General features: G+C 62.7%; 36 protein-coding genes, 2 tRNA genes, 1 pseudogene and 1 riboswitch. Of the genes and pseudogenes, 21 read left to right on the forward strand and 18 right to left on the reverse strand.

All coding sequences use genetic code 11. The features are described from left to right. The first annotated feature begins 42 nt into the window (after positions 1-42). The gene (locus RA26_RS20050) at positions 43-1,164 is read left to right on the forward strand and encodes a TFIIB-type zinc finger domain-containing protein (RefSeq protein WP_052272507.1); all 1,122 of its coding nucleotides are present in this window, start codon (positions 43-45) and stop codon (positions 1,162-1,164) included. Positions 1,165-1,262: 98 nt separating this feature from the next. Here RA26_RS20050 and RA26_RS20055 read toward each other — a convergent pair whose 3' ends face one another. Further along, positions 1,263-1,682 (reverse strand): Hsp20/alpha crystallin family protein, encoded by a 420-nt coding sequence (locus tag RA26_RS20055; RefSeq protein ID WP_039186955.1) that lies wholly within the window; start codon positions 1,680-1,682, stop codon positions 1,263-1,265. A gap of 195 nt (positions 1,683-1,877) precedes the next feature. Here RA26_RS20055 and dtd point away from each other — a divergent pair, with 195 nt between their 5' ends. The 9 genes from dtd to RA26_RS20100 all read left to right on the forward strand — a co-directional run bounded on the left by dtd (position 1,878) and on the right by RA26_RS20100 (position 11,029). Further along, a complete protein-coding gene (dtd, locus tag RA26_RS20060) occupies positions 1,878-2,324 on the forward strand; it encodes a D-aminoacyl-tRNA deacylase (RefSeq protein ID WP_039186901.1) in 447 nt (148 codons plus the stop codon). A gap of 427 nt (positions 2,325-2,751) precedes the next feature. Further along, the gene (locus RA26_RS20065) at positions 2,752-4,335 is read left to right on the forward strand and encodes an ABC transporter substrate-binding protein (protein WP_039186903.1); all 1,584 of its coding nucleotides are present in this window, start codon (positions 2,752-2,754) and stop codon (positions 4,333-4,335) included. Position 4,336: 1 nt separating this feature from the next. Next, entirely contained in the window at positions 4,337-5,293 is a 957-nt protein-coding gene (locus RA26_RS20070) for an ABC transporter permease (protein WP_039186904.1), read from the forward strand. Continuing rightward, positions 5,290-6,105, forward strand: a complete 816-nt coding sequence (locus RA26_RS20075) for an ABC transporter permease (RefSeq protein ID WP_019295750.1) — start codon at positions 5,290-5,292, stop codon at positions 6,103-6,105. Before RA26_RS20070 ends, RA26_RS20075 begins: the two co-directional genes overlap by 4 nt. Further along, positions 6,102-7,739, forward strand: coding sequence for an ABC transporter ATP-binding protein (locus RA26_RS20080; protein WP_039186906.1), 1,638 nt, complete (start codon positions 6,102-6,104; stop codon positions 7,737-7,739). The genes RA26_RS20075 and RA26_RS20080 overlap by 4 nt, the downstream gene beginning before the upstream one ends. 213 nt (positions 7,740-7,952) lie before the next feature. Then, a complete protein-coding gene (locus RA26_RS20085) occupies positions 7,953-8,594 on the forward strand; it encodes a DUF1326 domain-containing protein (RefSeq protein WP_039186909.1) in 642 nt (213 codons plus the stop codon). Between the two features lie 6 nt (positions 8,595-8,600). Beyond that, entirely contained in the window at positions 8,601-9,425 is an 825-nt protein-coding gene (locus RA26_RS20090; RefSeq protein WP_039186911.1) for a DUF2182 domain-containing protein, read from the forward strand. A gap of 144 nt (positions 9,426-9,569) precedes the next feature. Beyond that, positions 9,570-10,406, forward strand: coding sequence for an alkaline phosphatase family protein (locus RA26_RS20095; RefSeq protein ID WP_039186913.1), 837 nt, complete (start codon positions 9,570-9,572; stop codon positions 10,404-10,406). 65 nt (positions 10,407-10,471) lie between these two features. After that, positions 10,472-11,029 (forward strand): DUF4453 domain-containing protein, encoded by a 558-nt coding sequence (locus RA26_RS20100; RefSeq protein WP_039186915.1) that lies wholly within the window; start codon positions 10,472-10,474, stop codon positions 11,027-11,029. 6 nt (positions 11,030-11,035) lie between these two features. Here the strand turns inward: RA26_RS20100 and RA26_RS20105 are convergent, their stop codons facing one another. The 4 genes from RA26_RS20105 to RA26_RS20120 all read right to left on the reverse strand — a co-directional run bounded on the left by RA26_RS20105 (position 11,036) and on the right by RA26_RS20120 (position 16,254). Next, on the reverse strand, positions 11,036-11,962 hold the full coding sequence (locus RA26_RS20105; RefSeq protein WP_039186917.1) for an alpha/beta hydrolase: 927 nt from the start codon (positions 11,960-11,962) through the stop codon (positions 11,036-11,038). A 119-nt stretch (positions 11,963-12,081) separates the two neighbouring features. Next, positions 12,082-13,971 carry an acyl-CoA synthetase gene (locus RA26_RS20110; protein ID WP_039186919.1) on the reverse strand — a complete coding sequence of 630 codons (1,890 nt, stop codon included), beginning with the start codon at positions 13,969-13,971 and terminating at the stop codon, positions 12,082-12,084. A 242-nt stretch (positions 13,972-14,213) separates the two neighbouring features. After that, complete coding sequence (locus RA26_RS20115) at positions 14,214-16,013, reverse strand: ABC transporter transmembrane domain-containing protein (protein WP_039186920.1); 1,800 nt, start codon at positions 16,011-16,013, stop codon at positions 14,214-14,216. A gap of 167 nt (positions 16,014-16,180) precedes the next feature. Then, a tRNA-Gly gene (locus RA26_RS20120) sits at positions 16,181-16,254 on the reverse strand. Between the two features lie 174 nt (positions 16,255-16,428). Between RA26_RS20120 and RA26_RS20125 the strand changes: the two genes are divergently transcribed. From RA26_RS20125 to RA26_RS20160, 8 genes are all read left to right on the forward strand, one after another. After that, a complete protein-coding gene (locus RA26_RS20125) occupies positions 16,429-17,142 on the forward strand; it encodes a CbiX/SirB N-terminal domain-containing protein (RefSeq protein ID WP_039186922.1) in 714 nt (237 codons plus the stop codon). 105 nt (positions 17,143-17,247) lie between these two features. After that, positions 17,248-17,321: transfer RNA gene (locus tag RA26_RS20130), tRNA-Cys, on the forward strand. Positions 17,322-17,523: 202 nt separating this feature from the next. Beyond that, the gene (locus RA26_RS20135; RefSeq protein WP_039186923.1) at positions 17,524-18,456 is read left to right on the forward strand and encodes a hypothetical protein; all 933 of its coding nucleotides are present in this window, start codon (positions 17,524-17,526) and stop codon (positions 18,454-18,456) included. A gap of 2 nt (positions 18,457-18,458) precedes the next feature. Beyond that, on the forward strand, positions 18,459-19,256 hold the full coding sequence (locus RA26_RS20140; RefSeq protein WP_039186925.1) for an NAD-dependent epimerase/dehydratase family protein: 798 nt from the start codon (positions 18,459-18,461) through the stop codon (positions 19,254-19,256). Continuing rightward, positions 19,249-20,025: a glycosyltransferase family 2 protein gene (locus RA26_RS20145; RefSeq protein ID WP_039186927.1), complete on the forward strand. Its 777-nt coding sequence runs from the start codon at positions 19,249-19,251 to the stop codon at positions 20,023-20,025. The genes RA26_RS20140 and RA26_RS20145 overlap by 8 nt, the downstream gene beginning before the upstream one ends. After that, on the forward strand, positions 20,022-21,215 hold the full coding sequence (locus RA26_RS20150; RefSeq protein ID WP_039186929.1) for a DegT/DnrJ/EryC1/StrS family aminotransferase: 1,194 nt from the start codon (positions 20,022-20,024) through the stop codon (positions 21,213-21,215). The genes RA26_RS20145 and RA26_RS20150 overlap by 4 nt, the downstream gene beginning before the upstream one ends. Before the next feature lie 52 nt (positions 21,216-21,267). Further along, positions 21,268-22,386, forward strand: coding sequence for a GDP-mannose 4,6-dehydratase (gmd, locus tag RA26_RS20155; RefSeq protein WP_039186931.1), 1,119 nt, complete (start codon positions 21,268-21,270; stop codon positions 22,384-22,386). A gap of 4 nt (positions 22,387-22,390) precedes the next feature. Further along, on the forward strand, positions 22,391-23,365 hold the full coding sequence (locus tag RA26_RS20160) for a GDP-L-fucose synthase family protein (protein WP_039186934.1): 975 nt from the start codon (positions 22,391-22,393) through the stop codon (positions 23,363-23,365). Between the two features lie 44 nt (positions 23,366-23,409). Here RA26_RS20160 and RA26_RS20165 read toward each other — a convergent pair whose 3' ends face one another. The 12 genes from RA26_RS20165 to RA26_RS20220 form a co-directional block, all read right to left on the reverse strand. After that, positions 23,410-25,023: an AMP-binding protein gene (locus RA26_RS20165; protein ID WP_039186936.1), complete on the reverse strand. Its 1,614-nt coding sequence runs from the start codon at positions 25,021-25,023 to the stop codon at positions 23,410-23,412. 1 nt (position 25,024) lies between these two features. Then, entirely contained in the window at positions 25,025-26,185 is a 1,161-nt protein-coding gene (locus RA26_RS20170) for an acyl-CoA dehydrogenase family protein (RefSeq protein ID WP_039186938.1), read from the reverse strand. A gap of 123 nt (positions 26,186-26,308) precedes the next feature. Then, complete coding sequence (locus RA26_RS20175; protein WP_039186940.1) at positions 26,309-27,115, reverse strand: enoyl-CoA hydratase family protein; 807 nt, start codon at positions 27,113-27,115, stop codon at positions 26,309-26,311. Further along, the gene (locus RA26_RS20180) at positions 27,112-27,564 is read right to left on the reverse strand and encodes a MarR family winged helix-turn-helix transcriptional regulator (RefSeq protein ID WP_039186942.1); all 453 of its coding nucleotides are present in this window, start codon (positions 27,562-27,564) and stop codon (positions 27,112-27,114) included. The genes RA26_RS20175 and RA26_RS20180 overlap by 4 nt, the downstream gene beginning before the upstream one ends. Continuing rightward, complete coding sequence (locus RA26_RS20185; RefSeq protein ID WP_039186943.1) at positions 27,561-28,286, reverse strand: SDR family NAD(P)-dependent oxidoreductase; 726 nt, start codon at positions 28,284-28,286, stop codon at positions 27,561-27,563. The genes RA26_RS20180 and RA26_RS20185 overlap by 4 nt, the downstream gene beginning before the upstream one ends. Continuing rightward, positions 28,283-30,577, reverse strand: coding sequence for a bifunctional salicylyl-CoA 5-hydroxylase/oxidoreductase (locus RA26_RS20190; RefSeq protein ID WP_039186956.1), 2,295 nt, complete (start codon positions 30,575-30,577; stop codon positions 28,283-28,285). The genes RA26_RS20185 and RA26_RS20190 overlap by 4 nt, the downstream gene beginning before the upstream one ends. Before the next feature lie 195 nt (positions 30,578-30,772). Beyond that, the gene (ptsP, locus tag RA26_RS20195) at positions 30,773-33,013 is read right to left on the reverse strand and encodes a phosphoenolpyruvate--protein phosphotransferase (protein WP_039186945.1); all 2,241 of its coding nucleotides are present in this window, start codon (positions 33,011-33,013) and stop codon (positions 30,773-30,775) included. A 272-nt stretch (positions 33,014-33,285) separates the two neighbouring features. Beyond that, a complete protein-coding gene (locus RA26_RS20200; RefSeq protein ID WP_039186947.1) occupies positions 33,286-34,524 on the reverse strand; it encodes an aspartate kinase in 1,239 nt (412 codons plus the stop codon). Positions 34,525-34,731: 207 nt separating this feature from the next. Next, positions 34,732-36,180, reverse strand: a complete 1,449-nt coding sequence (locus RA26_RS20205; RefSeq protein ID WP_039186949.1) for a TrkH family potassium uptake protein — start codon at positions 36,178-36,180, stop codon at positions 34,732-34,734. A 47-nt stretch (positions 36,181-36,227) separates the two neighbouring features. Further along, positions 36,228-37,109 carry a hypothetical protein gene (locus tag RA26_RS22220; RefSeq protein WP_052272506.1) on the reverse strand — a complete coding sequence of 294 codons (882 nt, stop codon included), beginning with the start codon at positions 37,107-37,109 and terminating at the stop codon, positions 36,228-36,230. A gap of 304 nt (positions 37,110-37,413) precedes the next feature. Continuing rightward, positions 37,414-38,517, reverse strand: coding sequence for a GTP cyclohydrolase FolE2 (gene folE2, locus RA26_RS20215; protein WP_039186950.1), 1,104 nt, complete (start codon positions 38,515-38,517; stop codon positions 37,414-37,416). A gap of 112 nt (positions 38,518-38,629) precedes the next feature. Beyond that, the gene (locus tag RA26_RS20220; protein WP_039186951.1) at positions 38,630-39,484 is read right to left on the reverse strand and encodes a LysR substrate-binding domain-containing protein; all 855 of its coding nucleotides are present in this window, start codon (positions 39,482-39,484) and stop codon (positions 38,630-38,632) included. Positions 39,485-39,594: 110 nt separating this feature from the next. Between RA26_RS20220 and RA26_RS20225 the strand changes: the two genes are divergently transcribed. Next, on the forward strand, positions 39,595-40,383 hold the full coding sequence (locus tag RA26_RS20225; RefSeq protein WP_039186952.1) for a HalD/BesD family halogenase: 789 nt from the start codon (positions 39,595-39,597) through the stop codon (positions 40,381-40,383). Further along, complete coding sequence (locus tag RA26_RS20230) at positions 40,380-41,630, forward strand: M24 family metallopeptidase (RefSeq protein WP_039186953.1); 1,251 nt, start codon at positions 40,380-40,382, stop codon at positions 41,628-41,630. Before RA26_RS20225 ends, RA26_RS20230 begins: the two co-directional genes overlap by 4 nt. 95 nt (positions 41,631-41,725) lie before the next feature. On the opposite strand, the gene metZ is transcribed toward RA26_RS20230, so the two are convergent. Continuing rightward, positions 41,726-42,916, reverse strand: a complete 1,191-nt coding sequence (gene metZ, locus RA26_RS20235) for an O-succinylhomoserine sulfhydrylase (RefSeq protein ID WP_039186959.1) — start codon at positions 42,914-42,916, stop codon at positions 41,726-41,728. 61 nt (positions 42,917-42,977) lie between these two features. After that, positions 42,978-43,056, reverse strand: a riboswitch (SAM riboswitch). A gap of 134 nt (positions 43,057-43,190) precedes the next feature. On the opposite strand from metZ, the pseudogene RA26_RS23270 reads away from it, so the two are divergent. Further along, a pseudogene (locus RA26_RS23270) lies at positions 43,191-43,308 on the forward strand (glutathione S-transferase family protein); the annotation flags it as partial.

The following is a 43,308-nucleotide window of genomic DNA, read 5'->3' on the forward strand; positions in this document are numbered from 1 at the left end:
TTCCCTGACTGACACTGCCCGACAGGTTGCCTCCCCGTGACGATGCCCCCGCCACCGCCCGCTGAAACCGTGCCTGCCCCCGACGATGAAACCCACCGCTTCCCGTGCGAGCAATGCGGCGCGGATTACACCTATGACCCGGCCAAGGGCACGCTGACCTGCGGCCATTGCGGCCACACAGAAAACATCCGCAGCGGCCCCTGGAAAGGCTCCGCCCTGCAGGAGCTGGACTTCCGTGCGGCTGTGGCCGAGCAATTGCCCGAAGCGGAGATCGAGGTGACCAGGGTCTCCACCTGTCCCAACTGTGCCGCGCAGGTGGAATTCGACCCCGACACCCACGCCAGGGAATGCCCGTTCTGTGCCACGCCGGTGGTGACCGGCACCGGCGAAAACCGGCATATTAAGCCCAAGGGTGTGCTGCCCTTTGCGGTGGAGGAACGCGCCGCGCACAAGGCGATGACGGACTGGCTCGGCGGCCTGTGGTTTGCCCCGAACGGCCTCAGGGAATATGCCCGCAAGGGACGGCGGATGCAGGGTATCTATGTGCCTTACTGGACCTATGACGCCCAGACCCGCAGCAGCTACACCGGCCAGCGCGGCACCGTTTACTATGTGACCGAAACCTTCCAGCACAAAGGCAAGACCCGCACCCGGCAGGTCGCCAAGGTACGCTGGACGCCCGCTTCGGGCCGGGTGCAGCGGTTTTTCGATGATGTGCTGGTGCTGGCCTCAAAAAGCCTGCCCAAAAAATACACTGAGGGTCTGGAACCCTGGGACCTGGCGCAGCTGGAACCCTACCAGCCGCAGTATCTGGCAGGCTTCCGGGCCGAAGCCTACACTGTGGATCTGGAAGCGGGTTTTGCCGAGGCCGGGCAGAAAATGGACCGGGCGATCGAGCGTGATGTCCGGTTTGACATCGGCGGCGACCGCCAGCGGATTGCCCATATCGACACCAAAGTGTCAGATGTGACCTTCAAGCACATCCTGCTGCCGGTCTGGCTCGCCGCCTACAAGTACCGCGGCAAGACCTACCGTTTTGTGGTCAACGGCCAGTCCGGCCGGGTGCAGGGTGAGCGGCCCTATTCGGTTTGGAAGATCGCATTTGCCATCCTGCTGGCACTGCTGATCGGTGCCGGGATCGCCCTTGTGGCCAGCCAGCAATAGCCACCCCAAAAAGCGGAAGGGGGCGCAGCCGCCCCCTTCCTGAACCGGCCGGTTCCTTTCCCCGGATTCTAAGCCGGAACCCGCGGCCGGCCTCCCTGTCAGCCTTTGCTGATTTCGATCCTGCGGGCGGTTTCCGGCTGTTCCAACGCCTTCTTCGGAACCGCAATATGCAGCACGCCGTCCTCCATCCTGGCTGAGGCCCCCTGCCCGTCCGCGTCCTCCGGCAGACGGAAGGACCGCCGGAACGCGCCATACTGGCGCTCGCTGAAATACCAGGTGTCGCCCGTCTTCTCGGACTGGGTCTTCTTCTCGCCGCGGATCGTCAGAACGCCGTTGTCCACGGTCAGCTCCACATCCTCCAGCGAAACTCCCGGAAGCTCCATCGCAATGTCATAGGCCTCCTTGCCCGAAGACGCCTCTGTCGCCGGAGTGAGCCAGTCGGAAAGCCGCGCACCAAAGCTGCGGAAGGGATCATAAAGCGACGGCCAGAAACCGCCATGTTCGGTTTTTTCAACCATCGTCCAGCCTCCTTTCTTGTTGCGCCCCATGGTACCGCCTTCCCCGCTGCACTGCCTTGATCAGGCGCAAGAGCTGGGCCTTCGCTTGAGGTTTTCTTCCCCTGGCCTCGCCTGTGCCGGGCAAAGGCGCTAGAGCTGTTGCGGACAATCGGGCAATGGCCTGCTGGTCAGAACAAATCAAAGGCAGGAGCAAACATGCGCGCACTTATTCAACGGGTCAGCGAGGCCTCTGTCACGGTCGATGGCGAAGTCATCGGCGAAACCGGCCCCGGGCTGCTGGTCCTGGTTTGTGCGATGGCCGGAGACAGCGAGGCGCAGGCGGACCATCTGGCCGCCAAGATCTCCAAGATGCGGATCTTCAAGGACGAGGCAGGCAAGATGAACCGCTCGGTTCTGGATACCGGCGGCAGCGTGCTGGTGGTCAGCCAGTTCACCCTGGCGGCCGACACAAAGCGCGGCAACCGGCCCGGTTTTTCCGCCGCTGCAGCCCCTGCCGAGGGCGAGCGGCTCTATGAATATTTTGCAGAACAGCTGGCAGCGCTGGGTTTGAAAACTGCAAAAGGAAAGTTCGGGGCCGATATGAAAGTCAGGCTGCTGAATGAGGGCCCGGTGACCATCTGGATGGACACCGAACAGGCCTGACACCGGGCAGCCCACCGGTGCGCAAGCATGCCGCAAACGGCCTGCGCGCCGGCACCCGCCTTTGACAGCGTGTGAGACCCTCAGGCAGCGAAAGAGGCGTTTTCCGACCCGAAAGCATCGATTCTGTCCCTCGGCGGTCCAGCCAGCCGGGCGCGCCGGTCAGATTCACAAAAAAACCGCAAAATCCCCGCAGGAATATTTCCTGTCGCATTCCCGCAGTTTTTTTGTGTCACAAGGCTCCGAAATCGTAAAAACGGCATCTTGGTCAAAAAAGGCGACACTTGCAGATCTGCCAGCACTGTCCCGCACAAAGGCCTTCCCCAGCGTAGAGCTAATAACGCTTGCGAGTTAGCGGTAAATACGCAAATCTTAAATCGCCAATCAAAAAACAGGTGCCATCAGCACCGCAACCAATCGGGAGAACTCAATGAACCGTCATATGCAGTATCTGGCCAGCCAGGCCGCGGCAGGCAAACTGTCGCGCCGTGACTTCCTGGGCAAGGCCGCCGCACTGGGCTTTACCGCTGTGTCCGCAAACCTGCTGCTGTCCACCGCCGCCAAGGCGGCCGGCCCGCAGAAAGGCGGCACCATCCGTCTCGGCCTGCAGGGCGGCTCCACCACCGACAGCCTGGACCCGGCATTGGTCACCAACACCGTTGGCCTGATGGTCACCCGCCTGTGGGGTGAAACCCTGGTTGAGCTGGCTGACGACGGCGGCATCGAAGGCAAGCTCGCCGAAAGCTATGAGGCCTCTGCCGACGCCAAGACCTGGACCTTCAAGCTGCGCTCCGGCGTGACCTACTCGAACGGCCAGAACGTCACTGCCGACGACGTGGTCAAAACCATGGAACGCCACAGCGGCGAAGACACCAAGTCCGGCGCCCTGGGCATCATGCGCGGCATCAAGGACGTGCGCGCAGACGGCGACAGCGTTGTCTTCGAACTGGACAGCCCGAACGCCGACCTGCCCTACCTGCTGGCCGACTACCACCTGATCATCCAGCCGAACGGCGGCAACGACGATCCGGCAGCCGCCATCGGCACTGGCCCTTACATCATGAAGTCCTCCGACATGGGCGTGCGCTTCGTGGCCGAGAAGAACCCGAACTACTGGGGCGACCTGGGCAATGCGGATACCGTGGAAATCATCGTCATCAATGACGACACCGCCCGCGTCGCGGCGCTGCAGTCCGGCCAGGTGGACGTGATCGACCGGGTGCCCCCGCGCACCGCGAAACTGGTCGACCGTGCGCCGAACATCACCGTGCACTCGACCTCCGCGGCCGGCCACTATGTGTTCATCATGCACTGCAACACCGCACCGTTCGACAACAACGACGTGCGCATGGCGCTGAAGTACGGCATCAACCGCCAGGAAATGGTCGACAAGATCCTGAACGGCTACGGCACCGTCGGCAACGACACCCCGATCAACGCCTCCTATCCGATGTACACTGAGCTGGAACAGCGCCAGTTCGACCCGGACAAGGCGATGCACCACCTGAAGAAATCCGGCCACGATGGTTCCATCCTGCTGCGCACCTCGGACAACTCCTTCCCGGGCGCACCGGATGCCTCCGCCCTGTTCCAGCAATCGCTGTCCAGCGCCGGCATACAGCTGGACGTCAAGCGCGAGCCGAACGACGGCTACTGGTCGGAAGTCTGGAACGCCAAGCCGTTCTGCACCAGCTACTGGGGCGGCCGTCCGACCCAGGACCAGATGTTCACCACCGCCTACCTGTCCACCGCGGACTGGAACGACACCCGTTTCAACAACGAGCAGTTCGACCAGATGCTGGTGGCAGCGCGCGGCGAACTTGACGTGGCCAAGCGGACGCAGATGTATGCCGACATGTCGACCATCCTGCGTGACGAAGGCGGCCTGATCTGCCCAATGTTCAACGACTTCGTCGAAGCGACCACCGACAAGGTCGACGGCTTTGTCGAGGGCATCCCGGGCCAGGTTCTGATGAACGGCTATGCGGCCAGCAAGCTGTGGGTCAAAGCCTAATATGTCTCCGATCGTAAAACTCCTGGCTCAGCGCATTGCGCTGAGCCTCCTTCTTTTGCTGCTCATCTCAGTGGTGATCTTCGCCGGCACCATCGTTCTGCCCGGCGACGTCGCGCAATCGATCCTGGGTCAGTCGGCAACACCGGAGGCACTGGCCAACCTGCGGGCTGAGCTGGGTGTGAACGATCCTCCCGTACAACGCTATTTTGCTTGGCTCTTCGGCGCCATGCAGGGCGACCTTGGCACCGCGCTGACCAGCGGCCAGGACATTGCCCAGGCTCTCAGCAGCCGTTTCTGGAATACCCTGTTCCTCGCCTTCTGGGCTGCCGTGGTTGCGGTTCCGCTGGCGATCTTCCTGGGCCTGCTGGCCGTCCGTTTCAAGGACCGCTGGCCCGACAAGATGATCTCTGCAGTCACCCTGGCCTCGATCTCGATCCCCGAGTTCCTGATCGGTTACGTTCTGATGTACTTCATCGCGGTGAAGCTGCGCTGGTTCCCCTCCGTGGCCATGGTCAACGACTCCATGGGCCTTTTTGACAAGCTGAACGCCATCGCGCTGCCGATTGCCGTTCTGACGCTGGTTGTTCTGGCACACATGATGCGAATGACCCGCGCGGCAATCCTGAACGTGATGCAGTCAGCCTATATCGAAACCGCAGAACTCAAGGGCCTCAACGCCTTTCAGGTGATCTACCGCCATGCTTTCCCCAACGCGATCGCGCCGATCGTGAACGTGGTGATGCTGAACCTCGCCTATCTGGTGGTTGGCGTCGTGGTGATCGAGGTGGTCTTTGTCTACCCCGGCATGGGCCAGTATCTGGTTGACCACGTGTCCAAGCGTGACGTGCCTGTTGTGCAGGCCTGCGGCCTGATCTTTGCCGCCGTTTATATCGGTCTCAACATGATTGCCGATATCGTCGCCATCCTGAGCAACCCGCGCCTGAGGCATCCGAAATGAAGAATATCCCCATTTCCGCACTCATCGGGCTGTTCTTCACTGCCCTCTACTTCCTTGGTGCCATCTTTGCGCCGCTGCTGGCCCCCTATGGCGTCGGCGAAGTGGTCGGCGATGTGTGGGAGCCCTCCAGCGCAGACTACCTGCTGGGCACCGACAACATCGGCCGGGACCTTCTCAGCCGGATGATCTATGGCGGCCGCACCACCATCTTCATCGCCACCGCCGCGACGGTTCTGTCCTTCACCCTGGGCTCTGTCCTTGGCTTCTTTGCCGCAGTGATGGGCGGCTGGATCGACCAGGCCCTGTCGCGCTTCGTCGATCTGGTGATGTCGATCCCGACCCTGATCTTTGCGCTGGTGGTGCTGTCGGTTGCGCCGGTCACCATTCCGATGCTGATCCTGGTGATGGGCCTTCTGGACGCCACCCGCGTCTACCGCCTGGCCCGTGCCGTTGCGGTCGATATCGAGGTGATGGACTACGTCGAGGCAGCCCGCCTGCGCGGCGAAAAAACCGCCTGGATCATCTTCCGCGAGATCCTGCCCAACGCGCTGTCCCCGCTGATCGCTGAGATGGGCCTGCGTTTCATCTTTGCGGTCCTGTTTGTCTCCACCCTGTCCTTCCTGGGCCTGGGCGTGCAGCCGCCAGAGGCTGACTGGGGCGGCATCGTGAAGGAAAACAAGGAAGGCATCGTCTACGGCATTCCTGCAGCCCTGATACCGGCCTTTGCCATCGCCACCCTCGCGATCTCGGTCAACCTGGTGGCTGACTGGGTACTGAACCGGACCACATCGCTGAAAGGAGGCCGCGGATGAGCGATACCCTGTTGAAAGTCCGCGACCTGAAAATCGGCGCGACCATCTACCCGCCGGGCGAACGCCCCCGCGACATCGAGATCGTGCACGGGGTCAGCTTTGACCTCGCGCCGGGCAAGGTCCTGGGGCTGATCGGTGAATCCGGTGCCGGCAAATCGACCATTGGCCTCGCCTCCATGGCCTATGGCCGCGGCGGCGTGAAGATCACCGGCGGCGAGGTCTGGGTCAACGGCCGCGACATCCTGAAGGGCGGCCACAAGGACATCCGCAAACTGCGCGGTGCCGAAGTGACCTATGTGTCGCAATCAGCGGCGGCCTCCTTCAACCCGGCCAAGAAGATCATGGACCAAGTGGTTGAGGCCGCGGTGGAACAGAAAAAGTTCTCCCGCAAGGACGCCGAGGCCCGTGCCCGGGTTCTGTTTGCCAAACTGGGCCTGCCGGATCCGGACAACATCGGCGAACGCTACCCGCACCAGGTGTCTGGCGGCCAGCTGCAGCGCTGCATGACCGCGCTGGCGCTGTGCCCGGAGCCGGATCTGGTGGTGTTCGACGAGCCGACAACCGCGCTCGACGTGACCACCCAGATCGACGTGTTGATGGCGATCAAGGAAGCGATCCGCGACACCGGCGTTGCCGCGCTCTACATCACCCACGACCTGGCGGTTGTGGCACAGGTGAGCGACGACATCATGGTTCTGCGGATGGGCAACACCGTCGAATACGGCAATGTTGACCAGATCATCAACAACCCGCAGGAGGAGTACACCAAGGCGCTCGTCTCAGTGCGCTCCATCGAGCATGAGGAGAAGGCCCCCACCGAGGAGCCGGTGCTGAGCGTGCGCAACATCACCGCGCGCTACAAGGGCACCCAGTTCGACGTGCTGCACAACGTGAACGTCGATCTGTATCCCGGTCAGACACTGGCTGTGGTGGGCGAATCCGGATCCGGCAAATCCACCCTTGCCCGCGTGATCACCGGCCTTCTGCCGCCGCGCGAGGGTGAGATCGAATTTGCCGGCCGCACCCTCTCGCCCGATCTCAAGGGCCGAACCCGCGAGGATCTGCGCGAGCTTCAGATGATCTACCAGATGGCAGACGTGGCAATGAACCCGCGCCAGACTGTCGGCACCATCATCGGCCGCCCGCTGGAGTTCTACTTCGGCATGCGCGGCGCCGAGAAGAAGAAGCGGATCATCGAACTGCTGGACGAGATCGAGCTGGGCGAGAAGTTCATGGACCGCTACCCGGCGGAGCTGTCTGGCGGCCAGAAGCAGCGCGTCTGCATCGCCCGCTCGCTGGCGGCCAAGCCCAAGATGATCATCTGCGACGAGGTCACCTCGGCGCTCGATCCGCTGGTGGCGGACGGCATCCTGAAGCTGCTGCTGGATCTCCAGAAGATCGAAGATGTTGCCTATCTCTTCATCACCCACGATCTGGCGACCGTGCGTGCCATCTCCGACAACATCGCGGTAATGTACCAGGGCAAGGTGCAGCGCTACGGCGGCAAGTCCAAGGTGCTGAGCCCGCCGTTTGATGATTACACCGATCTGCTGCTCAGTTCTGTTCCCGAGATGAAACTGGGTTGGCTGGAAGAAGTGATCGCACACCGCAAGATGGAAAGCGCCGGCAATTAAATCCACGAATGGATGCAAAGCCCCTGCTGACTGCCAGCGGGGGCTTTTTCTTTTTCAAACATCACGCTTTTGTGATAGTTTAATGAAACAGGGAGACCGCAGCGAAACGCGCTGCAAATAACATAAAAACTCTGAGCGTGGCTAAGGTGAGGCAAGCCAACCCGAATTACCGGGCAGTATTGTTGTGACTGCAGGAAATGGGGAGGAACCTTCATGAAAGACTGGGCAATTCACGGATTCGAAATCGCCAATTGCAACTGCGTCCCCGGGTGTCCCTGCCAATTTTCGCAGCTGCCCAATGACGGCACCTGCGAAGCCATGCTGACCTTCCGCATTGATACCGGGCACTACGGGGATACCAAACTGGACGGGCTGCGCGCCGCGGCAATCTACAAATGGCCAGGCCCTATTCACGAGGGCAACGGTGAGATGCAGATCATCATCGACGAAGTTGCTACGGCAGAGCAGAAGTCCGCGCTTGAGGCGATCATGACCGGCCAGGACACCGAAGAATTTGCAACCATGTTCTTCGTCTTCAATGCCATGTGCACAACCAGGCACGAAACCCTCAGCGCCCCGGTATCGCTGAGTTTTGATGCGGAAACCGGCATTGGCCATGGCAAGGCTGGCAGTATCGGGGAAACCAAGGTCGAACCGATTGCACACATCGTTTCAGGGGCGCCGCATTCGGTCCAGATCAAGCTGCCCAATGGCTTTGAGTATTCCGAAGCATCAGTCTGCCAGGGCACGACCCGGACGCCTGGATCCGCCATCAGCCTGGACAAGAACAGCGGAACCCACGCCCATGTCGCCGAGCTGCACCTGACCGGCAAGGGTGTTGAGCGCGCGGCCTGATCCGCAATGGCCCGCTTGCAGCAGATACCCGGAGCAGCCGAACGCCTGGCCCGCAACGACCAGTTGGTGGTGCTGGGGGCCGTGGCCTTCGTTGTGCTGCTCAGCGGTCTATATACCGTCTTTGGCGTGGGCATGAATATGTCGGCGGTTGAGATGACCCGGATGGCCCGCCCCATCGGTGAGCCGATGGCGATGGGCGGCGGACCGGTCTGGACCGCGGGCTATGCTGTGCTGATCTTTCTCATGTGGTGGGTGATGATGATCGCCATGATGACACCCAGCGCGGCCCCGGTGCTGCTGCTGTTTACCGCGATCAAGAAATCCGGTTCCCATGCCGGCAGCGCCCCGCTGCTCAGCCTGCTGTTCCTCAGCGGCTACCTGCTGGCCTGGGCCTTCTTCTCTTGTATTGCCACCGCCTTGCAGTGGTGGCTGGAAACACTGGGCCTCTCCGACGGCCCCATGATGTCGCTCAGCAGCCGCACCCTTGGCGGTGCATTGCTGCTGGCGGCGGGCGCCTATCAGTTTACCCCCTACAAGCACGCCTGCCTCTCCCATTGCCGTTTGCCGGTTCAATTTCTGACCGCGCACAACCGCACAGGCTTGGCTGGTGCTGTACTGATGGGCGCCCACCACGGCACCTTTTGCATTGGCTGCTGCTGGGCGCTGATGCTGCTGCTGTTTGCCGGCGGTATTATGAACCTCTATTGGATTGCCGGGCTGGCACTCTTTGTGCTGGCCGAAAAGACCTTCCCCTACCCAAGATTCTTCACCGCAGGTGCCGGGGTGCTGCTGCTTCTTGCAGGCAGCTATGTACTCGTTACCGCGCCCTGAACCTGCCGGCGCTGACCGGCAATTCTGCAACGCCTCTGCGAAAATGCCAGTTTGCGGCCGATCCGCCGTTTTTTGAATGGCAATTCAAGAAATGGGCGCAATGATACCCTCCCGAAGCCATCGCAAGGCAAAGGGATTCGGCGAATGGACAACAAACTCCTGCTCATCATTCTGGACGGCGTGCCCTGGCGCAATTTCCGCCGCCTGTTCGGCAACCTCGAAGGCTGGGTCGACAGCGGCGACGCACGCGTCTGGAAGCTGCGGGCGGTGCTGCCGTCAATTTCGGCCAGCTGCTATGCCTCGATCCACACCGGCGTGGCCCCTGCCGTTCATGGCTGCACCGGCAATGCCAACGTCTTCCGCCTGAAGGAAAAAGACGTATTCAGCCAGGTCCGCGAAGCCGGCGGCGTCACCGGTGCCGTGGCGCACAGCTACTGGTCCTCGTTCTTCAACCGCCACCCCTTCGACTATGTGCGCGACATTGAATACGACGAGCCGGAGAGCAAAACCATCAACCACGGCCGTTTCCACACCATGACCGGCTACGGCAAGGACAACCAGATGACCCCTTCGGATGTCGATCTGTTTGCCACCCTGACCAACCTCTGCCTGCGCTTCGGGCTGGACTACGGCATGCTGCACGCCTGCACCTTGGACAGCATGGGCCACCGCTATTTCCACGACTGCCAGGAAATGGACCACGCCTGTTTCGTGATGGACGAGATGCTGGCCCCCTTCATCACCCGCTGGCGCGATCTGGGCTATGAGGTGATCGTCACCGCCGATCACGGGCAGGATGAGCGCGGCCACCATGGCGGCCGCAGCCCGCTGCAGCAGGAAACCGCGCTCTATTACTTCGGTGAGGCCGACGGGCCGGATCATGGCGACGTGATCGACCAGCGCCAGCTGGCGCCCACCATCCTCAAGCGGCTGGGCGCGCCTATTGCGGACACCATGAAGGCAGAGCCGTTCCTGAAATAATCAGAAGTGGCGGCTGTGTGCTAGAATGGCATTCAGCCGCCGTTTTCAGATGTCAGGACTTTGCCATGAAATCCCTTGCCGCCGTGTTTTTCCTGCTGGCCGCCCCGGCGCTGGCCAGCGATGCTTGCCACGACCTGTGGTTCACCCGCAACGCGGTGATCGACCGGGCTGGTTACTGCTTCGGCTCCCCTTTGGGGCAGGCCGTGTTCAACAACGGGGATTGCACTGGCAAGTCTGTCTCCCTGCCGCCTCAGTCGGAACGCCTGGTTGCTGACGTGAAGCAGATGGAGGCCCGCTTCGGCTGCCGGGTCAACAACAAGCAAACCCATCTGGACTTGGATGACCTGTTCCTGCGCTACCAGCTTTGGGATCTGCCGGTGCGCGATGAATTTGAAAGCGCCTGCTTGGGCTGGCTGGGGCCGGTCATGGGGCTGCGGGCAGGCCACAGGCCGGATGCGCCGCTGGTCGGGCAGATAGACCCCGGCGATTACGTCAACTACTCGCATATCCCGGTGGGCAGCTGGACCTATGTGACCACTTCCGGCCCCGATTGGCAGGTCACCAGCGGCGGCTGGCTGGACACATCCCAGTTTCAGGAGCAATGCCAGGATTATGCCGGATAATCGGCGCTATTCGTCATAGGGCCAGATCCCCTGGCCCAGCGCCTCAACCGCGACCGAAATCCGCTCAAAACTATCGCGCGCCCGGCCCACGCTGTGGCGGGCCCGCAGATAGCCGTGAATCAGCCCTGGCTCGTTGATCCAATGCGCGTTGCCGCCAGCCGCCACGATACGGTCACGGTAGTCCCGCGAGTCATCGCGTACCGGATCGCAATCCGCCGTCACCAGCACCGTCGGTGGCAGGTCCGAGAAATCGCTGTCAGACAGCGGCGCAAACAGCGGATCATCCTTCGGCGGCGCCCCTTCGGTACGGATATCCATGTAATACAGCACGTCCTCCCGCGTCAGCATCGGCGCCTGCGCGTGCTCCAAATAAGAGCCCTGCTTCACATCACCGCCGAACGCGCCATAGATCAGCACCTGACCCAGAATCGTCTCGCAGCGGCCGCGCGCATGATGCGCCACCGCGGCACAAATGTTGGCACCTGCACTGTCGCCCATCAGGACAACGCCTTTGCCGTATCCAGCCTCGACCCAGCCCAGCACCACCCAGGCATCCTCAAAAGCCGCCGGATGCTTGTGCTCCGGCGCCAGCCGGTAATCCACTGCAACCACCCGGTAGCCGGTCTGGGCACAGATCTCGGCGCAGACATCATCGTGGCTGTCCAGGCCCCCGACGACAAAGCCGCCGCCATGGCAGAACAGAACCGTCCTTGTCGGATCGCCCGCCGTATAGACCCGCACCGGCACACCGTTGGCTGACAGCTCCTCAACAGCAACGACATCCGGGCGCGGCACCCGGAACTCCAGGGCCATCGAATTGTAGATGCGGCGCTGCTCCTCGATGCTCATGTCAACGGCGTCATCGGGATAAAGCTCCCCGGTCTTCTGGATGAAGTCCCAGGTCTCCTCGTCGATCAGCCGTTCGTAGTCCATCTGCGAGCCTCCCTGCACGCCGCTGCTCCAGAGAGCCTAGGCACAGTTTTCCGCAAATGGAATGCCTGAAAGAAAAAGCGCCCCGAAGGGCGCTCCTTATCCCACACTGTCCGGCGGGGTCACGCAGCCGCGGCAGTCTCCCACGGACGGGTGAAATTGTTGAGCACGCCATCAATGTCCGCCTCGGAACTGCCGTTGGCAGCAACCTGGGCCACCAGACCGCGCTTCTTGTCGTCGGTCACGCTGACAACACGCGCCGCCACGCCGGCCTGCTCCAGCGCGCCGTTGTAGACGCGGGTGATTGCCATCTTGCGCAGATCCGGCTTGAATACCTTGCCCACCGCGGTTTTCGGCAGCTCGTCCAGCACCGTCAGATGCTTGGGGATCGCCGCCCGCTCATGCACATGCACCTTGCAGTACTCCAGCAGCTCCGCCTCGCTGACGCTGGCGCCATCGACCAGTTCCACAAAGGCGCAGGGAAGCTCACCTGAATGGGCGTCCGGCTGGCCGATCGCCCCGGCAAAGGCCACCGCATCATGCCCCAGCAGCGCCTCTTCGATCTCCGCCGGATCGATGTTATGGCCGCCGCGGATGATCAGGTCCTTGGCGCGGCCCGTAATCCACAGGTAGCCGTCCTCGTCGATCCGGCCCAGATCGCCGGTGCGCAGGTATTTCTCCTGGTAATAGAGGTCCACGTTCTTGTCGGCCTCGGTATAGGTATTCCCGGCATAGACACCCGGGTTCGACACGCAGATCTCCCCCACCTCGTCGCGCCCGCATTCCAGCGCCCCGTCGTTGGTCTGCTTGACAATGCGCACGTCCGTATAGGGGAACGGGATGCCCACCGACCCCACCTTCTTCTCGCCGACCGGCGGGTTGCAGGAGACCAGGCAGGTGGCCTCCGTCAGGCCGTAACCCTCGACAATGGCCACACCGCAGGCGCTCTCAAACCGCTTGAACAGCTCCATCGGCATCGGGGCAGAGCCGGAGAACGCGGTTTTCACGGAAGATATATCCGCATCCACCGGCCGCTGCATCAGCGCCGACACGGCGGTGGGCACGGTGATGATAAAGGTGATCTTCCAGCGCTCGATCAGCTTCCAGAAATTGTCAAAAACGCCCTCGCCACGGTAGCCCTGCGGCGTCGGGAACACCACATGTGCGCCAGAGGCAATCGCCGCCATCATGATCACATGCACCGCAAAGACATGGAACAGCGGCAGCGGGCACATGATGTTGTCTTCTTCGGTGAACAGTAGCGTGCTGCCCAGCCAGCCGTTGTAGACCAGCCCCGAATACTTGTGCTGCGCCACCTTGGGCATGCCGGTAGTGCCGCCGGTGTGGAAATAGCACGCCACCCGGTCACCCGCACTGTCGGCAAAATTCAGCGTCTTGGGCTGTTTCGCCATCTCCTTGGAGAAGTTCAGGTAGTCCGCATGGCTGGGCCGGCCGTCCATCTTGGGACGGATCAGCGGCACGATCCAGGACTTCGGCGGCGTCAGATAGCGGTTCAGGTCCACTTCCAAAACCGTGTTCACGCCCGGCGCGTGGCGCACCGCCTCAGCCACCTTCTGCGCCACATCCGTTTTCGGGAAGGGCCGCAGGGTGACAACAACTTTGGCCTTGGTCTCCCGCAGGATGGAGGCGATCTGCTCCGGCTCCAACAGCGGGTTGATCGGGTTCACAATCCCAGCCACCGCACCGCCCAGCATGGTGACCAGCGTCTCGTTACAGTTGGGCAGCACATAGGCCACCACGTCCTTTTCGCCGATCCCCAGCGCGCGGAACATGTTTGCCGCCTGGCTCACCTGATCCTTCAGCGTGCTCCAGGTCAGCGTCTCCGCCTTGTCATTGGCGCCAGAGAATATCTGATAGCTGACCGCCTTGCTGTTTGGAAACTTGTCCGCGGTGCGCGACAGCAGCCCGTACAACGTGGCCGGCAGATCCCGCGCCTCATACGGCATTTCATTCTGCAGCGCATCGCGGTCCGCGATTCCGGAAAAACCCATAATTCTCCTCCCCGTTCCTCCGCTGCACATCCGGTGTACAGGGGGTGTACAGGCGGTGCACGGAGGGTGTCTCTGTTTTTTGCCCAGATTATTGCAATCGCCCGATTGCGCAAGCGCCGCGGCAGGGTCACGCCAAGGCAGCTTGGGCGGTGACGTCGCGCCATTTCCCTGCATTGGGCGGTTTTCAACAAAAAACGCCCCGGATCGGCTCCGGGGCGCTTACTCTGTTTACTATGCAGCGATTATTCCGCCGCCAGCCCTTCGGTGAACTGCAGCTTGGCAAGGCGCGCATATAGCCCGCCCTGCCCCACCAGTTCGTCATGGGTGCCGGTGGCGACAATCCGGCCCTGGTCCATCACCACGATGCGGTCGGCCTTTTTCACCGTTGCCAGCCGGTGCGCCACGATCAGCGTGGTGCGGCCCTGGCTCAGCTCATCCACCGCGGCCTGCACCAGGCGTTCGCTTTCCGCATCCAGCGCCGAGGTCGCCTCGTCCAGCAGCAGCACCGGAGCATCACGCAGAATGGCGCGGGCAATGGCGATCCGCTGTTTCTGGCCGCCCGACAGCATCACGCCGCGCTCGCCAACAAAGCTGTCGTAGCCGTCCGGCAGCTTCGAAATGAAGTCATGCGCCGCAGCCGCTGCGGCAGCAGCCTCAACCTCGGCATCGGAGGCCTCCGGCCGGCCGAACCGGATGTTCTCGCGCGCCGAGGCGGCAAAGATCACCGGATCCTGCGGCACCAGCGCAATATGACGGCGGAACTCATCCCGCTGCAATTGCGTCAGCGCCACGCCGTCCAGCTTTACCGCGCCTTGTTTGGGGTCATAGAACCGCTGCAGCATCTGGATGATGGTTGTCTTGCCAGCACCAGAGGGACCGACAAACGCCACCGTCTCACCCGGTTTCACCGTCAGCGACACCTCATCCAGCGCCGAAACATCGGGACGCGAGGGGTAGCGGAAAGTGACATTGTCGAACGCGATCTCACCCTTGACCGGTACCGGCAGCACCTGCGCCGCAACTGGGTCCAGCACCATGTCTTCGGCGTTCAAAAGCTCCACCAGCCGTTCGGTTGCCCCGGCCGCGCGCTGCAGCTCGCTCCAGATCTCCGACAACGCCGCCACGGAGCCTGCGACCAGCACCGCATAGATCACGAACTGGATCAGCGTGCCTTCGGACATAACACCCGCACGCACGTCGTTGGCGCCCATCCACAGAACGCCCACGATGCCGGAGAACACCAGGAAGATCACGATCACAGTCAGATAGGCGCGGGTCTGGATACGGCGGTGGGACACATCATAGGAGGTTTCGGTCAGCTCGGAAAACTTCTTTCGGCTGGCACTTTCATGAGTAAAGGCCTGCACTGTCTGCACCGCCCCCAGCGCCTCTCCCGCGTTGCCGGAGGAGGCTGCGATCCAGTCCTGGTTTTCCTTGCTGATCGCGCGCAGGCGGCGGCCCAGCACCAGGATCGGCACAATCACCGCCGGCACGATCAGCAGCACCATCATCGTCAGCTTCGCCGAAGTCAGCAGCATCAGCACCATACCGCCCAGGAAAATCAGCAGATTGCGCAGCGCAATCGAAACCGATGAGCCCAGCACCGACTGAATCAGCGTGGTGTCGGTGGTGATCCGGCTCAGCACCTCACCGGTCATGATGCGCTCATAAAATTCCGGGCTCATGCCGATCACCCGGTCGAACACCGCCTTACGGATATCGGCCACCACCCGTTCGCCCAGCCGCGTCACCAGCGCATAACGGACGCCAGTGCCCACCGCCAGCAGCGCCGCGATCACCAGCGCACCGCTGAAATAGAGGTTCAGGAGCTCGGAATCAGAGACCCGGAAATTGTCCACCACCCGGCGCACCGCCAAGGGCAGCGTCAGCGACAGCGCCGCCGTCAGCACCAGCGCACAGGTCGCGGCCAGCATCAGCAGGCGGTAGGGGCGCATGAACGGCCACAGGGCCGACAGCACGCCGATCTTCCGGGATTTCTCCCGCTCTTGCTCCGCATTCGGGGCCGCATTATTCCGCGCCATTCCGGATCCTTCTGCACTTTGGTCCCGCGGGTTTCAAATCCCGCGTAATTGCCAAAGGTTCATGGCCCCGCAGGCCCGGCGCGTCAAGCGCTGAGCAGCTTCAAAACGCGCCTGATTACAGATGCGCTCTGCGTCACGGGGTATCAATACGGCGGGCTGGAAAGGTCTGGAGCGGGTAGCGGGAATCGAACCCGCACCTTAAGCTTGGAAGGCTCTTATGATACCATTTCACCATACCCGCTCAGGACATTTGCTGATTTAGGTGAAGCGCCGGGGAAGGTCAACCACCTTGTTTTCGTTTGCCTTTGCGGTGGCGGAAATTTCATCGTGCCCCTTGCGAAAGCCCCGCCAAGCCCCCCAAATACAAGCACAATCCAACCGCCCCGCCGCCCGCGCACAATACCGGAAGACCGCCGTGATCCTAACCCTGCACACCGCCGTACTCACTGCCCACGGCCAGCCCTCTGCCCCCGGTCCGGCAGAGGCGGATCTGGCAGCCACTGCCAAGGCCGTTGCCGCGCATCTTCCGGGCTGGGATGTCCGCTCTGCCACCCTCGCAGCCCCCGGCCGGCTGGAGCAGGTGATGGAGGACAGCGCAGTGGTCTATCCGTTTTTCATGTCGCGCGGGTATTTCACCAGCAAGGTGCTGCCGGGGCGCCTGCAGGACCGGGCTTACCGGTTGGCCACGCCGTTCGGGCTGGACAGCGGCCTGCCGGATCTTGCTGCACATTCCGTGCAGCAGGCGGCATCGAAAAGAGGCTGGCTGCTCAACGAGGTGAACCTGCTGCTGGCCGCCCACGGCTCAGCCCGCGGTCCCCGCGCCGCAGAAGCCGCAGAGGATTTCGCCGCCCGGCTCGGCCCGCTGCTGCCGGGCTGCACCGTGTCACTGGGCTACATTGAGCAGGAGCCGCGCCTCGCGTCTGCTGCCGCTACCCTGCCCTCACAGACCATCTGCCTGCCGTTCTTCGCCCAGGCAGGCGACCACGTTAAGGAGGATCTCCCCGAAGCCCTGGAGACCGCAGGCTTCGGCGGCATTGTGCTGCCGGTGACAGGCACCCTGTCCGGAGCTCCAGCCCTGATCGCCGCAGCCATCCGTCTTGCAAGCCTTGACCGGAACGCGGCTGAGTGAAATTCCAGCCTTCCGGAAAGAAAAGCAATTTTTGGCTCAAGCAACGGCATTTGGCCTCTTGCGCCAACCCCGGGCATGTGATTAATCACGCCTTACACCACGGATGGCGAGTTGGCGGAGTGGTGACGCAGCGGATTGCAAATCCGTGTACACCGGTTCGATTCCGGTACTCGCCTCCACATTTCTCTTGGATATCCTACTGTTTTATGACGCGAATTGCGGACAGTCCGGCCGCAAACGAGGCATGGCCCACGCCGCTCGCGTCGGCGGCGCCCTCTACCGCCGCGTCTTTCTCCACTTAACCTAAAATTATTTTTTGCCGGATATCCGGGGAGTCAAAGAGGAGAAGCCTCGACACCCCGGTTCTGGAGAATCCGCCGAATGTACTTTGAATCGCACAACCAGCCGGACTCCGGTCAGGAGACCCGCCCGCTGGTGACCGTATTCTGCGCTGTCTGGCACAAACAGGAAGACAAGCTGGAATTGCTGCGTTCCCATTGGGAGAACCTGAAAGCACAATCCATCCCGGTTGAACCCTGCTACATCTTCGACAACGGCGATCAGGCCCCGGACTGGCTTGAGGCGCCCTGGCACTCCTTTTCGGAACCGCTGACTATCTACGAAGCCTGGGCCGCAGGGGCTGCACTGGCCCGCACCCGGTACGTCATGAACCTCAACATGGACGACCGGCTGGCCACAGGCGCCGCTCAGGAACTTGCGGAAACCGCGATGGTGACCAAGTCCGCCCTGATCGGGGGGGACTGGCTGATTTCCTTCGACCGGGAGCACCTTGCCCGGGATTTCCCGGTAGCCGGCTACACGGATACGCAATTCGTGGCAGACTGGCCGCCCCGCCCCTGTGAAGGATTGCGGCTGGGCAGCGGGTCCGGCGAGCGCGGCACCTATGGCGCCGGAACCATGTGGGACCTGGAGATGGTGGGCAAATGGTATCCCACTTACTTCAGCAACGGTGAACCAGTCCTTTCGATCGGCGATGCCATCTTCTGGAAAGTCCTGAAAGACAAGCAGCTCAAACTGACCCGGCTGCCCAGGATCATCGGGCGCTATTATTCAGATCCGAACGCGCAGGCCGAGTTCCGGCCGCACAAGGACAATGAACTGCTGAAATCGCACGGGTTGAGCACCCGGTCCTTTGCCGACGCCGTGCTGACCGGCGATTTCTCATGGCATGGCAAGCTCCAGGCCCCAGCCAAGAAGCATCCGCTCAACAAGATTGAGAAGGCAAGCGCCGAGTTTGAAGCCCGCTACCGCAAGATTTTCGGCCTGCCCGCGCAACAGGTTGCTGCAGAATAACAATGGCTGCGAAGATTTATATCACGGGAAGCGGCGGGATTGTCGGGCGCCATGCGCTCAGGGCGCTGGCGGAGCTTGCCCCCGGCGCCAAGGTAATCCGCAACACTGCGGACCTGACGAACCTCCCCGAAACCGCCGCCGCTGTGGCCGCCGCCGGTCCGCTGGACCTGGTCATTCATCTTGCCGCAATGGTGCCGGTTGCGCAGGTCAATGCAGACCCGGCCAGGGCATACGCGGTCAATGCGGGCGGCACAATGAACCTCTTGTCGGCCCTGGCGGGCTCTCCTGCCCGGATGCTCTTGTGCTCATCCAGCCATGTCTACGCCAGTCAGGACGCCCCGATCGCGGAAACAGCGGAAACCACGCCCGTCACCGTCTACGGGCAGAGCAAGCTGATGGCTGAACAGGCCGCGCTGGAAATCTGCGCGGCCGCGGGCCGGTCCCTCTGCATCGGCCGCCTGTTTTCGATCCATGACCCGGAACAGACCGGAAGCTACCTGCGGCCCTCGCTGGAAAAACGGTTTGCAGAGGCCGACCCTGAGGCCGCCTTTGAACTCTATGGCGCGGAGGGCCTGCGCGATTTCCTGACCGCACGCGACGCTGCCCGCTACCTGGTGCGGCTGGCACTGTCAGATGCGGAGGGCGTGGTGAACGTGGCCTCCGGCAAGCCTGTGACGGTTGCCGGGTTTGCCCAGTCGCTGGCACCGTTCCCGCTCAAGATCACTCCCCTGGGGCAAAGCAACAATCTGGTGGCCGATGTCTCGCGCCTCCGCGAAATTCTTGGAGAATGTAATGCCTGAACAGATTTCCATCGTTATCCCGACCTTCAACCGGGCGGAGATGCTGCCAAAGGCCATCGACAGTGCGCTGGCGCAAACCCACCCCTGCGAGGTGATCGTGGTGGATCACGGCTCCACCGACAACACGCCGGAGGTGGCGGCAGGCTATGGCGACAGGATCACCTATGTGCGCCGCGAGCGCGACTTCGGCCCGCATTTCTGCTGGCTGGAAGGAGTGCTGTACGCCACGGGCGACTATGTGCATCTTCAGTATGACGACGACTGGATTCATCCGACCTTCATCGAGAAATGCGCAGGCCTGCTGAAAGGCGATGTGGGTTTCGCCTTCACCGGCGCGGAAGTGGTCGATGATGCAACCGGCAACCAAATGATGACCCAGTTCCTCGACTGGCTGCCCGATACAGGCATCTTTGAAAACCGCTTGGCGGAAGAGAAGATCGTGGGCTCTCTGATCTCTCCCGGTGCAGCGGTTTTTCGCCGCCAGATCCTGATCGACGCGCTCTATCAGGGCCGCCTGCCGCTGCAGGGCCATGAATACCACGGTGTTGGCCCCGACATCTTCGCGTCGCTGCTGTCCATGCTGCGCTACCCCAAGGTCGGTTTCGTCAAGGAGCCGCTGGCCAGCTTCCGCGCCCATGACGGCAGCATCACGATCGATGCCTTCAAGGACCAGCAGAAGAAGGCAAACATCGCCGCCGCCTATAACGAGGTGCGCCACTATTACGTAGAACTGAAGGCCATGCAGGCCGTGCGGGAGGCGCGCGCATGAACATGCATTCCCCCAAACCGGTGACCCTGGCCGAAGACACCATCTCGCAGGCTGAGCTGGAGGCCACCGCGGACTGGATGCTGGCCGGAAACCGGCTGACCAAGGACAAGCTGACAGTAGAATTCGAACGCAAATTCGCGGACTGGATGGGCTGCAATCACGCGGTGTTCGTCAATTCCGGGTCTTCGGCCAACCTGCTGATGATCTATGCCGCCAAGGAAGCTGGCCGGTTGCGCAATAACAAGGTGATCGCCCCGGCCGTGAGCTGGGTCACCACGGTATCACCGCTGATGCAGCTCGGCTTTGACGTGCGGCTTTGCGATTGCGACCCGGACAACCTGGGCCTCGACCTCAACCATCTGGAGGAGCTCTGCCGGACCGAGGCGCCGTCTATGCTCATTCTGGTGCATGTGCTGGGCCACGCAAACCACATGAAGGAAATCCAGGAGATCTGCGACCGATACGGCATCCTGCTGCTCGAAGACAGCTGCGAGGCGCTGGGGTCGACCTACGGCGACCGCAAACTGGGCTGCCACGGTGCGGCAGGCAGTTTCTCCTTCTATTACGGCCACCACATTTCCACCATCGAAGGCGGCATGGTCGTTACCGACGACCCGGAGCTGCATCAAGTGATGCTGTCGCTGCGTTCCCATGGCTGGAGCCGGGACCTGGATCCGCAGCGCCGCGAGCGCCTGAAAAGCCAGCACAAGATCGACGAATTCCGCAATTTCTACACCTTCTACCATGCGGGCTTCAATCTGCGCTCCACTGACCTGCAGGCCTTCATCGGGCGGATGCAGCTGAAGAAACTGGACGGCATCTGCACCGTCCGGGCGCAGAATTTCGACTGCTACGCCGAGGCACTGACCGGCTTTTACAAGCAGACAAGCGATACCGGGCTTCTGTCGTCCTTTGCCTACGGCACGCTGGTCGAGAACCGGATGGAGGTTTTCGAGACTCTGAAGGCGCATCAGATCGAATGCCGGCCGCTGATCTGCGGCAATATCGCCCGCCATCCCTTCTGGGTGCGGGAATACGGCGAACAGATCCTGCCCAACGCGGATCTGGTGCATGAATACGGCATTTACCTGCCCAACCACCACAATCTGAGCCGCGCTGACGCCAGCCGGGTTGCATCTGTCTTTGCGTCGGTGGCCCGGCCCAAGGACATGCAGTCGGCCTCAGCCTGACAAACGCGAGCCCCCTATTGGCCCCCTCACAGAACACGGCGGAGAACACGCTATGAAAAAAGCTCTGATCACAGGCGTCACCGGACAAGACGGTTCCTATCTGGCGGAACTGCTGCTGGAAAAAGGCTATGAAGTGCACGGAATCAAGCGCCGCGCCTCGTCATTCAACACGCAGCGGATCGACCACATCTACCAGGACCCGCATACCGATCATGCCCGGTTCAAGCTGCACTACGGCGATCTGACCGACACCTCCAACCTAACCCGCATCATGCGCGAGGTTGAACCGGACGAGGTCTATAACCTCGGCGCGCAGTCGCATGTCGCAGTGTCCTTTGAAGCGCCGGAATATACCGCGGATGTGGACGGGATCGGCACCCTGCGCCTCCTGGAGGCGATCCGTTTCCTCGGCCTGGAGAAAACAACCCGCTTCTACCAGGCCTCCACCTCGGAACTCTACGGCCTGGTGCAGGAAACCCCGCAGCGCGAGACCACACCGTTCTACCCGCGCAGCCCCTATGCGGTGGCCAAGCTCTATTCCTACTGGATTACCGTGAACTACCGCGAGGCCTATGGCATGTATGCCTGCAATGGCATCCTGTTCAACCACGAGAGCCCCCGCCGCGGTGAGACCTTTGTCACCCGCAAGATCACCCGCGGCCTCGCCAATATCGCGCAAGGGCTGGAGCCGTGCCTTTACATGGGTAATATCCACGCACTGCGCGACTGGGGCCATGCGCGCGACTATGTGCGGATGCAGTGGATGATGCTGCAGCAGGAGGCCGCCGATGATTTTGTCATCGCAACCGGCCAGCAGTACACGGTGCGCCAGTTCATCCAATGGGCGGCCGCCGAACTGGGAATCATGCTGGAGTTTTCCGGCACCGGAGTTGATGAAATCGCCACCGTTGCCGCCATCGAAGGCGACCAGGCCCCGGCGCTCAAACCCGGCGACGTGATCATGCGGATCGACCCGCGCTACTTCCGCCCGGCAGAGGTGGAAACACTGCTGGGCGATCCTAGCAAGGCCAAAGAGAATCTCGGCTGGGTGCCGGAGATCACGGTGCAGGAGATGTGCGCGGAAATGATTGCCGAGGACTTGCATACCGCCCGCCGGCATGCGCTGCTCAAGGAGCACGGCTACGAGATGCCGGTCTCTCTGGAGGACTGAACGCATGAAGATCTTTGTGGCGGGTCACCGTGGCATGGTGGGCAGCGCAATCCTGCGCCGGCTCGCCGCACGCCAGGCCAACGGCGAACCGCTGGAGCTGCTCACCCGCAGCTCAGCCGAACTGGATCTGACCGATCAGCAGGCCGTGTCCCGCTTCATGCAGGCAGAGCGGCCGGACCGGGTCATTCTGGCAGCCGCAAGGGTTGGCGGCATTCATGCCAACAACACCTACCCCGCGCAGTTCATCTACGAAAACCTGATGATCCAGTGCAATGTGATCCACGCCGCCTATAAGGCCGGCGTGCACAGCCTCCTGCAACTGGGATCTTCCTGCATTTACCCCAAGGAGGCCACCCCGCCAATCCGGGAGGATCAGCTTCTGTCCGGCCCGCTCGAGCCGACAAATGAACCCTACGCGATCGCCAAAATCGCAGGCATCAAGCTGTGTGAAAGCTACAACCGCCAGTACGGCACAGATTACCGGTCGGTGATGCCGACCAACCTTTACGGCCCCGGCGACAATTTCCACCCGGAAAACTCGCATGTGCTGCCCGCGCTGATCCGCCGCTTTCACGAGGCGGTGCGCGACAGCTGCGAAGAGGTGGTGATCTGGGGCAGCGGCACACCGCAGCGCGAGTTTCTGCATGTCGACGACATGGCCGCGGCCTCACTGTTCGTGATGGACCTGCCCGCGGACGTCTACCAGCGGGAAACGAGCCCGATGCTCTCGCATATCAATGTCGGCACTGGCCAGGCATTGGAAATCCGCTCTCTTGCAGAGATGATTGCACGCATCACCGGTTTTCAGGGCCGCCTCGTCTTCGACCGCTCCAAACCGGACGGCACGATGCAGAAGCTGACCGATGTGTCGCGCCTCTCGCGCCTCGGCTGGACCGCCTCTATCCCCCTCGAACACGGGATCGCCGGCACCTACGAGTGGTTCCTGCAGCAGGACCCGGCTTCACTTCGCAGCAAATAGGACCACGGGGCTGGCAAAGCAGCCCCGCCGCCACCCCCGAAACCTCAGGCTTTCAGCTTGAACCGCTGGATCTTGCCGGTCTCGGTCTTCGGCAGCGCCTGCGTGAACACCACAGAACGCGGGTATTTATACGGCGCAATGGTGTCCTTCACGTGATCCTGCAGCAGCTTGGTCAGCGCGTCTGACGGCGCTTGCCCTTCGGCCAGCACCACATGCGCCTGCACGATCTCGCCGCGTGCCTCATCCGGCACCCCGATCACCGCGCATTCGGCCACTGCCTCATGCGCCAGTAGCGCCGCCTCCACCTCAGGGCCTGCGATATTATAGCCGGAAGAGACGATCATGTCGTCGTTGCGGGCCGCAAAGTGCAGGTATCCGTCAGCGTCCCGGATGAAACTGTCGCCGGTGACGTTCCAGCCGTCCTGCACGTATTCCCCTTGCCGCTCATCGGCCAGATATCGGCAGCCGGTCGGACCTTTGACTGCCAGCCGCCCGGCCTCGCCGCGGGGCGCTTCGTTGCCATCACCGTCCAGCACCTTCACCTGATAGCCGGTCACCGGCTTGCCGGTGCAGGCCGGCCGGTGATCGCTGAACCGGTTGGTGATGAAGATATGCAAGAGCTCCGTCGCACCGATCCCGTCCAGCATCGGCTTTCCGGTCTTGTCCATCCATTCCTGATAGACCGGCGCGGGCAGAGTCTCCCCCGCCGAGACCGCGGCACGCAGCGAGGACAGATCCGCCCCCTCCTCCATCGCCCGCAGCATCACCCGGTAGGCAGTCGGGGCTGTGAAGCAGACGGTGGCCTTGTATTTCTCAATGATCTCGATGAGATTCGGCGGCGTGGCATTCTCCAAGAGCGTCGCCGCAGCGCCAAAGCGCAGCGGGAAGATCGCCAGCCCGCCCAGTCCGAAGGTAAAGGCCAGCGGCGGTGAGCCGACAAACACATCCTCCGGCTGCACATCCAGCACTTCGCGCGCATAGCCATCGGCAATGATCAGCAAATCGCGGTGGAAGTGCATCGTCGCCTTGGGCGACCCGGTGGTGCCGGAGGTAAACCCCAAGAGCGCCACATCATCGCGGCCCGTCTTCACCGCCTCGTAGGAAACCGGTTTTTCCAGCGCCAGCCGGTCCAGCTCCGCATCATGGTTGGAGGTGCCGTCAAAACCCACAACCGTTTTAAGGAATTTCGATTCCTTGGCGCAGGCGACCAGCTCATCCTTCAGCCTGGTGTCGCACAGCGCATGGGAGATCTCCGCCTTGTCGACAATCTTGGCCAGCTCCCCCTTGCGCAGCAGCGGCATGGTGTTGACCACCACCGCGCCCGCCTTGGTCGCTGCCAGCCAGCAGGCCACCATCGCCGGATTGTTGGCAGAACGGATCAGCACCCTGTTGCCGGGCTTCACGCCCAGGTCCTCTGTCAGCACATGCGCCAGCCGGTTGGTCCAGTCTGCCAGCTCCTTATAGGTGCGGTAGCGGCCGTTGCCGATCAGCGCGGTATGGTCGCCGAAGCCCTTCTCCACCATCGCATCGGTCAGTTCGACCGCGGCGTTCAGGTGCTCCGGGTACTGAAACCCTTCCAGCAGGAACTCCGGCCACTGAGCCGTCAGCGGCAGGTTGTCCCGGGCGAATGTGTCCGTGTGCGCGGTTGGTCCCAGCATTTCACTTCCCTCCCTGAAAGGCGCCGAGCGCCTGACGCGCGATCACCACCCGCTGCACGTCCGAGGCGCCCTCATAAATGCGCAAGGCCCGGATATCACGGTAAAGCTCCTCCACCTTCTGGCCCCGGCGCACACCGTCACCGCCATGCAGCTGCACCGCCTTGTCGATAACCTGTTGCGCCTGATCGGTGGAGAACAGCTTGGCCATCGCCGCCTCGCGGGTGACGCGCGCAGCCCCTGAATCCTTGGCCCAAGCCGCGCGGTAGACCAGCAGTGCTGATGCATCCACATCCAGCGCCATATCGGCGATATGCCCCTGCACCATCTGCAGATCGAACAGCGGCGCGCCCTGCACCTGCCGCGCTGTCACCCGCGCCAGCGACTCATCCAGCGCCCGGCGGGCAAAGCCCAGGGCGGCAGCCGCCACGGTGGAGCGGAACACATCCAGCACCGACATCGCAATCTTGAAGCCCGCGCCGGGCTGCCCCAGCAGCGCCGATTTCGGGATCCGGCAATCCGTGAAGCGCAGCGTCGCCAGCGGATGCGGCGCAATGGTTTCCAGCCGCTCAGCAACCTCGAACCCCGGCAGGCCCGCGGGCACCACAAAGGCGCTCAGCCCCTTGGCCCCCGGTGCCTCACCGGTGCGGGCAAACAGCGTGTAGACATCTGCAATGCCGCCGTTGGAGATCCAGGTCTTCTCGCCGTTCAGCACGTAACTGCCGCCGTCCAGCGTGGCGGTCATGGTGGAGTTCGCCACATCCGACCCTGACTGCGGCTCGGTCAGCGCAAAGGCAGAAATCGCCTTGCCCGCGCGCGTCAGCGGCAGCCACTCCTGTTGCTGTGCCTCAGTGCCAAACAGCGAGACCGCCCCGGTGCCAAGCCCCTGCATGGCAAAGGCAAAATCCGCCAGCCCGTCATGGCGCGCCAGCGTTTCGCGGATCAGGCACAGCGTGCGCACGTCCAGCTGCTCGCCTGCCATCGCACCGGAATGCTGCGTCCAGCCGCCCTCGCCCAGGGCTGAGACCAGCGCCCGGCAGGCGGCATCGGTGTCGGAGTGATCAATGCCCGCCAGCTGCGCCCCGGCCCACGCTTCCAGTTCTTCGGCCAGCTTCCGGTGCCGGTCCTCGAAAAACGGCCAGTTCAGAAACGTCCTGTCCGCCATCGCGCGGCCCTCCCAGTTTCATCTTTCCCAAAATACTCCGTCCCGCTGCCCGGCAGGCGGCTTTGCCGCCGCGAGGGGGGCTCCCGCGCCCTCCTCCGGCGCGGGCTCCACCGGTGTCACACTTCAGCCGCCCTCAAACAGCGGCTTCTCCTTGCTCACAAAGGCATGATAGGCGCGCTCGAAATCCGCCGTCTGCATGCAGATTGCCTGCGCCTGCGCTTCCGCCTCAATCGCCTGCTCGATCGACATCGACCATTCCTGCGCCAGCATGGTCTTGGTCATCATGTGGCCGAAATTCGGCCCCGCCGCTATCCGCGCGGCCCAGCTCTGCGCCTCCGCATCCAATTCATCCGCCGCAACCAGCTTGTTGTGGAACCCCCAGGCATGGCCTTCCTCAGCACTCATCGAGCGCCCGGTATAGAGCAGTTCCGCCGCCCGGCCCTGGCCGATGATCCGCGGCAGAATTGCGCAAGCCCCCATGTCGCAGCCCGCCAGCCCGACCCGGGTGAACAGAAACGCGGTCTTGGCCTCCGGCGTGGCAATCCGGATGTCGGAGGCCATGGCGATGATTGCGCCCGCGCCGACGCAGATCCCGTCAATTGCCGCAATCACCGGCTTGCCACAGTTCACCATCGCCTTGACCAGATCGCCGGTCATCCGGGTGAAGGCCAGCAGCTCCTTCATGCTCATCTTCGTCAGTGGCCCGATGATGTCATGCACATCACCACCGGAGCAGAAATTACCGCCATTGGAGGCAAAGACCACCGCCTTGACCCTGTCGTCATAGTGCAGGTCGCGGAACCAGTCGCGCAGCTCAGCGTAGCTGTCAAAAGTCAGCGGGTTCTTCCTCTCCGGCCGGTCCAGCGACACGGTCGCGATGCCATCCTCGATCCGGCACAGAAAATGCCTTGGCTCCCGGTTCACCTTCATGGCTTGCCTCCTTGTTCCAGCCGCCGCGCCACTGCTTCCAGGCTTTCGGCAATCCCTTGCGCCTCATCCGCGGTCAGCCCGTCAAAGGCCGCGTTGATCCAGCCCTCATGCGCCTCCGCCTGGCGGGAGAACTCAATCCGCCCCGCGTCCGTCAGCCGCACCAGATTGGCGCGGCGGTCGCCCTCGACCTTCTCCCGCTGCACGTGGCCGTCCTCGACCAGCCGCTCGACAATGCCGGTCACATTGCCGTTGGAGACTTTCAGAACCCCCGACAACTCACTCATCTTGAGGCCTTTTTCGTGCTGCATCAACGCCGCCATCACGTCAAACCTCGGCAGCGTGGTTGCAAACTCCCGCCGCAGGTTCTCGCGCACGTCGCTCTCCACCGCCTTGGTGGCCTTCAGCACCTTCAGCCACAACCGCAGCCGGTCCTTTGATGTCGTGCTCAAATCTCTCCTCCCGACACGCTCATTGCGTGCCCATTGACCGAGGCCGCGCCTTCGGACGCCAGAAACACCGCCGCCGCTGCCACTTCCTCCGGCGCGATCAGCCGCTGTATCGGATTGCCGCCAACAACCATCTTCAGCGCCTTCTCGCGCGGTATATCATGCCGGGCCATCAGCCCGGTGATCGCGCTCTCGGCCATCTCCGTGTCAACAAACCCGGGGCAGATCGCATTGCAGGTGATCCCGCGTTTGGCGACGTCCTGCGCGACCGAGCGCACCAGCCCCAGCACCCCGTGTTTGGAAGCCGCATAGGCCGGGATCTGCGCCCCGCCCTGCAGGGATGCGGTGGAGGCGATGGCAATCAGCCGCCCGCCCGGTTCCATGCCCGCCCGCAGCGCCGCCCGGAAGGTCAGGAAAGTACCGGTCATGTTGACCGTCAGGGTCCGCTGCCAATCCTCCAGTTCAACATCCTCGATCCGCGCCGCAACGCCGGTTCCGGCATTGGCAACAACCACATCGTAGGGCGTGGCGAACAACGCCTCCACCTGCGCCTCATCCGTCACATCCGCCACGCGGATCTCCAGCCCCAGCCCCTCAGCCGCCGCCTCCAGCGGTTCCCAGCGGCGTCCGGCGATGGTGACATGGCAGCCGTCTGCAGCTAAAGCATGGGCAATCGCCTTGCCAATCCCCGTGCCGCCGCCTGTGACCAGTACCTTGCGTGTCATGCCCGGATCACCTCCGCCTCGCGGTCCGCCAGACGCCAGGCCTGATCGCGGCCCGCGTGATAGGGCAGCGGCCAATCGCCGTGGCGGTCGCCGATCCGTGCGGCCTCGTGCAACGTCCAATAGGGATCAGCCAGATGCGGCCGGCCCACACAAACCAGATCGGCCCGCCCCGCCATCAGGATTGAATTCGCATGATCGGCCTCATAGATATTGCCCACCGCCATGGTGGCAATCCCCGCCTCGTTACGAATCCGGTCGGAGAACGGCGTCTGGAACATGCGCCCGTAGACCGGCTGGGCGTCCGTGGATGTCTGCCCGGCTGAGACATCGATTATATCCGCACCCGCCGCGGTGAAGGCCTTGGCGATCTCAACGGCCTCCTCCGGCGTCACGCCTGCGTCGCCGACCCAGTCATTGGCGGAGATCCTCACCGACATCGGTTTGCCTTCCGGCCAGACCGCCCGCATTGCCTGGAACACCTCCAGCGGATAGCGCAGACGGTTTTGCAAGGCGCCGCCGTACTCATCGCGCCGAATGTTCGATTTTGGCGAGATGAAGGACGAAATCAGATAGCCATGCGCGGCATGAAGTTCGATCATGTCAAACCCCGCGCGCTCCGCCATCTGCGCCGATGCAACAAATTCGCCGTGAATTTGATCCATTTCGTCCCGCGTGATCTCCCGCGGCGCCGGGTTGTTTGCCGACCAAGGGATCGCGGAGGCCGAGACCGTCTCCCAATTCCCCTCGGGCAGCGGCGCGTCCATTTCCTCCCAACCCAGCTGGGTAGAACCCTTGCGGCCTGAGTGACCGATCTGGCAACAGATCTTCGCGCTGGTCTCACCGTGGACGAAATCCGTCAGCCGCTTCCACGCCGCTTCATGCTCCGGCGCATAAAGCCCCGGGCAGCCCGGCGAGATCCGGCCCTCCGCCGACACACAGGTCATCTCGGTATAGACCAGTCCAGCCCCGCCCTTGGCGCGCTCGCCGTAATGGATCAGATGCCAATCGGTTGGGCAGCCCTCCACCGCCTTGTATTGCGCCATGGGTGAAACCACGATGCGGTTCTTCAGCTCCATCCCGCGCAAACGGTAGGGCGCGAACATCGGCGGCCGCACCGGCGCGTCAGTTGGCGCGCCAGCCTTATCCTGAAACCATTTCTCAGCGCTTTGCAGCCACTTGGCATCGCGCAGCCGCAGGTTCTCATGGGAAATCCGCTGCGAACGGGTCAGCAGCGAGTAATTGAACTGCACCGGATCCATATCCAGGTAGCGCTCAACCTCCTCGAACCACTCCAGCGAGTTGCGCGCCGCCGATTGCAGCCGCAGCACATCCAGCCGGCGCTCCTCCTGATAGCGCTCAAAGGCGCGCTCCAGCGTCGGCTCAGTGCTGACCAGTTCCGCCAGCGCAATGGCACTGTCAAACGCCAGCCGCGACCCCGACCCGATGGAAAAATGCGCCGTGGCAGAGGCATCCCCCAGCAGAACGACGTTCTCGTGATGCCACTTCTCGCACAGCACCCGCGGAAAATTGATCCACACCGCCGCCCCGCGCAGATGCGCCGCGTTGGACATCAGCGCATGACCATCCAGATGATCGGCAAAGATCTCCTCGCAGGTGCGGATGATCTCCTCCTTGCTCATCCCCTCAAAGCCCCAGGCTTCCCAGGTCTCAGGAGAGCATTCGACAATCACCGTCGCGGTATCCGCATCGAATTGATAGGCGTGGATCCACATCCAGCCGTGTTTGGTCTTCTCGAAGATGAAGGTGAAAGCATCATCGAATTTCTGATGCGTGCCCAGCCAGATGAACTTGCAGGGCCGCACGTCGATTTCCGGTTTAAAATGTTCCGCGAACTCATTGCGGACACTGGAATTCAGCCCGTCGCAGCCGACCACCAGATCATAGTCTTTCTGATACTCCGACGCAGGCTTCGCGGCGGTTTCGAACTGCAGGTCCACGCCCAGCTCCCGGGCCCGGTCCTGCAGCAACAGCAGCATCTGCTTGCGCCCGATCCCGGCGAACCCGTGCCCGCCCGACACCGTGCGGGTGCCATTGTGCACGACCGCGATGTCATCCCAATAGACAAAGCTTTCGCGGATCGCCTCGGCGCTCTTCGGGTCGTTGGCGCTTAGGTTTTCCAGCGCGTCATCCGACAGCACCACGCCCCAGCCAAAGGTATCATCAGGCCTGTTGCGTTCGACCACCGTGACCTCGGCCTCCGGCTGGCGCAGCTTCATCGAGATGGCAAAGTAGAGGCCCGCAGGCCCTCCTCCCAGACAGACGACTTTCATGATCATCCCTTCCCGTTCAGCGCACGTCTCTGAAGATCAGGATAAGCAGGTCCCGAAAAACTTCAAGCATAAAGTTTTAAGCTTGAAGCAAATCGGCGCACCCGCCTTCGCTGCGGCCGTTGCGCCAGGCCGCCGGGTCCGTACATGCAGAAACCAGGCCTGCACCAGCGGTGGCGCAGGCTGCCCCGGCGCCGGTCACAGCCCCCGCAGGTATTCCATAACGGCCGGGCGCACCGCCTGATCGCCGCGGTGGCGGGCATCCGAGATGATCTTGCGCAGCTCGCCCAGATCCACCCGCAGCAGCAGCGACTTCACCGGCCCGATGGACGCCGGGCGCATCGACAGCGTGCGGATGCCCATGGCGGCTAGGCAGACGGCCTCAACCGGGCGGCCTGCATCCTCACCGCAGAAGCTCAGCGGCGTGCCGGAAATCGCGCAGCGCTCCACAATCCGCTCGATAAAGCTCAGGAAGCTGACGTTCAGCGTGTCATAGCGCCGCCGCACCCGCTCATTCTCGCGGTCGGCAGCAAAGAAGAACTGCTTCAGGTCATTGCCGCCGATCGAAATAAAGGCCACCTCGTCAAAGAACTTCTGCGGCGCATAGGCCAGCGACGGTGTTTCCAGCATCGCGCCGATTTTCAGGTCAGCAGGCAGCACATGGCCCAGGATGCGCTCGCGCTCAATGGTCTTTTCCACTTCCGCCCGGGCAGAGCGGTATTCCTCGAACTGGGCGACAAAAGGGAACATGATCGACAGCGGACGCCCCTCGGCAGAGCGCAGCAGCGCCTGCAGCTGCATCCGCATCACACCCGGCTTGTCCAGGCCCACCCGGATTGCCCGCCAGCCCAGCGCCGGATTCGGCTCATCGGTGGGCTTCATGTAGGGCAGCACCTTGTCAGAGCCGATATCCAGCGTGCGGAACACCACAGGCTTGCCGTGCGCAGCATCCAGCACCCGTTTGTACAGCGCCACCAGCTCCGACCGCTTCGGCATCTGGTTGCGCACCAGGAACTGCAGCTCGGTCCGGAACAACCCAACGCCCTCGGCTCCGGAGCCATCCAGCGACGGCAGATCCGCCATCAGGCCCGCGTTCATCACCATGTTGATGCGCTGCCCGTCGGTGGTCACCGCAGGTTTGTCGCGGATCGAGGCATAGCGCTCCTGCGCTTTGGTGTGCATCGCGATCTTGTCGCGGAAGGCGCCGACAACGGTGTCGTCCGGACGCAGATGCACCACGCCCTGGTCACCATCCACCATGATGTGGTCACCATTCAGCGCCTCGGTGGTGACCCGCTTGGCATTGACCACCAGCGGAATTGCCAGCGCCCGCGCAACAATCGCGGCGTGAGAGCCGACTGAGCCCTCCTCCAGCACAATCCCGCGCAAAGAACGTCCGTATTCCAGCAGGTCGCCGGGGCCGATGTTGCGGGCAATCAAGATCGGGTTTTCCGGCAGCTCCGCCCCGGTGTTGGCGCCCTGCCCGGTCAAAATCCTAAGCAGCCGGTTCGACAGGTCGTCCAGATCGCTCAGCCGTTCGCGCAAGTAAGCGTCCTGCACCTGGCTCATCCGGGCCCGGGCCTGGGACTGCTCCTTTTCCACTGCCGCCTCGGCGCTGAGGCCCCGGGCAATGTCTTCTTCCATCCGCCGCATCCAGCCCTTGGAGTTGGCAAACATCCTATAGGCTTCAAGGACTTGCAGCTGTTCCTTGTCGCCATTGCGCGACACTTCCAGCATCTTGTCAACGCCGACCCGCAGTTCCTCCACCGCGTCGTTCAGCCGCTCCAGTTCCTTGTGCGGATCATCGGCAATCGGGTTGGTCACGATCACCCGCGGCTCATGCAGCCAGACATGGCCCTCTGCTGCACCCTCCTGTGCGGAAATCCCATGGATCAGAACCGCCTGCTGGTGCAGCGGCGACAGCGCCGCGCCCTCGCCGACAAAGGCACCTAGTTCGGTCATCTCGGCGATCACCATCGCCACCACTTCCAGCGCATAAACCGCATCCGCCGAGAACTCGCGCGCTTCTCTGGACTGCACCACCAGCACGCCCAGCATCTCGCCCAGACGCTGCACCGGCACGCCCAAGAAGGAGGAAAACCGCTCCTCCCCGGTTTCCGGCATATAGCGGAAACCCTTGGCATTGGGTGCATCCGGCGTGTTCACCACCTTGCCGTATTTGGCAACACGGCCCACCAGCCCCTCGCCGATCCGCATCCGGGTCTGGTGTACCGATTCTGTATTCAGGCCCTCTGTCGCGCACAGCTCCAGCGTCTCATCATCGCGGAACAAATAGACCGAGCACACCTCAGTCCCCATGCTGTCAGCGATCAGATGGGTGATCTTGTCGAGCCGCGCCTGGCCGGCGTCATCGCCCGCCATCGCCTCGCGTAAACGAACCAGAAGCTTCCGGCTTTCGGATTCCGTCGTATCGGCCATTCTCACCCTCTCCCGAGGTTTATTCCCCGCACACTGCCGCCCTGATTGCTCTCTGGAAACGGGCACCGCCCAGAGTAGTACGCCAGCGCTCTCTCCTCCACCCACTTGTCCCACCCCGGCGGAAAAAGTCCAAGAGTTTTTGCAGCATGGCCCACAATCAAAGCAACCTGCCTGAGCCGTAAGCCAAACACCGCCGACCACCGGGCAGACATGACAAAGGCGCCTGAACGGCGCCCTTGCGAGTCTCGTGATACTCTTTTTAGAAGAAGCGCTTAACTTGCTTTTTCCAGCTCGAACGCATCATGCAGCGCCTGCACGGCCAGTTCCATGTATTTGCGGTCGATCAGAACAGAGATTTTGATTTCGGAGGTGGTAATCACCTTGATGTTGATGCCCTCATCCGACAGCACCTTGAACATCTTGGCGGCCACGCCCGACTGCGAGCGCATACCGATGCCCACCACCGACACCTTTGCGACATCCTTGTCGGCCAGCAGCTCGGCATAATTCAGCTCGCCCTGCTCCTTGATAGCCAGGAGCGCTTTCTCGGCGCGGGCCACCTGATCGGTCGGGCAGGAGAAGGTCATGTCGGTGCGGCCATCTTCCGAGACGTCCTGCACGATCATGTCGACATTCACACCCGCCTCGGACAACGTGGTGAAGATCGTCGCTGCGATCCCCGGGCGGTCGGCTACCGACTGCACGGTCAGCTTGGCCTCATCGCGGGAGTAGGCAACGCCGTTTACAACATTGGATTCCATGATTTCCTCCTCGTCGCAGACCAGGGTTCCGGCCTCGTCGGACTGTTCCTCAAAGCTCGACAGCACGCGCAGTTTCACATTGTAGCGCATTGCCAGTTCAACCGAGCGTGTTTGCAGCACCTTGGCCCCCAGCGAGGCCAGCTCCAGCATTTCCTCGAACGCAATCTTGTCCAGCTTGCGCGCCTTGCCGCAGATCCGCGGGTCGGTGGTATAAACGCCGTCCACATCGGTATAAATATCGCAGCGCTCAGCTTCAAACGCGGCGGCAAAGGCCACCGCGGTGGTGTCGGACCCGCCCCGGCCCAGGGTGGTAATGCGGCCCTCAGGGCTGATGCCCTGGAAACCGGCAACAACCGCCACCTTCATGCCTTCGGCAAACTTGGCATTGATGTTTTCCGGCGGGATCTCCTCGATCCGCGCCTGGCTGTGCGCTGAGCTGGTCTTAAGCGGAACCTGCCAGCCCTGCCAGCTGCGCGCCGGGATATCCATCTCCTGCAGCGTCAGAGCCATCAGGCCCGCGGTCACATTCTCGCCGGAGGACACCACGGCATCATATTCGCGCGCGTCATACAGCGGCGAGGTCTCGTCGACCCAGCCCACCAGCTCATTGGTCTTGCCGGACATGGCAGAGACGATGACGATCACGTCGTAGCCCTTGGCCACCTCAACGCCGACGCGTTTGGCGGCGCGGCGGATGCGGTCCAGGTTGGCGACAGACGTGCCGCCGAATTTCATCACAAGTACGGGCATATGGAACGGGTCTCCCTGCGCTTGCGGGTTTCGGTCCCGTGCCTCATATGCGAGCCGCCCCCCAAGGGCAAGGGCGTGCGGGTCTTCAGGGCAAGGAAGCTGCGGTCCTGTCAGGGATTCCAGCGCGGCAAAGCGCCACAAGGCGTCAGCTGCGCAATTTCTGCCAATCAGGCTGTATCCCTGAGCGGTTGATCCGCCCGCCTTTCATCAGGCGCGCCAGAACCTCACTGTCAGGATCGCGTAAACCGCCATCAGCTCCAGCCGGCCAATCAGCATTGCAACGCTCAAAATCCACTTCGCCGGATCGTTGAGGGATGAGAAATTGCCCGCAGGCCCGATGATGTCCCCCAGCCCTGGCCCGATATTGGCTACTGCCGTCGCCGCGCCGGAGACCGAGGTCACGAAATCCAGCCCGGTCAGTGCCAGCATCCAGGCGACGATGCCGATGGTCACCACGAAGAACATGAAGAAGGAGATCACCGAGCTGAGAACATCGGCACTGACCGCCCGCCCCTCGAACCGCGGGACAAAGATTCCATGAGGAGACCGGATCCGTTGAATCTGCACCCGGATCGCCGAGAACAGCAGCTGATAACGGAAGATCTTCACTGAACAGGCCGTGGAGCCCGCGCACCCCCCGATCAGCCCGATGAAAAAGAATACCATGATCAGAAAGCTGCCCCAGCCCATGTAGTCCACGCTGGCATAGCCGGTGCCCGAGATGATCGAGGTGATGTTGAACAGCGCCTCGCGGAACGCCTGTTCGGGGTGATGCGGGAAAACATAGACCAGCACGCTGCTGGTGACGATGACCAGCAGCAGGATGAGGATCAGGAACACCCGTATCTGGCTGTCGCGGAACAGCGGCTCCGCATGGCCGTTGATCAGCTGCACATAACGCACAAACGGCAGCGCGGCGATGATCATAAAGACCGAAGCTGCATATTCCGCAGGCCCCGAAAAGGTGCCGAAGGAGGCGTCGTAGTTGGAAAACCCGCCGGTGGACATGGTGGTCAGCGCATGCACCAGCGCATCAAACCCCTCCAAGCCCAGCATCAGGTAGACAATCATGCACATCAGCGTCAGCGTCACATAGATCAAGGAGATCTGTTTGGCGATCGCCTGCGCGCGCGGCAGGATTTTCCCCATGGTATCAAAGGCTTCGGATCGGAAGATCTGCATCCCCCCAACCCTCAGCTCGGGCAGGAACACCATCGCCACAACAATGATGCCAATGCCGCCCAGCCATTGCAGGATGCCGCGCCACAGCAGCAGCCCGCGCGGCAGATCATCCAGGCCGGAAATGACGGTTGAGCCGGTGGTGGTCAGCCCCGACATCGCCTCGAAAAAAGCATCGACAAACCGCAGCTCGGTTGCCCCCAGCATCAAGGGCACGGCCCCGAACAGCGGCAGCGCCACCCAGACCAGCGTGGTCAGAAGGAAGGTCTGGCGGATGCTCAGTCCCTCCTTCACCCCGTTGGCACAGCTCAGCGACAAGAGCCCGCCCACCAGGACGGTGAACACGGCGCTCTCCAGGAAAACGGGCCACTCGCCCCGGCCATCATAAAGATCGACCAGCAGCGGGAACACCATCATGGCTCCCAGAATAACGACCAGCAGGCCGATGACATACCCAACCGGGCGGAGATCCAACATGCGGCGCAGCGTTGGCTCCCTGCGCGGCCGGTGTCAAGTGGGCGGCGTCAGTCGCCGCTGCCGCCGGTGCCCGCAGCGTTGCGCTGCGGCATCTGCGGCGGGGTGGCGGGCTTGCGCGGACGCTTGGACGGCTCGCCTTGCGGCGCTTGTGCATTGGCAGCAGCAGGTTCTGCCGCAGGGGCCTTGGGCGCAGCGGCAGAACCTGCCGGGGCCTTTGCGCTGCTTGCCGCAGGCTGAGCCCCGCCGCGGCGGGCAGAGGAACTGCGGAACATTGCAGGTTTCTCCTCTGCCTTCTCCCCGGCCGTGGTACCGCTCTGATTTGCAGGCTTAACCGCAGTGGACGCCGCCGCCTGAGCCGCCTTTGCAGTTTCCTTGTTTGACTCCGGTTTGGCCGCCTCTGCCTTCACAGGTTCCGGCTTGACCGGCACCGCCTTGGCAGCTGCCTGCGGTGCGGCTTCGGTCTTGGCCGCTGCAGGCGCTGCCGGCTTGGCAGCCGCCGCCTTGGGTGCAGCGGCTTTGCGCGCAGGCGCCTTGCGGACCGCAGCCTTTCGGCCACCGGACTTACGCGCAACAGGTTTGCGGGCCGCGGGCTTTTTGGTTTTGGCCTCTGCTTCGGTCGGCGCCGCCGTTGCGACGTTCGTCTCTGGTGCCGCCGGTGCGGCCTCCGCTTTCGGGGCCGCCAGTGCAGCCTCTGCTTCCGGTGCCGCTTTGGGTGCCTCACCAGCATCCCCTGCCATTGCCGGCACGCCTGCCTGCAGCAGGCGCCGCTGGGCTTCCATCATCGAATGTGCCAGCTGCATCTGCGCCAGCGGCGCCTGCAGCGCGGCCTCTGCCGCCTGGCGCCACAGTTTCATTTGCAGCCCGGCTGCATAGCCCGCCCATTCATGCGTCTTGACCGTCAGGCCGGGGATCTTGTGAAAGCTCGTCATTTGTTACTCCTAAAGTCCTGCACAGCACTTGCTCCGGGACAGCACAGCGATGTCCGGGCAAAGAAAACAGGGAGCAGGCGCCGGGTGCGACCCGGGCCTGTTGCAGCGGAAAACGGGCCCTCAGTTGCAGACACCAGCGCGCAAGCTCCCCTCGCCCCCGGCAGGACGGCCGGGGGGGATTCGATTTGACGCTAGCATGAACTTCTGCACCGCGGCATAAAAAATGCGGCAATGCAGAAATTACCTCGGGCCACTTTGGCTGACCCAGCGGAAACCCGCCTGAAAGCCAGGCAGACGGTTCCCTTTAGCCCTGGTGGATCAGGGTCGAAAACAGTTTCGGGTCCAGGCTCATCGCCTTGAACAGCGGTCCTTGGGTTAGCACACTGACTGCATCATGGCTGTGCAGGCTTTCCTGATGGCTCGCGATCACCCGGAAATCACCGATCCGGTCATCCGCCTGCAGCGCCTCGCAGAACAGCCGCGCCGCATCCTCGACAAAGATCGGGTTGGCAGCATTGAGTTCCGCAAAGGCCTGCTCGTCCTCGCGCTTGACCATCACCTGGGTCTCGGTCGGCACGGCCTTGCGGCACAGCTCGATCAGGTCCTCAAACCACAGGCACTCGCTGCCGGGCACCGACTGCACCGAAATCCGCGCCACAGAGCGCTGCGAATGCGGCGTCGCCAGCTGGCCGCGCGCATGGCGGGCGTGCTCCGAAAGTTCCAATGAGCACGGGCAGGTCGAGGAATAGACATAGTCCAGATGCATGATCTTCTCACGCACCCCGTCATGATCCACCAGCTCCAGCGCAAAGTCGTAATACTGGTAGCCGCTGAGGCCGGAACGCAGGCTGCTGACCCGGGCCGGGAAGGAGAACCGCATCTGGATGCGCGCATCCGGGCTGTCCAGATCGCTCAGGTAGTCATCCAGCGCGCTTGCCATCACTTCAAAGCTGAAAGTGCTTTCCGCGTGCTTGTAGAAGGTCCGCATGATCCGGGACATGTTGATGCCCTTCTTGCCCGCATCCAAGCTGACGGTGCCCGTCACGCTGGTCTCCAGCGTCAGATCGCCATCATCACGGGTGTGGAAGCGGATCGGCAGGCGGAAATTCGAAATCCCCACATGCTGGATCTGCTCCTTGGCGCCGCGGATCAGGCTGGTCGGCCCGTTCTGCAGATCGGGCAGAGTCGCGCGATAGGCTTCGTCGGATTTGAAATCCTCGGGGTACTGCCGCGACAGTTCCGGATAGTTGCCGACCTCGCGGCCGGGCAGCAGCCGCGCCACCGCCGGGTCCAGCTCGGCAATCTCGGTTTCGGTCACGGTGCCGGCCCAGGCCCGCAGCACATCCAGCGCGGCAGCAGCGGCCTCGCGGTCCGGCGCCTCGGCAGCGTCGCGGTTATGCATGTTCATCGGCGTTTCCCCCAGTGATACGGGCCCCATATAGGGTGCGGCAGGCCACTCTCATATACTGTTACGCGGCAATTTTCAAAACGGATCCGCCATTTGCGGCAGAACCGGCGCCTTATCGGACCCCCAGCACCTCCGCAAGGGTCCGCAGGCGGCGCGAGCGCGACTTGTAATGCGCCGTAACCAGCACATAGGGCCGCGGCATGTCCAGCACCGGCCCATCCAGCCGGTGCAGCCTGCCCGCGCGGATTTCCCCGCCCACGACCTGTTCCGGCAGCAGCGCAATACCCAGCCCCGCCTGCACCAGCGCCACCACCGAGGGCACCGACTGCCCGATGATTGCTGCGGCCAAATCCTGCCGTTCTACTGCATGCTGAACAAAATACTGCCGCCAGCCCTGCACCGAGGAAATGGTCTCGCCCCAGCTGACCTCCACCAGTGGCGCTGTCCGGATATCCATATGCGGGTCCATGCCAACCGGCACCAGCCGGTCCGTGAACAGGGGCTGTGTCCGGTGCTCGGGATGTTCACCGCCATAGGTCAACCGCGCATCAATGCCCTCCGCCTCCAAATCAATCCGGTCATCCTCAATCCTGAGCCGTAGAGGCACATCCGGCCGCACCTCCCCAAATGCCTTCAGCCGCTCCGGCAGCCACAGCTGCGCCAGCGCCGGTGTGGCCGAAATCACCAGCGGACGCCGGGTGCCGCCTTCGGTCAGCGCCTCGGTGAAACTGGCAATCTCCGCCAGCGACATCGCCGCCTTCTGATAATAATCCCGCCCGGCATCGGTCAGCCGCACCTGATTGGCACGGCGGGTGAACAGCTTCAGCCCCAGCCACTCCTCCAGATTCTTCACCTGCATCGACACCGCCGCGGAACTCACGCCCAGCTCTGCCCCGGCAGCTGAGAAACTCCCGGTCCGGGCAGCGCATTCAAAGGCGCGCAGGGCGTTCAAGGGCGGCAGCTTCATGATGGCACAGTGCAAGAAATTCTTATGCTCGCCAAGATATTTTATAGTGGTCAGATCCCCGCCGGGCGCGCAGGCTTGGGAAAAGCCCGAAAGACCCCAAGGAACACCCCATGCGCGATATTCTTGATCTCGACCGTTACCCGCTCGACCGCCCCGGCACCCCGGAATGGCAGGCCCTGGTGGGCCGCTGCCGCGCCGAGCTGGCCGCGGACGGCATGTTCAGCCTCGAGGGCCTGATGAAACCGGAGGTGGCCCAGGGGGCCGCCGATGCGCTCAAGGGCAAGTTCGAAACCGAAAGCTTCCACCACAAGCGCTGGCACAACATCTATTTCAAGGACGCGGTCGACGGCCTGGCCCCGGACCACCCGGCCCTGCAAAAGGTTGAGACCTCGAACTTCACCCTGTGCGCCGACCAGTTCCCGAACTCGCCGGTCCTGCGCCTGTACGACTGGCCGCCCTTTGCCCAATTCCTCGCCGCCACCATGGACAAGCCCGCGCTCTACACCATGGACGACCCGCTGGCGCGGCTGAACATCATGTCCTATGGCGCAAGCCAGGCGCTGAACTGGCATTTCGACCGCTCCGAGTTCACCACCACCATGCTGCTGCAAGCACCTGAGGAAGGCGGCGAGTTCATCTACAGCCCCGAACTGCGCACGGATGACGACCCGAACTACGAAGGCGTCGAACGGCTGCTGGCGGGCCAAGACCCCAATATGCGCACGATCACCCTTGATCCCGGCACCCTCAACATCTTTCGCGGCAAAAACTCCCCCCACCGGGTCGGCACGGTGAAAGGAGACAAGACCCGTGTGATTGCCGTCTTCACCTTCTACGAAAACCCGGGCGTGCGGTTTTCGGACGAGGAAAACATCGGCTTCTACGGCCGTGCATCATGACCGAGCTGGCCGTTTTCAAGGACGAGCGAAAACGCACCTTCCTGAATGCGGACGGTGCAGACAAACCCCTGAAGTCACCCTTGGGCCAGGACGTTCTGGACGGCGCCCGCGCTTATCGTCTGCAGCGGCTGCGCGATGAATTGGCCCGCCAGGACGTGGCGGGCCTCCTGCTCTACGACCCGGTCAACATCCGCTACGCGTTTGACTGCTCCAACATGTCAATCTGGACCGCCCACAACCCGATCCGCTATGCGCTGATCCTGAACGGCGGCCCCGGCATCATGTTTGAATTCAAGGGCTGCGAGCATCTGAACGACGGCCTGCCCGGCATTGATGAGGTCAGGAATGCCATCGGCTGGATGTTCATGTGCGCAGGCGACAAGGCCGCGGACCGGCTGACGCCCTGGGCAGCGGAGATCTCGGATCTGGTCAAGCAATACGGCGGCGGCAACCTGCGCCTCTGCGTTGACCGGATGGAGCCCGAGGGCGTGCACGCCCTGTCAGAACACGGCCTGCAGATCATCGACGGCGGCCAAATCACGGAAACAGCCCGTGCCATCAAATCGGCGGATGAAATCGAACTGATGCGCTGGACCATCCGCGTCTGCGAGGCAGGCATGGCGCGGATCTACGAACACTCGGTGCCCAGCGTAACCGAGCAGGAGCTCTGGGCGCATCTGCATTTCGAAAACGCCCGCTCCGGCGGCGAATGGCTGGAAACCAAGCTCCTTACCTGCGGACCCAACACCAACCCGTGGTACAAGGAATGCTCGGCCCGCGAATGCCGCGCGGGTGAGATGATCTCCTTTGACACCGACATGATCGGCCCCTACGGCTATTGCGCCGACCTCTCGCGCAGCTGGACCTGCGGTTATGTCCCGATGAATGACACACAAAAGCGGCTGTATGCCGCGGCGCGGGAGCAGATTGAACACAATAAGGCGCTCTTGCAGCCTGGCCTCAGCTTTGCCGAGTTCAACGCGAAAAGCTGGCAGATCCCGGAACCCTACCAGCCCTACCGCTACTCCTTGGCCGCACACGGCGTGGGCATGGCCGATGAGTGGCCGGTGGTGCCGCTGCATGTGGACTTTGAGGGCGCCCACGGCGGGCAGTTCGAGGAGAACATGGTGATCTGCATCGAAAGCCTGATCGGCGAGAAAGGATCCGAGTCGGTCAAGCTGGAAACCCAGGTACTGGTTACTGCGGACGGCCCGCAGCGGCTCGACAGTTTTCCCTGGGAAATGTGACCCGGCAAAAAGAGAGGGGGCTGTCTGCCCCCTCATGAGCCTTCGGCTCAATTCACCCCGAGAGTATACTAGGAAAGATGAAACCCTTCCTGGCCTCAGGCCTGCGCGGCCTCCAGTGCGGCCCTCAGATCGGCGATCAGGTCATCAGCATCTTCCAGCCCGACCGAGAAGCGCACCAGGCCCGGGGTGATGCCCAGCTCGTCCTTCAGCTCGTCAGTCAAGCGCTGGTGGGTCGTGGTCGCCGGATGGGTGGCGATGGATTTTGCGTCGCCCAGGTTGTTGGAGATCACCGGGATGGTCATCGCGTTCAGGAACTTGAACGCCGCCGCCTTGCCGCCCTTCAGGTCCAGCGACAAGACGGTGCCGCCCTTGCCCCCCAGCTGGGTCTGCACCAGCGCGTTCTGCGCGTGGTCCTTCAGCCCCGGGTAAATGGTGCGCTCCAGCGCCGGATGGCCGGTCAGCGCTTCTGCGATCTTCAGGGCGGTTTCAGCCTGGGCATTCACCCGCAGCGAAATGGTTTCCAGCCCCTTCAGCATCACCCAGGCATTGAACGGGCTGAGCGATCCGCCAGTGTGCTTCATATAGGGTTCCAGCGTGCCGCGGATGTAGTCCTTGGTGCCCAGCACCACTCCGCCCAGCGCCCGGCCCTGGCCGTCGATATGCTTGGTCGCTGAATAAATCACCACATCGGCGCCCTGCGCGATGGCGTTCGAGAACACCGGGGTGGAGAACACGTTGTCCACCACCACTATGGCGCCAACCGAATGCGCGATTTCCGCAACGCCTGCGATGTCGATCACCTCCAGCGTCGGGTTCGACATGCTCTCAAAGAACACCGCCTTGGTGTCCGGGCGCACGGCCGCCTTCCAGGCGTCGAGGTCGGTGCCGTCGATGAAGGTGACCTCAACCCCGAAGCGGCCCAGCACATCGGCCAGGATATAGTTGCAGGAGCCGAACAGCGCCTTGGCCGACACGATGTGGTCGCCGGCCTTCACCAGCGAGGTCAGCGCGCCGTTCACAGCCGCCATGCCGGAGGCGGTGGCAAAGGCGTCCTCGGCTCCTTCCAGCGCCGCGATGCGCTTTTCGAACATGTCGACGGTCGGGTTGCCGTAACGGGCATAGATGAACTCGTCCGGGCCGGTCTCGATGAACCGCGCCTCGGCCTGCTCGGCGGTCTCATAGACGAACCCTTGCGTCAGGAAAATCGCCTCGCTCACCTCGTTGTACTGGCTGCGGCGGGTGCCGCCATGCACCAGCGTGGTGCGCTTGTTCCAGTTGTCGCTCATCTCTTCTGTCTCCTCGCGCCCATAGCGCACAAAAAACCCCCATTCGGCCAAGCGAAAGGGGGTCCTTCACGTCCTGACCTCTTTAGCGGGATTGTTTAACGTGGCCCGCAATCCGGTAACAAATCGCCACGATGTGATGCAGGGCTTTACGCATCTTGCGGGATTCGGTCAAGCGGCAGCATTTCCAGCGGTCACAGGGATGTGAGCGCCGCCGCCCCTTGCCCGCCCCCGCGCCCCGTGCTCCTGTGGCCGGGCACATTGACGGAGGCACGCGATGCAGGACCCCATCCGCCTGTTCTACTGGCCCACGCCGAATGGCTGGAAAATCTCCATCGCGCTGGAGGAGATGGGCCTGCCCTACGAGGTCACGCTGATCGACATCGGCAAAGGCG

Source organism: Leisingera sp. ANG-M7 (assembly GCF_000813965.1).
Lineage (GTDB): Bacteria > Pseudomonadota > Alphaproteobacteria > Rhodobacterales > Rhodobacteraceae > Leisingera.

Excerpts from the sequence above, each read along its gene's own strand:
- RA26_RS20050 (WP_052272507.1), top strand. The coding sequence starts at position 43 with ATGCCCCCGCCACCGCCCGCTGAAACCGTGCCTGCCCCCGACGATGAA.
- RA26_RS20055 (WP_039186955.1), bottom strand. The coding sequence starts at position 1,682 with ATGGTTGAAAAAACCGAACATGGCGGTTTCTGGCCGTCGCTTTATGAT.
- dtd (WP_039186901.1), top strand. The coding sequence starts at position 1,878 with ATGCGCGCACTTATTCAACGGGTCAGCGAGGCCTCTGTCACGGTCGAT.
- RA26_RS20065 (WP_039186903.1), top strand. The coding sequence starts at position 2,752 with ATGAACCGTCATATGCAGTATCTGGCCAGCCAGGCCGCGGCAGGCAAA.
- RA26_RS20070 (WP_039186904.1), top strand. The coding sequence starts at position 4,337 with ATGTCTCCGATCGTAAAACTCCTGGCTCAGCGCATTGCGCTGAGCCTC.
- RA26_RS20075 (WP_019295750.1), top strand. The coding sequence starts at position 5,290 with ATGAAGAATATCCCCATTTCCGCACTCATCGGGCTGTTCTTCACTGCC.
- RA26_RS20080 (WP_039186906.1), top strand. The coding sequence starts at position 6,102 with ATGAGCGATACCCTGTTGAAAGTCCGCGACCTGAAAATCGGCGCGACC.
- RA26_RS20085 (WP_039186909.1), top strand. The coding sequence starts at position 7,953 with ATGAAAGACTGGGCAATTCACGGATTCGAAATCGCCAATTGCAACTGC.
- RA26_RS20090 (WP_039186911.1), top strand. The coding sequence starts at position 8,601 with ATGGCCCGCTTGCAGCAGATACCCGGAGCAGCCGAACGCCTGGCCCGC.
- RA26_RS20095 (WP_039186913.1), top strand. The coding sequence starts at position 9,570 with ATGGACAACAAACTCCTGCTCATCATTCTGGACGGCGTGCCCTGGCGC.
- RA26_RS20100 (WP_039186915.1), top strand. The coding sequence starts at position 10,472 with ATGAAATCCCTTGCCGCCGTGTTTTTCCTGCTGGCCGCCCCGGCGCTG.
- RA26_RS20105 (WP_039186917.1), bottom strand. The coding sequence starts at position 11,962 with ATGGACTACGAACGGCTGATCGACGAGGAGACCTGGGACTTCATCCAG.
- RA26_RS20110 (WP_039186919.1), bottom strand. The coding sequence starts at position 13,971 with ATGGGTTTTTCCGGAATCGCGGACCGCGATGCGCTGCAGAATGAAATG.
- RA26_RS20115 (WP_039186920.1), bottom strand. The coding sequence starts at position 16,013 with ATGGCGCGGAATAATGCGGCCCCGAATGCGGAGCAAGAGCGGGAGAAA.
- RA26_RS20135 (WP_039186923.1), top strand. The coding sequence starts at position 17,524 with ATGTACTTTGAATCGCACAACCAGCCGGACTCCGGTCAGGAGACCCGC.
- RA26_RS20140 (WP_039186925.1), top strand. The coding sequence starts at position 18,459 with ATGGCTGCGAAGATTTATATCACGGGAAGCGGCGGGATTGTCGGGCGC.
- RA26_RS20145 (WP_039186927.1), top strand. The coding sequence starts at position 19,249 with ATGCCTGAACAGATTTCCATCGTTATCCCGACCTTCAACCGGGCGGAG.
- RA26_RS20150 (WP_039186929.1), top strand. The coding sequence starts at position 20,022 with ATGAACATGCATTCCCCCAAACCGGTGACCCTGGCCGAAGACACCATC.
- gmd (WP_039186931.1), top strand. The coding sequence starts at position 21,268 with ATGAAAAAAGCTCTGATCACAGGCGTCACCGGACAAGACGGTTCCTAT.
- RA26_RS20160 (WP_039186934.1), top strand. The coding sequence starts at position 22,391 with ATGAAGATCTTTGTGGCGGGTCACCGTGGCATGGTGGGCAGCGCAATC.
- RA26_RS20165 (WP_039186936.1), bottom strand. The coding sequence starts at position 25,023 with ATGCTGGGACCAACCGCGCACACGGACACATTCGCCCGGGACAACCTG.
- RA26_RS20170 (WP_039186938.1), bottom strand. The coding sequence starts at position 26,185 with ATGGCGGACAGGACGTTTCTGAACTGGCCGTTTTTCGAGGACCGGCAC.
- RA26_RS20175 (WP_039186940.1), bottom strand. The coding sequence starts at position 27,115 with ATGAAGGTGAACCGGGAGCCAAGGCATTTTCTGTGCCGGATCGAGGAT.
- RA26_RS20185 (WP_039186943.1), bottom strand. The coding sequence starts at position 28,286 with ATGACACGCAAGGTACTGGTCACAGGCGGCGGCACGGGGATTGGCAAG.
- RA26_RS20190 (WP_039186956.1), bottom strand. The coding sequence starts at position 30,577 with ATGAAAGTCGTCTGTCTGGGAGGAGGGCCTGCGGGCCTCTACTTTGCC.
- ptsP (WP_039186945.1), bottom strand. The coding sequence starts at position 33,013 with ATGGCCGATACGACGGAATCCGAAAGCCGGAAGCTTCTGGTTCGTTTA.
- RA26_RS20200 (WP_039186947.1), bottom strand. The coding sequence starts at position 34,524 with ATGCCCGTACTTGTGATGAAATTCGGCGGCACGTCTGTCGCCAACCTG.
- RA26_RS20205 (WP_039186949.1), bottom strand. The coding sequence starts at position 36,180 with ATGTTGGATCTCCGCCCGGTTGGGTATGTCATCGGCCTGCTGGTCGTT.
- RA26_RS22220 (WP_052272506.1), bottom strand. The coding sequence starts at position 37,109 with ATGACGAGCTTTCACAAGATCCCCGGCCTGACGGTCAAGACGCATGAA.
- folE2 (WP_039186950.1), bottom strand. The coding sequence starts at position 38,517 with ATGAACATGCATAACCGCGACGCTGCCGAGGCGCCGGACCGCGAGGCC.
- RA26_RS20220 (WP_039186951.1), bottom strand. The coding sequence starts at position 39,484 with ATGAAGCTGCCGCCCTTGAACGCCCTGCGCGCCTTTGAATGCGCTGCC.
- RA26_RS20225 (WP_039186952.1), top strand. The coding sequence starts at position 39,595 with ATGCGCGATATTCTTGATCTCGACCGTTACCCGCTCGACCGCCCCGGC.
- RA26_RS20230 (WP_039186953.1), top strand. The coding sequence starts at position 40,380 with ATGACCGAGCTGGCCGTTTTCAAGGACGAGCGAAAACGCACCTTCCTG.
- metZ (WP_039186959.1), bottom strand. The coding sequence starts at position 42,916 with ATGAGCGACAACTGGAACAAGCGCACCACGCTGGTGCATGGCGGCACC.